This is a genomic window from Billgrantia desiderata (genome assembly GCF_900108215.1).
In the GTDB taxonomy this organism is placed as follows: domain Bacteria; phylum Pseudomonadota; class Gammaproteobacteria; order Pseudomonadales; family Halomonadaceae; genus Halomonas; species Halomonas desiderata.
In genome coordinates this window covers 111797-169467 of sequence record NZ_FNVC01000001.1, presented here as the reverse complement: position 1 = coordinate 169467, position 57671 = coordinate 111797, and the positions used below count along the sequence as shown (strand labels likewise).

The 57671-nt window shown below is 65.1% G+C and carries 49 protein-coding genes (2 of these 49 running past the window's edge); 30 read left to right on the top strand and 19 right to left on the bottom strand.

Features of this window, described 5'->3' with window-relative positions; translation table 11 throughout:
• The 7 genes in view from C4S71_RS00780 to C4S71_RS00750 are tightly spaced (each overlapping or abutting the next) and all read left to right on the top strand, a layout consistent with a single transcriptional unit that may run on beyond the window.
• Positions 1 to 2066: the 3' portion of a cation-translocating P-type ATPase gene (locus C4S71_RS00780; protein WP_103967882.1), read on the top strand. 706 nt of this gene lie to the left of the window's left edge; only the last 2066 of its 2772 coding nucleotides appear in the window; the start codon falls outside the window, past its left edge; its stop codon occupies positions 2064 to 2066.
• Positions 2038 to 2556, top strand: coding sequence for a Na+/H+ antiporter subunit E (locus C4S71_RS00775; RefSeq protein ID WP_160113339.1), 519 nt, complete (start codon positions 2038 to 2040; stop codon positions 2554 to 2556). Before C4S71_RS00780 ends, C4S71_RS00775 begins: the two co-directional genes overlap by 29 nt.
• On the top strand, positions 2553 to 2849 hold the full coding sequence (locus C4S71_RS00770; RefSeq protein ID WP_086509672.1) for an MrpF/PhaF family protein: 297 nt from the start codon (positions 2553 to 2555) through the stop codon (positions 2847 to 2849). The genes C4S71_RS00775 and C4S71_RS00770 overlap by 4 nt, the downstream gene beginning before the upstream one ends.
• Positions 2842 to 3186 carry a monovalent cation/H(+) antiporter subunit G gene (gene mnhG / locus C4S71_RS00765; protein ID WP_086509671.1) on the top strand — a complete coding sequence of 115 codons (345 nt, stop codon included), beginning with the start codon at positions 2842 to 2844 and terminating at the stop codon, positions 3184 to 3186. The genes C4S71_RS00770 and mnhG overlap by 8 nt, the downstream gene beginning before the upstream one ends.
• Positions 3183 to 4109, top strand: a complete 927-nt coding sequence (locus C4S71_RS00760) for a hydrogenase subunit MbhD domain-containing protein (RefSeq protein ID WP_103967880.1) — start codon at positions 3183 to 3185, stop codon at positions 4107 to 4109. The genes mnhG and C4S71_RS00760 overlap by 4 nt, the downstream gene beginning before the upstream one ends.
• Positions 4106 to 4384 carry an NADH-quinone oxidoreductase subunit K gene (locus tag C4S71_RS00755; RefSeq protein ID WP_103967879.1) on the top strand — a complete coding sequence of 93 codons (279 nt, stop codon included), beginning with the start codon at positions 4106 to 4108 and terminating at the stop codon, positions 4382 to 4384. The genes C4S71_RS00760 and C4S71_RS00755 overlap by 4 nt, the downstream gene beginning before the upstream one ends.
• The gene (locus tag C4S71_RS00750; protein WP_103967878.1) at positions 4381 to 7269 is read left to right on the top strand and encodes a proton-conducting transporter transmembrane domain-containing protein; all 2889 of its coding nucleotides are present in this window, start codon (positions 4381 to 4383) and stop codon (positions 7267 to 7269) included. Before C4S71_RS00755 ends, C4S71_RS00750 begins: the two co-directional genes overlap by 4 nt.
• 16 nt (positions 7270 to 7285) lie before the next feature.
• Here the strand turns inward: C4S71_RS00750 and hrpB are convergent, their stop codons facing one another.
• Positions 7286 to 9829: an ATP-dependent helicase HrpB gene (gene hrpB / locus C4S71_RS00745; RefSeq protein WP_235014116.1), complete on the bottom strand. Its 2544-nt coding sequence runs from the start codon at positions 9827 to 9829 to the stop codon at positions 7286 to 7288.
• 70 nt (positions 9830 to 9899) lie between these two features.
• Here hrpB and C4S71_RS00740 point away from each other — a divergent pair, with 70 nt between their 5' ends.
• Together C4S71_RS00740 and arsJ are read left to right on the top strand one after the other, a co-directional pair.
• Entirely contained in the window at positions 9900 to 10916 is a 1017-nt protein-coding gene (locus C4S71_RS00740) for an ArsJ-associated glyceraldehyde-3-phosphate dehydrogenase (RefSeq protein ID WP_103967876.1), read from the top strand.
• Entirely contained in the window at positions 10913 to 12121 is a 1209-nt protein-coding gene (arsJ, locus tag C4S71_RS00735) for an organoarsenical effux MFS transporter ArsJ (RefSeq protein WP_103967875.1), read from the top strand. The genes C4S71_RS00740 and arsJ overlap by 4 nt, the downstream gene beginning before the upstream one ends.
• Here the strand turns inward: arsJ and C4S71_RS00730 are convergent.
• The gene (locus C4S71_RS00730; protein ID WP_103967874.1) at positions 12093 to 12776 is read right to left on the bottom strand and encodes a TetR/AcrR family transcriptional regulator; all 684 of its coding nucleotides are present in this window, start codon (positions 12774 to 12776) and stop codon (positions 12093 to 12095) included. The genes arsJ and C4S71_RS00730 overlap by 29 nt on opposite strands.
• A gap of 263 nt (positions 12777 to 13039) precedes the next feature.
• Here C4S71_RS00730 and xdhA point away from each other — a divergent pair, with 263 nt between their 5' ends.
• From xdhA to guaD, 4 genes are all read left to right on the top strand, one after another.
• Positions 13040 to 14512: a xanthine dehydrogenase small subunit gene (gene xdhA / locus C4S71_RS00725; RefSeq protein ID WP_103967873.1), complete on the top strand. Its 1473-nt coding sequence runs from the start codon at positions 13040 to 13042 to the stop codon at positions 14510 to 14512.
• On the top strand, positions 14496 to 17012 hold the full coding sequence (gene xdhB / locus C4S71_RS00720; RefSeq protein ID WP_235014114.1) for a xanthine dehydrogenase molybdopterin binding subunit: 2517 nt from the start codon (positions 14496 to 14498) through the stop codon (positions 17010 to 17012). The genes xdhA and xdhB overlap by 17 nt, the downstream gene beginning before the upstream one ends.
• Complete coding sequence (xdhC, locus tag C4S71_RS00715) at positions 17012 to 17875, top strand: xanthine dehydrogenase accessory protein XdhC (protein ID WP_103967872.1); 864 nt, start codon at positions 17012 to 17014, stop codon at positions 17873 to 17875. The genes xdhB and xdhC overlap by 1 nt, the downstream gene beginning before the upstream one ends.
• Positions 17876 to 17945: 70 nt before the next feature.
• Complete coding sequence (guaD, locus tag C4S71_RS00710; protein WP_103967871.1) at positions 17946 to 19262, top strand: guanine deaminase; 1317 nt, start codon at positions 17946 to 17948, stop codon at positions 19260 to 19262.
• 100 nt (positions 19263 to 19362) lie between these two features.
• Here guaD and C4S71_RS00705 read toward each other — a convergent pair whose 3' ends face one another.
• The 5 genes from C4S71_RS00705 to C4S71_RS00690 all read right to left on the bottom strand — a co-directional run bounded on the left by C4S71_RS00705 (position 19363) and on the right by C4S71_RS00690 (position 23608).
• Positions 19363 to 20037, bottom strand: coding sequence for a TolB-like translocation protein (locus C4S71_RS00705; RefSeq protein WP_103967870.1), 675 nt, complete (start codon positions 20035 to 20037; stop codon positions 19363 to 19365).
• Positions 20038 to 20132: 95 nt separating this feature from the next.
• Positions 20133 to 20534: a GNAT family N-acetyltransferase gene (locus tag C4S71_RS00700; RefSeq protein ID WP_235014146.1), complete on the bottom strand. Its 402-nt coding sequence runs from the start codon at positions 20532 to 20534 to the stop codon at positions 20133 to 20135.
• A gap of 289 nt (positions 20535 to 20823) precedes the next feature.
• On the bottom strand, positions 20824 to 21825 hold the full coding sequence (locus C4S71_RS22265; protein WP_146064576.1) for a hypothetical protein: 1002 nt from the start codon (positions 21823 to 21825) through the stop codon (positions 20824 to 20826).
• A gap of 90 nt (positions 21826 to 21915) precedes the next feature.
• Entirely contained in the window at positions 21916 to 22845 is a 930-nt protein-coding gene (locus C4S71_RS00695; RefSeq protein WP_103967868.1) for an STM4504/CBY_0614 family protein, read from the bottom strand.
• 91 nt (positions 22846 to 22936) lie between these two features.
• Complete coding sequence (locus C4S71_RS00690) at positions 22937 to 23608, bottom strand: winged helix-turn-helix domain-containing protein (protein ID WP_103967867.1); 672 nt, start codon at positions 23606 to 23608, stop codon at positions 22937 to 22939.
• Positions 23609 to 24337: 729 nt separating this feature from the next.
• Between C4S71_RS00690 and C4S71_RS00685 the strand changes: the two genes are divergently transcribed.
• The gene (locus C4S71_RS00685) at positions 24338 to 24967 is read left to right on the top strand and encodes a histidine phosphatase family protein (RefSeq protein WP_103967866.1); all 630 of its coding nucleotides are present in this window, start codon (positions 24338 to 24340) and stop codon (positions 24965 to 24967) included.
• Positions 24968 to 24975: 8 nt separating this feature from the next.
• Entirely contained in the window at positions 24976 to 27123 is a 2148-nt protein-coding gene (locus tag C4S71_RS00680; protein WP_103967865.1) for a putative bifunctional diguanylate cyclase/phosphodiesterase, read from the top strand.
• A gap of 56 nt (positions 27124 to 27179) precedes the next feature.
• On the opposite strand, the gene C4S71_RS00675 is transcribed toward C4S71_RS00680, so the two are convergent.
• The 3 genes from C4S71_RS00675 to C4S71_RS00660 form a co-directional block, all read right to left on the bottom strand.
• Positions 27180 to 27806, bottom strand: coding sequence for a LysE family translocator (locus tag C4S71_RS00675; protein ID WP_103967864.1), 627 nt, complete (start codon positions 27804 to 27806; stop codon positions 27180 to 27182).
• Between the two features lie 85 nt (positions 27807 to 27891).
• A complete protein-coding gene (locus C4S71_RS00670) occupies positions 27892 to 28245 on the bottom strand; it encodes a nuclear transport factor 2 family protein (protein ID WP_103967863.1) in 354 nt (117 codons plus the stop codon).
• 961 nt (positions 28246 to 29206) lie between these two features.
• Complete coding sequence (locus C4S71_RS00660) at positions 29207 to 29623, bottom strand: Imm50 family immunity protein (RefSeq protein ID WP_160113338.1); 417 nt, start codon at positions 29621 to 29623, stop codon at positions 29207 to 29209.
• A 505-nt stretch (positions 29624 to 30128) separates the two neighbouring features.
• Between C4S71_RS00660 and C4S71_RS00655 the strand changes: the two genes are divergently transcribed.
• Positions 30129 to 31508, top strand: a complete 1380-nt coding sequence (locus tag C4S71_RS00655; protein WP_086511698.1) for an NCS2 family permease — start codon at positions 30129 to 30131, stop codon at positions 31506 to 31508.
• 31 nt (positions 31509 to 31539) lie between these two features.
• Here C4S71_RS00655 and C4S71_RS00650 read toward each other — a convergent pair whose 3' ends face one another.
• Positions 31540 to 32136 (bottom strand): protein-methionine-sulfoxide reductase heme-binding subunit MsrQ, encoded by a 597-nt coding sequence (locus tag C4S71_RS00650; RefSeq protein WP_103967860.1) that lies wholly within the window; start codon positions 32134 to 32136, stop codon positions 31540 to 31542.
• Between the two features lie 34 nt (positions 32137 to 32170).
• Positions 32171 to 33136 carry a protein-methionine-sulfoxide reductase catalytic subunit MsrP gene (gene msrP / locus C4S71_RS00645; RefSeq protein WP_103967859.1) on the bottom strand — a complete coding sequence of 322 codons (966 nt, stop codon included), beginning with the start codon at positions 33134 to 33136 and terminating at the stop codon, positions 32171 to 32173.
• A 219-nt stretch (positions 33137 to 33355) separates the two neighbouring features.
• Between msrP and C4S71_RS00640 the strand changes: the two genes are divergently transcribed.
• Positions 33356 to 34357, top strand: coding sequence for a cytochrome-c peroxidase (locus C4S71_RS00640; RefSeq protein ID WP_103967858.1), 1002 nt, complete (start codon positions 33356 to 33358; stop codon positions 34355 to 34357).
• A 154-nt stretch (positions 34358 to 34511) separates the two neighbouring features.
• Here the strand turns inward: C4S71_RS00640 and C4S71_RS00635 are convergent, their stop codons facing one another.
• The 6 genes from C4S71_RS00635 to C4S71_RS00610 form a co-directional block, all read right to left on the bottom strand.
• Positions 34512 to 35507 (bottom strand): adenosine deaminase, encoded by a 996-nt coding sequence (locus tag C4S71_RS00635; RefSeq protein WP_103967857.1) that lies wholly within the window; start codon positions 35505 to 35507, stop codon positions 34512 to 34514.
• 196 nt (positions 35508 to 35703) lie between these two features.
• The gene (gene cydC, locus C4S71_RS00630; protein ID WP_103967856.1) at positions 35704 to 37404 is read right to left on the bottom strand and encodes a thiol reductant ABC exporter subunit CydC; all 1701 of its coding nucleotides are present in this window, start codon (positions 37402 to 37404) and stop codon (positions 35704 to 35706) included.
• Positions 37405 to 37406: 2 nt separating this feature from the next.
• Positions 37407 to 39080, bottom strand: a complete 1674-nt coding sequence (cydD, locus tag C4S71_RS00625) for a thiol reductant ABC exporter subunit CydD (protein WP_103967855.1) — start codon at positions 39078 to 39080, stop codon at positions 37407 to 37409.
• Between the two features lie 4 nt (positions 39081 to 39084).
• Positions 39085 to 40095, bottom strand: a complete 1011-nt coding sequence (gene cydB, locus C4S71_RS00620) for a cytochrome d ubiquinol oxidase subunit II (RefSeq protein ID WP_086511705.1) — start codon at positions 40093 to 40095, stop codon at positions 39085 to 39087.
• Positions 40096 to 40098: 3 nt separating this feature from the next.
• Complete coding sequence (locus tag C4S71_RS00615; RefSeq protein WP_103967854.1) at positions 40099 to 41511, bottom strand: cytochrome ubiquinol oxidase subunit I; 1413 nt, start codon at positions 41509 to 41511, stop codon at positions 40099 to 40101.
• Positions 41512 to 41803: 292 nt separating this feature from the next.
• Positions 41804 to 42784, bottom strand: coding sequence for a calcium/sodium antiporter (locus C4S71_RS00610; RefSeq protein WP_103967853.1), 981 nt, complete (start codon positions 42782 to 42784; stop codon positions 41804 to 41806).
• 141 nt (positions 42785 to 42925) lie between these two features.
• Between C4S71_RS00610 and C4S71_RS00605 the strand changes: the two genes are divergently transcribed.
• From C4S71_RS00605 to C4S71_RS00575, 7 genes are all read left to right on the top strand, one after another.
• Positions 42926 to 44272: a paraquat-inducible protein A gene (locus C4S71_RS00605; protein WP_103967852.1), complete on the top strand. Its 1347-nt coding sequence runs from the start codon at positions 42926 to 42928 to the stop codon at positions 44270 to 44272.
• Positions 44269 to 45945 carry an intermembrane transport protein PqiB gene (pqiB, locus tag C4S71_RS00600; RefSeq protein ID WP_103967851.1) on the top strand — a complete coding sequence of 559 codons (1677 nt, stop codon included), beginning with the start codon at positions 44269 to 44271 and terminating at the stop codon, positions 45943 to 45945. The genes C4S71_RS00605 and pqiB overlap by 4 nt, the downstream gene beginning before the upstream one ends.
• A 57-nt stretch (positions 45946 to 46002) precedes the next feature.
• Positions 46003 to 46590: a PqiC family protein gene (locus C4S71_RS00595; RefSeq protein WP_103967850.1), complete on the top strand. Its 588-nt coding sequence runs from the start codon at positions 46003 to 46005 to the stop codon at positions 46588 to 46590.
• Positions 46591 to 46673: 83 nt separating this feature from the next.
• Complete coding sequence (locus C4S71_RS00590; protein ID WP_103967849.1) at positions 46674 to 47201, top strand: helix-hairpin-helix domain-containing protein; 528 nt, start codon at positions 46674 to 46676, stop codon at positions 47199 to 47201.
• A 153-nt stretch (positions 47202 to 47354) separates the two neighbouring features.
• Positions 47355 to 48674, top strand: coding sequence for a DEAD/DEAH box helicase (locus tag C4S71_RS00585; protein WP_103967848.1), 1320 nt, complete (start codon positions 47355 to 47357; stop codon positions 48672 to 48674).
• 89 nt (positions 48675 to 48763) lie between these two features.
• Complete coding sequence (locus C4S71_RS00580; RefSeq protein ID WP_103967847.1) at positions 48764 to 49315, top strand: hypothetical protein; 552 nt, start codon at positions 48764 to 48766, stop codon at positions 49313 to 49315.
• Positions 49305 to 50519, top strand: coding sequence for an MFS transporter (locus C4S71_RS00575; RefSeq protein ID WP_086509662.1), 1215 nt, complete (start codon positions 49305 to 49307; stop codon positions 50517 to 50519). The genes C4S71_RS00580 and C4S71_RS00575 overlap by 11 nt, the downstream gene beginning before the upstream one ends.
• Positions 50520 to 50531: 12 nt before the next feature.
• Here C4S71_RS00575 and C4S71_RS00570 read toward each other — a convergent pair whose 3' ends face one another.
• Entirely contained in the window at positions 50532 to 51422 is an 891-nt protein-coding gene (locus C4S71_RS00570) for a DMT family transporter (protein ID WP_103967846.1), read from the bottom strand.
• A gap of 135 nt (positions 51423 to 51557) precedes the next feature.
• On the opposite strand from C4S71_RS00570, the gene C4S71_RS00565 reads away from it, so the two are divergent.
• The 6 genes from C4S71_RS00565 to C4S71_RS00540 form a co-directional block, all read left to right on the top strand.
• The gene (locus C4S71_RS00565; protein WP_103967845.1) at positions 51558 to 52307 is read left to right on the top strand and encodes an ABC transporter ATP-binding protein; all 750 of its coding nucleotides are present in this window, start codon (positions 51558 to 51560) and stop codon (positions 52305 to 52307) included.
• A gap of 14 nt (positions 52308 to 52321) precedes the next feature.
• Complete coding sequence (locus C4S71_RS00560; RefSeq protein WP_103967844.1) at positions 52322 to 54685, top strand: ABC transporter permease; 2364 nt, start codon at positions 52322 to 52324, stop codon at positions 54683 to 54685.
• 34 nt (positions 54686 to 54719) lie between these two features.
• The gene (locus C4S71_RS00555; RefSeq protein ID WP_103967843.1) at positions 54720 to 55928 is read left to right on the top strand and encodes an efflux RND transporter periplasmic adaptor subunit; all 1209 of its coding nucleotides are present in this window, start codon (positions 54720 to 54722) and stop codon (positions 55926 to 55928) included.
• Positions 55929 to 56008: 80 nt separating this feature from the next.
• Positions 56009 to 57061 carry an asparaginase gene (locus C4S71_RS00550; protein WP_103967842.1) on the top strand — a complete coding sequence of 351 codons (1053 nt, stop codon included), beginning with the start codon at positions 56009 to 56011 and terminating at the stop codon, positions 57059 to 57061.
• Positions 57062 to 57162: 101 nt separating this feature from the next.
• A complete protein-coding gene (locus C4S71_RS00545) occupies positions 57163 to 57399 on the top strand; it encodes a DUF2789 domain-containing protein (protein WP_103967841.1) in 237 nt (78 codons plus the stop codon).
• 151 nt (positions 57400 to 57550) lie between these two features.
• Positions 57551 to 57671: the beginning of a sensor domain-containing diguanylate cyclase gene (locus tag C4S71_RS00540; protein WP_160113337.1), read on the top strand. The gene runs 1370 nt beyond the window's last position; only the first 121 of its 1491 coding nucleotides appear in the window; its start codon is at positions 57551 to 57553; its stop codon lies beyond the right edge, outside the window.

The window sequence follows — 57671 nt, the reverse complement described above, 5'->3', positions numbered from 1 at the left end:
AGCTCAAGACGCCGCTGCTGCAACAGCTCGACCGTGCCGGCCGCGTGCTGGCGATCTTCATTCTCGCTGCCGCCGCCCTGACTGCCGCCATCGGCGTGGTCCTGCACGGCGAGCCCATCAGCGCCATGTTCATGGCCGCGGTGGGCCTCGCGGTCGCCGCCATTCCGGAGGGCCTGCCGGCCATCGTCACCATCACCCTGGCGCTGGGCGTGCAGGTGATGGCCAAGCGCAACGCCATCATCCGCCGGCTGCCGGCGGTCGAGACCCTGGGCTCCATCTCCACCATCTTCTCCGACAAGACCGGCACCCTGACCCGCAACGAGATGACGGCCCAGGCGATCTGGCTCCCCGAGGGCGAGTTCCGCCTCTCAGGCATCGGCTTCGCCCCGGAAGGCAAGCTGCACCTCGCCCCTGAGAATCGCGAGAGCGACGAGCACGGCGAGGAGATCTCGCTGGACGACTATCCCGCGCTGGCCCACTTCCTCAAGGTCGGCGTGCTGTGCAACGACGCCGAGCTGGCCCAGGAGGACGAGCGCTGGACGATCCACGGCGATCCCACCGAAGGCGCCCTGGTGGTGGCCGGCGCCAAGGGCGGCTTCGATACCGGAGAGCTGCGCGACGAGCACCCACGCCAGGATGCCATCCCCTTCGAGTCCGAGCGCAAGTACATGGCCACCCTCAACGAGCTGGAGGGCAAGCGCCTGCTGGTCAAGGGCGCCCCCGACCGGCTGCTGGAGATGTGCCACAAGGTACGCGGCGCCGACGGCGACAGCGAGCTGGATCAGCAGGAGTGGGAAGACCGCATCCACGACCTCTCCTCCCGCGGCCTGCGCGTGCTGGCGCTGGCGGAGAAGGAAGCCGACGACATCTCCGGCGAGCTGAGCGACGAGGACGCCGAGCAGGGCCTGGTGCTGCTGGGTCTGGTCGGGCTGCTCGATCCGCCGCGTGAGGCCGCCATCGAGGCCGTCAAGCAGTGCCTCGAGGCAGGCATCCGCCCGGTGATGGTGACCGGCGACCACGGCGTGACGGCCAAGGCCATTGCCGAGCAGCTCGGCTTCGCCCACACCGACCGCGCCCTGACCGGCCGCGAGGTGGAAGAGATGTCCGACAAGCAGCTCGAGGAGTGCATTCTCGAGATCGACGTCTTCGCCCGCGCGGCCCCGGAGCACAAGCTGCGCCTGGTGAAGGCGATGCAGGCCAAGGGCGGCATCTGCGCCATGACCGGCGACGGGGTCAATGACGGGCCCGCCCTCAAGCGGGCCGACGTCGGGGTCGCCATGGGCATTCAGGGCACCGAGGCAGCCAAGGAGGCCGCCGAGATGGTGCTGGCCGACGACAATTTCGCCACCATCGTCGGTGCCATCGAGGAGGGGCGCAAGGTCTACGACAACATCCGCAAGACCGTGACCTTCATTCTGCCCACCAACGGCGGCCAGGGCCTGGCCATCATGCTCGCCGTGCTGGCCGGCACCCTGCTGCCGGTCACTCCGCTGCAGGCGCTGTGGGTCAACATGGTGGTGGCGGTCACCCTGGGCCTGGCGCTGGCCTTCGAGAAGGCCGAAGACGATATCATGCAGCGCCAGCCACGCGATCCATCCGCCGCCCTGCTCGATCTGTTCCTGCTGTGGCGGGTGGTATTCGTCTCGATCCTGCTGCTGATCGGCGTATTCGGCATGTTCAGCTGGATCCTGCAGGTCCAGGGCGGCAGCGAGGAGCTGGCGCGCTCCGGCGCCGTCAACATGCTGGTCATGGGCAGCGCGGCCTACCTGATCAACAGCCGCTTCCTGGTCAACAGCACCCTCTCGCTGCATGGCATCTTCGGCAGCCGCCCGGTATGGATCGCCATCGGTCTGGTCGTGCTGCAGTTGGGTTGGACCTACATTCCCTTCATGCAGACGGTATTCGGCAGCGCCGCGCTGTCGCCGATCCACTGGATGGTGATCCTGGCCGGCAGCGTGGTGCTGTACCTGGTCGTGGAGCTGGAGAAGTTCATCCTGCGCAAGCGTGAGGGATCGGATGCCACCCACTCGGGCCGACATGACGAGGCGACGACTTCTGCCAACTAGGTTCGGCGACTGGCGCGGCTGGGCCGGTCGTCTGGCTCTGCTCGCCTTGCTGTGGTGGATGCTCGGCGGCGGCGAAGCGGAGAGCTGGCGCTGGGGAATGCCTGCCATCATCGTCGCCGCGCTCGTGATGCCGACTCCCGACCTGCCGCTGCGGCCGCTGGCCTGGCTACGCCTGCTGACGCTGGCCCTGTGGCTCGGCCTGCGCGGCGGTATCGAGGTGGCCTGGCTCGCCTGTCGTCCGCGCATGCAGCTGGACACGCGGGTCATCGAGCATCGCTGGCAGCGGCTGGACGACACCTCCGGCCGGCTGTTCATGGCGACCTTGATCAACCTGCTGCCCGGCACTCTCACCGTACGCATCGACAGCGACCGTCTCCAGGTGCATGTGCTGCACTATCGGCACGGTATCGTCGCCATGCTGCAGCGCCTGGAAAGGCACGTCGAGGCGCTTTTCGGTGGCCGCCATCGCCGTAAGGAGAGCGCCGCATGACGCCGATCTATCTGTTCGCCGCCGTCCTGCTGCTGGCCAATGCCGGTGTCGGCGCCTGGCGTATCTGGCAAGGACCGACCAGCGCCGACCGCATGATCGCCGCGGAGCTGATAACGACGACGACCGTGGCCGTGCTGCTGATATTGAGCGCGCTGGTCGACCAGCCGGTGCTGATCGACGTTGCGCTGCTGTTCGCCCTGCTCGCTGCGGTGGCCATGGCCAACTTCGTCACCCGCACCTGGACGCTGCTGAGAGAAGACGGCGAAGCACGCGAGGAGGCCAGACATGACTGAGTGGCACGAGGCGTTAAGCCATCTTCTGATCGTCGCCGGCGCCCTGTTCTTCCTCACCGGCAGCCTGGGCTTCATCCGCTTTCCCGATGTCTTCACCCGGCTGCACGCCCTGACCAAGGCGGACAACCTGGGGCTCGGGCTGCTCTGTTCCGGCCTGGCGTTGCAGGCCGGGGGCCTGGCCGAGGCGGCCAAGATCATGCTGGTATGGCTGCTGGTGCTACTGGCATCCGGCATCGGCGCCACGCTGGTGGCATCGACGGCCGATGCCTGCGGCATTCGTCCCTGGCAGAACCGCACGGGCGCAAGCCGGGAGGCGCGCCGGGAACCGCACGAATGACGGCACTGACCCTGGGCTTCGACCTGCTGCTCGCCGCCGGCCTGGTCTGGCTCGGCTGGCAGGCGCTGTTTCTACCACGCCGCTTCGCCGCCGTGGTGCACTTCATGGCCTTCAACCTGCTCATGGCGCTGGTCTGGGTACGCCTCGAGGCGCCGGACATCGCCCTGGCGGAGGCCGCCATCGGCGCCGGCGTGACCGGCGCACTGCTGCTCACCGCGCTGGGACGCCTGCCCAGCGCGGCCGCTGTCGGCTCCCACCCGCAGCAGTGGCACCGCTACTGGCGCTACCCGGCCATCTTCGCCGCATGCGTCGGCGCCGGCTGGCTGGCCTGGGGCGTTCAACGCCTGCCACGCCCCGGTCTGGCCGCCGAGGTGACGGCCAAGCTGGACGCCACCGGCGTCAGCCATGCCGTGACTGCCGTACTGCTCAACATCCGCGCGCTGGACACGCTGCTCGAAGTGGCAGTGATGCTGGGCGCCGTGATGCTGGTGTGGTCACTGGGCCCGGCGCTGCGTCCCTTCGCTCCGGCGACCTCTTTACCCGGCCTGCCTGCCCTGTCGCGCCTGCTGCATCCGCTGTTCCTGCTCGTTCCCACCTATCTGCTGTGGCGCGGCGCCCATGCCCCGGGCGGCGCCTTCCCGGCCGGCGCGGTGCTGGGAGCCGGCGGCATTCTGCTGCTGCTGGCCGATCGTGTCGGCTGGATGCAGCAGCCCCGTTTCAAACCCCTGCTGCGCCTGTTGCTGGTTGCGGGGCTGGCACTCTTTCTCGCCGTCGGCCTGGGCGGCCTGCTGTTGACCGGTACCTTCCTGGCGATTCCTCAGGCGCTGGTCAAGTCGGCGATCCTGGCCGTGGAAGTCGCCACGGCACTCTCGATCGCGCTGATGCTGATGGCCCTCTACCTGTACGGGGAGCCCGGTCGATGAGCCTCTATTATGCCGTCGTGGCCGCCCTGCTCTGCGGCATGGCCGTCATCGGTCTGTTCCGCACCGACGATCTGCTGCGCCGCATTCTGGCGCTCAACGTGCTGGCCAGCGCCACCTTTCTGCTGCTGGTCACTCTCGCGCGCACCGACGCCGGCATCGATCCGGTCCCCCACGTGATGGTGCTGACCGGCATCGTGGTGGCCGTGAGCACCACGGCCGCGGCACTGGGGTTGACGATTCGTGCCCACGAACGACGGCGTGAGGAGTCGCAATGACGGCAACGGGGCTGGCCGCCTGGGCACTACCGTCATCGATTCTGCTGCCGCTCGGCCTTTCGCTGGCGGCCTTTCTCGGCGCACTCTCACCCAAGCGCCAGGTGGCCTTGGGGCTGCCTGCCATGCTGATGTGCCTCGTACTCTCCTTGCCGGCGACGCTGGGCGGGGAGGCCCTCGGCATCGCCTTGGGCAACTGGCCGCCGCCGCTGGGCATCGCCTGGCACCTCGATCTGCCCACACTCTCGATGCTGGGCATGACGGCCGTCGTGGCAGGCGCTGCCAGCCTGGCCCTGCTGCTGGACCCGTCGACATCCAGCGACCGGCATCTGTGGCCGCTGTGGTGGATGATGTGGGGTGGGCTCAATGCCCTGCTGCTCTCGCAGGATCTGTTCAATCTCTACGTGACGCTGGAGCTGGTCACTCTGGCCGGCGTCGGCCTGGTGGCCCGCTCTCCCCATGACCGCTTCGGCGAGGCCGCCCTGCGCTATCTGATGGCCTCGCTGCTGGCTTCGCTGCTTTACCTGCTGGGAACGGCACTGATCTACGGCCAGACCGGCCGGCTCGACCTCGGCCTGCTGGTCGACGCGCTCGAGGATGACGCCACCATGCGCCTGGCGGCCACCCTGCTTACCCTGGGGCTGCTGATCAAGGCCGCCGTGGTGCCGCTGCACACCTGGCTGCCGGCCGCCCACTCCAAGGCACAGGCGCCGGTCAGTGCCATGCTCTCGGCGGTGGTCGTGGCGGCGACCCTGTTCGTGCTGTGGCGTCTGTGGCTGGCCCCGCTGGCCCAGCTCCACAGCGCTCAGCTCGATTGGCTGGTGCTGATCGGGATAGCGGCACTGGGCTGGGGCGGCGTTCAGGCCGCGCTGCAGACCCGGCTCAAGCTCCTGATTGCCTGGTCCACGCTCTGCCACAGCGGCTACGCCCTGCTGCTGCTCGGGCTCGATGCCGACATGAACTGGCCCACGCCGAACGCTGCGCACGACCCTGCCTTTCCGGGCGGCCTGCTGCTGTTGCTTGCCCACGGGCTGGCCAAGGGCGCCCTGTTCCTTGCCGCCGGCGCCATCGTCGTCGCCCACGGCCACGATCGCCTCAGCCGGCTGGCCGGCGATGCCGGTCGCCTGCCGCTGGCCTGGCTGGCCATGGCGCTGGCCGGTCTCAGCCTGCTGGGCATCCCCCCGACCGGCGGGTTCGTCGGCAAGTGGTGGCTGCTGCAAGGGGCGCTGGCGCAGGGCCATTACCTCATTGCCGCGGTCGTGCTGCTCGGCACCTTCTTCACCGCTGCCTGCCTGTGGCGCCTGTTCGACCTGGGGCTGCGCCCCCAGCCGCGCCGGGCCGCCGTTATCGCCTCTCGCCCCACCCACAGCGACACCACCCGACGCCTCGCCTGGCTGGCACTGGGGCTTGCCGCACTGGCCTGGGGCCTGGGTCCCGTCATGACACTGACGGCATGGCACGGCTTGATGCTGGATGCCACCGGCCTGGCCTTCCTGCTGCCGGCGCTGTGCATCTGGCCGCTGGTGCTGTGGGCCACCTATACCTGGCGCGCCACCTTCCCTGCCGCCCACCGCTTACTGGCCATCCTGGCGGCGGCGGCGGTGATCCACCTGTGCACCCTGCTCGCCGCGGACCTGCTCACCTTCTACACCGGCGCCGCGCTGCTCAGCCTGCTGGGATGGGCCATGGTGCAGCACGACGGGCATCGGGCCTCGCGTCTGGCCGGCCTGGGCTACCTGGCCATGCTGCTGCTGGCCGAAGTGGCGATGCTGGCGGGCCTCGCCCTCATTGCCAACGCCACCGGCGACCTGAGCTTCGCCGGGCTGACCCGCCACGAACTGCCTCCTCTGGCCCTGGGCTGCCTGGCATTCGGCCTGGCCATCAAGGCCGGTGTCATCGGCGTGCATGCCTGGCTGCCGCTGGCACATCCGGTCGCACCGCCCATGGCCAGCGCCATTCTCTCGGGGCTGATGATCAAGCTCGGCCTGCTGGGCGCCCTGCGCCTGCTCCCGCTCAGCGATGCCACCGTGGCCTGGGGCCCCGGCATGGTGATGGTGGGGCTGGTCGCCGCCCTCTATGCGGCACTGCGCGGCATCATTCACGATCACGCCAAGGTCGTGCTGGCCTGGTCGAGCGTGAGTCAGATGGGGCTGCTCACCGCTCTGCTGGGTCTGGTGCTCTACAGCGGCTCACCGGCCACCGCCATGACGGCCCTGCTGCTGCTGGCGGCAACGCACTCCCTGGCCAAGGCCAGCCTGTTTCTGGGGGCGGGCATGGCCAACCGGGTGCACGGCAGGGAGCATCGCCGGGTACTGCTCGGCATGCTGCTGCCGGCCCTGGCGCTGGCGGGCGTGCCGCCAACGGGCGGCATGCTGGTCAAGACCACCATGGAGAATGCGCTGGCGGAAGCCGAGGGGGCCGGCTGGCTGCTCTCCCTCTCGAGCATCGCCACCGGCCTGTTGATGCTGCGCCTGCTGTGGCTGCTATGGCGCTCGCCCCCCAGCCGGCAGACGCTGCACCTACCCGGCAGCCTGTTGCTGGGCTGGGCCACGCTGGCAGCCCTGCCGGTACTGGTGGCCTGGGGCTGGCAGTGGTACGCCCCGCTTGTCGCAGCCCCGCTCGCCATCCTGCGCTCAGGCTTGCTGGAGCCATCCCTCGCTCTTGGGCTGGCGGTCGTGGCGGTTCTCCTCAAACCTCGGCTGCCGCAGCCAGGGCGGGCACGCCTCGCATGGCGCCAGGCGCTGGAACGGCGAGGAGAGCGTGGCTTTCGACGGCTGGCCTGGATGCTCAAGCGGAGCGAAAGCAGGCTTCAACCCTGGCCCGCCTTCGGCATCGCGCTGGGGTTCGTGTCGCTGGGCATGGGCGTGGCAGCGCTGCTACCCGGTTGAAGGCCTCAGCACCGGCTCATGAGCGCCGCTTGGTGCGGGCGGTGGCCTCGGCGGTGGTGGGGTCCTCGGGCCAGGGGTGCTTGGGGTAGCGGCCGCGCATCTCCTTGCGCACCTCGGGGTAGCCGTTGGCCCAGAAGCTGGCGAGATCCGCGGTGACCTGCAGCGGGCGCCGGGCCGGCGAGAGCAGGTGCAGCAACACGGCGACACGCCCCTCGGCGACACGCGGCGACTCCCGCCAGCCGAAGGTCTCCTGCAGCTTCACCGCCAGCACCGGTGGCCGCCCCTCCAGGCACGGTGTGTAGTCGAGGCGTATCTGCGAGCCGCTGGGCACTTCGAGACGCTCCGGCGCCAGCGCATCGAGCCGGCTACGCAGCGACCAGTCGAGGCTGTCGAGTAGAAAGCGGCCCAGCGGCAGCCGCGCCACCGCGTCGAGGCTTCTGACGCCGTCGAGGTGCGGCCCCAGCCAGGCTTCGAGATCATCGAGCAGCGCCGGCAACGACCAGTCGGGCCAATCCTGCTCATCATCACAGTCTTGATCCCCCCGAGAGCCCAACGCCTGGCGCAGCAGCGCGACCCTGCCGCGCAGCTGCTCGGCGCTGTCGTCGAAGGGCAGCTCGCCGCGCCGGCGCAGGGCGTCGAGCAGCGCCTGGCGCACCGCCTCCGGCGGCAGCGACGAAAGCGCCTTGCGCTCGAGCACCACCGCCCCCAGGCCGCGTACCTGCTCGCCGATCAGGCGCCCCTGCTCCTCCGACCACTCCAGGCTCGCCCGCCACTCTTGCGTTTCGGGAAACAGCGCCTCGAGCCGCGCTCGCTCGATGGCCACGCCGCGGAAGATTCGCGCGCCGCTGGCCTGGCCGTCCAGCTCGGCGGCCACCAGCAGCTCGGCATGGGCCAGCGCATGCCGCTCGGGCAAGGTCGCCAGGCCCCCGGATGCCAGGCGGAAGCGACCCGGCCCGGCGTCGTGCTGGATACGCTGCGCCACCCGGTCCGGATAGGCCAGCGCCAGCAGCTCCCCCAGCGGCGCCAGGCTCGTGACCTCCAGGCCCACACCGCCAATCCGCGCCAGGCGCTGAGCCTCGCGCTGCCATTGACGGTGAGCGGTGGGCTGCGCCAGGCGGGCCTGAAGCGTGCGCTCCAGGTCCTGTTCGCCGTCGAGATCGCGTCCCTCCAGCGTCGCCACCAGGGCACAGGCCAGCGGCACGGCGTCGAGCTCGCCGGCACGCGCCAGCATCGCCGCCAGGCGCGGATGGGTGGGCCAGCGTACGCAGGCACGGCCCAGCTCGGTGAGCAGGAAGCCCTCGTCCATCAGACCGAGCCGCTGCAGCAGGCGGCGCCCCGCCGCCAGCGCCCCGGCGGGCGGCGGCGTGATCCAGGCCAGCGCGCTCGGGTCGACGATTCCCCAGCGGGCCAGCTCGAAGGCCAGCGGAGCGAGATCGGCCTGCAGCATCTCGGGCTCGCCGTGGGCCGGCAGAGGCTGCTCCTCGGCCCACAGCCGCAAGCAAAGCCCCGGCCCCTGACGCCCTGCACGACCGCGACGCTGGTCGGCGCTGGCACGGTTGACGCGACGGGTCTCCAGCCGGCTGAGCCCGCTGCGCGGCTGGAACACCGGCACCCGCTCCTGACCGGCATCGATGACGATGCGTACGCCATCCACGGTGACGCTGGATTCGGCGATGGCGGTGGAGAGCACCACGCGCCGCCGACCGTCGGCCTCAGGCTTCAAGGCGCGGCGCTGCTCCTCCAGCGGCAGCCGCCCGTGCAGCTCGCGCACCGCCAGTTCGGGCCTACGGCTGGCCAGCTCCCGCGCCAGGCGGCGGATCTCGGCCACCCCGGGCAGGAACACCAGAGCATCGCCTTCGCTCAGGGCAAGGGCTTCCCCTACCGCTATAGCCTGCTGGCTTGCGGCGTCGTCGCGAGAGCTGGAGTTGGAGTTGGAGCGAAAGCTGAGCGGACGATAACGGGTCTCCACCGGGAAGCTGCGCCCCTGGCTTTCGAGCAGCGGCGTGGCTTCGCCGAGCACGCCGAGCAGGGCCTCGATGTCGAGGGTGGCCGACATCACCAACAGACGCAGGTCGTCACGCACCGACTGGGCATCCAGCGCCAGGGCCAGTCCCAGGTCGGCCTCCAGGCTGCGCTCGTGAAACTCGTCGAAGACGATGCCGCTCACCCCTTCAAGCAGCGGGTCGTCCTGCAGCATTCGCGTCAGCACCCCTTGGGTGACCACCTCGAGCCGCGTGTTGGGCCCCACCCGGCTCTCGCCGCGCATGCGGTAGCCCACGCTCTCGCCTACTCTTTCGCCCAGGCTTTCCGCCATGAAGCCGGCGGCCAGGCGGGCGGCGACCCGCCGCGGCTCCAGCAGCAGCAGGCGGCCTGCGCCGCGTTCTCCCAGGCACCAGGCCTCGTTCAGCAGCGCCAGCGGCACTCGGGTTGTCTTGCCCGCCCCGGGCTCGGCGACCAGCAGCACGCGGGAATGCGCGGCCAGCGCCTGGCGGATCGCCGGCAGTTGGGCATCGATGGGCAGTTCGCCGCCGGGCGTCATCGAATTGTCATCTCGCTTCATATACGATTTGCCATATGTTTCGCCACCGACGTTCACTCACGACTTTCTCTACAGACACGAGAGCCCCGACATGACCCTACGCATCGGCATCAACGGTTTCGGTCGCATCGGTCGCCTGGCGCTGCGCGCCGGCTGGACCAACCCGGACCTCGAGTTCGTGCGCATCAACGACCCGGGCGGCGACGCCGCCACCTTCGCTCACCTGCTGCAGTTCGACTCGGTACACGGCCAGTGGAGCGGCGGCGGCGATGATATCACGTCGACCGAGGACGCCATCGAGGTGGCCGGCAAGCGCATCGCCTTCAGCACCAATCGCGAGATCGCCGATACCGACTGGTCCGACTGCGACGTGGTGATCGAGTGCTCAGGCAAGATGAAGAGCAGCGCCAAGCTCCAGGGCTACCTGGACCAGGGCGTGAAGCGCGTGGTGGTCAGCGCGCCGGTGAAGGAAGAAGGCGTACTCAACGTGGTGATGGGGGTCAACGACCACCTCTTCGATCCCGCCAGCCACCGCATCGTCACCGCGGCGAGCTGCACCACCAACTGCCTGGCGCCGGTGGTCAAGGTGATCCACGAACGGCTCGGCATCCGCCACGGCTCGATGACCACCATTCACGACATCACCAACACCCAGGTGATCCTCGACGCCCCTCACAAGGACCTGCGCCGGGCCCGGGCCTGCGGCATGAGCCTGATCCCCACCACCACCGGCTCGGCCAAGGCGATCACCGCGATCTTCCCGGAGCTCACCGGCAAGCTCAACGGCCACGCCGTGCGCGTGCCGCTGGCCAACGCCTCGCTCACCGATGTGGTCTTCGAGGTCGAACGCGAGACCACCGTGGAAGAAGTGAATGCCCTGCTCAAGGAGGCCGCCGAGGGCGAGCTTGCCGGTATCCTGGGCTATGAGGAGCGTCCGCTGGTCTCCATCGACTACCGTAGCGACCCGCGCAGCTCCATCGTCGACGCGCTCTCAACCATGGTGGTGGCCGGCACCCAGGTGAAAATCTACGCCTGGTACGACAACGAGTACGGCTACGCCTGTCGCACCGCGGAGCTGGCCGCCAAGGTGGGGAACGCCGACGTATGATCGCGCGCGTCGCCGCCCTGCCCCGCGAGGTTCGCCAGTACCTGCTGGTGACCGGCAACTACTGGGGCTTCACGCTCACCGATGGCGCCCTGCGCATGCTGGTGGTGCTCTACTTCCACCAGCTCGGCTATTCGGCGTTGGAAGTCGCGCTGCTGTTTCTGTTCTACGAGTTCTTCGGTGTGGTCACCAACCTGGTGGGCGGCTGGCTGGGCGCGCGGCTGGGGCTCAACCGCACCATGAACCTGGGGCTGGGCTTGCAGATCGTCGCCCTGGCCATGCTGCTGGTGCCCACGGCCTGGCTCGCGGTGCCCTGGGTGATGGCGGCCCAGGCGCTCTCCGGCATCGCCAAGGACCTCAACAAGATGAGCGCCAAGAGCGCGATCAAGGGCCTGGTGCCGGCGGGAGATGAGGGGCACACCTCGCTCTACCGCTGGGTGGCGCTGCTCACCGGCTCGAAGAATGCGCTCAAGGGGGTGGGCTTCTTTCTCGGCGGGCTGCTGCTCACGCTGATCGGCTTCCAGGGGGCGATACTGGCCATGGCGCTGATGCTCGTCGGCGTGCTCGGCCTCTCGCTTGCCCGCCTAGACGCCGACCTGGGCCGCGCCAAGGCCAAGCCGAAGTTCCGCGAGATTCTCTCCAAGAGCCGGGCGATCAACATTCTCTCGGCGGCACGCATGTTCCTGTTCGGCGCCCGCGACGTGTGGTTCGTGGTGGCGCTGCCGGTGTTCCTCGCCACTCAGTTCGGCTGGGACCATTGGCGAGTCGGCGGCTTTCTGGCGCTGTGGGTGATCGGCTACGGGGCGGTGCAGGCGGTTGCGCCTCGCATCACCGGGCGCACGGCGGGACGCGGCGCCGCCATCGCCTGGGCCGCGGCGCTGGCGGCCCTGCCGGCATTGATCGCGCTCGGCCTTCAGTGGGAGTGGCAGCCGCACGTGGTACTGCTGGGCGGGCTGTTGCTGTTCGGCGCGGTGTTCGCGGTGAACTCCAGCCTGCACAGCTTCCTGATCGTGCGCATGGCGCGCTCGGACGGGGTCTCGCTGGACGTGGGCTTCTACTACATGGCCAACGCCATGGGCCGGCTGATCGGCACCCTGCTCTCCGGCTGGCTCTACATGACCGGCGGCCTCAGCGCCACGCTGTGGGTGTCGAGCGCCATGCTCATGGCGACGGTGGCGATCAGCCTGGCGTTGCCGAAGGAGGCTTGACCCCACACCCCTTGAGGATCACCTGGGTCAGGAACCGGGTGATCCGCTCCACGTCGGCATCCGAGATCTCGTCCTGGCCCATGATGCCCAGCACCTGGGCCTCGAAGTCGGCGTAGTGCTGGGTGGCCGACCAGATCAGGAAGATCAACCACACCGGGTCGACCGGATCCATCAGGCCGCGCTCGGCCCACTGTTCGAAGATTCTCGCCCGGGTACGCACCCACTCGCGCAGCTCGCCGCGCAGATAGCCCTGCAGGAAAGGCGCACCGCCGAGTATCTCCGCGGCGAACAGACGCGACCCTTCCGGGTGCTGGCGAGAGAGCTGCATCTTGCTACGGATGAAGGCCTCCAGCACTTCGGCCGGGTCGTCCTCCACGCTGATGTCATCGAGCAAGGCGTTCCAGCGCGCCATCATGCGCTCGAGCAGACGTACATACAGCCCACGCTTGTTGCCCATGTAATAGAGCACGTTGGACTTGGGCAGCCCCGCCTCTTCGGCGATGGCCTGAACGCTGGCGCCGCGATAGCCGAAGCGGGCGAACACCCGCTCGGCGGCTTCGAGTATCTCGCGCTCGTTGCGCTCGCGTGTGGCGCCATTGCTTTCGCCACCCGGCCGTACAGGCTGCAAGGTCTCGGTTTCGGTCACGTCGGTCATCGACAGGCCCTGCCCTGTGAATGATGGTGGGATGCCAAGAGAGTGCCCCACCGCGGCGGTTCCTGCAAATGAGACCATGGGCGTCTTTGCGCTTGCAAAGTGCGACATTCTGGCCCATGCTGGATACATCCTGACCATTTGGTCAACAATCGTCGAAACAGACGAACCAATACTGGCACCGTGCGTCACGCCACAACGACCGTGTCACAGCTTTTACCAACAACCACAATGTCAAAGAGACATAGCCAACAAGAGACAAGGCGATGATCGACTTCATGCTCAACGGGAGGCCGTGCAGAAGCGAAGCCACCCCGGAAACCAGCGTACTGGAGCTGCTGCGCGATACGCTCGGCGCTACCGGCACCAAGGAGGGCTGCGCCTCGGGCGACTGCGGCGCCTGCACGGTGGCCATCGGCGAACCCGGCCCCAATGGCGAGCTGCGCTATCACAGTGCCAACGCCTGCATCACGCCCGCGCATCAGCTCAACGGCCGTTACCTGGTCACCGTCGAGGGTCTTGCCCAGGGCGAAAAGCTGCATCCCGCCCAGGCCGCCATGGTCGCGTGTCATGGCAGCCAGTGCGGCTTCTGCACGCCGGGCATCGTGATGTCGCTGTTCACCCTGCACGAACAGCAGCGCCATACTCCGGCACCCCTCACGCCGCAGCGCCTGGAAGCCGCGCTGGGCGGCAACCTGTGCCGCTGCACCGGTTATCGCCCGATCCGCGATGCCGCCCTGAGCATGAACCAGCATCCCGAGAATCGCCCGCTGTGGCTCGATGCCGCCGCAGAGACCCAGCCAGCAGAGCCCAAGAATGAGGCGAAGGCGGCCGATAACGACGCCGCCTTCCTGCAGCCCACTACGCTTGCAGCACTCACCGATTGCCTGAAACGGCACCCCAAGGCACGGCTCGTCGCTGGCGCCACCGACCTGTGGCTCGAATCTACCCAGCGCCTGGCGCGCTTCGAGCACGTCATCGACGTGACCCGGGTCACCGAGCTCAACGACATCGACGATGCCACGCTGGAAGACGGCCGCAGCGGCTGGTGGATCGGCGCCGCCGTCACCTACTCGCGTCTCGAACCGCTGCTGGAAGCGCACTACGACGCCTTCGCCCACCTGCTGCACCGCCTCGGCTCCCAGCAGGTGCGCAACCGCGGCACCCTGGGCGGCAACGTCGCCAATGCCTCGCCCATCGGCGACACCCCGCCGGTGCTGCTGGCGCTGGGCTCGCGTCTGCGCCTGGTCGGCCCCGAGGGGGAACGCGAACTGCCGCTGGACGACTTCTTCCTCGACTACAAGCGCACCGCGCTGCGTGAGGGCGAAGCCATTCGCGCGATCTTCCTGCCGCGCCCCGAGGCGGGCCAAACTCTCAAGGTGTGGAAGCTGTCCAAACGTCGTGAGGACGACATCTCGGCGGTGCTGGGCGCCTTCGCCTACCGCCTGGAGAACGGCGTGATGCGCGACGTGCGACTCGCTTTCGGCGGCATGGCGGCCATCCCCAAGCGGGCCGCCAATGCGGAAGCGGCCCTGGAAGGCAAGGCGCCGGACCTGGCGGCCTTCCAGGCGGCTCGCGAGGCCCTGTCGAACGATTTCCAGCCCATGAGCGACGTACGTGGCAGCGCTCACTACCGCCGGCTCTCCGCCGCCAACCTGCTCGAGCGCCTGCGCCTTTCGATCGCCCAGGCCGACACCGACAGCCCCCGGGAGGTGATGCTCCATGCGTACGCTCACTAAGCTTTCTCTTTCCAAGGCGCCCGAAGCCGCGCCAAAGGACATAGACGCTGTCGACGACGTGAGCGCGGACTCCGCCGCTGCCCGCGAGGAACTCAGGGGCGAGATCAAGGGCTCCAGCCCGCTGGCCCGTGACACCGTTACGCCAGGCACGCATCCCAACTCGCGCTTCCACGAGAGCGCCATCAAGCACGTTACCGGCCGCGCCTCCTACATCGACGACCTCAAGGCCCCGGCCGATGCGCTGCACGTGGCGCTGGCTCTCTCGCCCGTGGCCCATGGCCGGCTGACTCGGCTCGATCTGGACAAGGTGCGCGCAATGCCCGGCGTGGTCGATGTGGTCGGCTTCCACGACGTGCCGGGACACACCGATATCGGCCCCGTGTTCCCGGGCGACCCGATCTTCGTCGAGGATGAGATCAGCTACGTCGGTCAGGTGCTGTTCGCCGTGGCCGCCGAGAGCCATCGCGCCGCCCGCGAGGCGGTGAACGCGGCGCTGGCCCAGGGCATCGCCGAGATCGACGAGCAGCCGGCCTGCCTCGACCCGGTGGCCGCCGCCGAGCGCGGCGAGTTCGTGCGCCCCACCCACGTGCAGCAGAGCGGCGATTGGGAACAGGCCCTGGCCAGCGCCGCCCACGTGGTCGAGGCGGAGCAGTTCGTCGGCGGTCAGGAGCACTTCTATCTGGAAGGTCAGGCCTGCCTGGTGCAGCCCACCGAAGACGAAGGCGTGATCGTCCACACCTCCAACCAGCACCCCAGCGAGACCCAGAAGCTGGTGGCCGAGGTGCTCGGCATTCCGTTCCACGCCGTGACCGTGGAAGTACGCCGCATGGGCGGCGGCTTCGGCGGCAAGGAGACCCAGGCCTCGCCCTGGGCCTGCATCGCCGCGCTGATCGCCCGGCGCACCGGCCGTACCACCCGCGTGCGCCTGCCCCGCGCCGACGACATGCGCGCTACCGGCAAGCGCCACCCGTTCCACAACCGCTACCGCCTCGGCGTGGATGAGCAGGGCGTGATCCAGGGCGGCGAGATCACCGTGATCGGCGACTGCGGCTACTCCCCCGATCTCTCGGACGCCATCGTCGACCGCGCCATGTTCCACAGCGACAACGCCTACTCCCTGGGCGAAGCTCGGGTGACCGGCCACCGCGCCCGCACCCACACCGCCTCCAACACCGCCTTCCGCGGCTTCGGCGGCCCCCAGGGCATGATGGTGATCGAAGCGGCGATGGACGACATCGCCCGGCGCATCGGCGAAGACCCGCTGACGGTGCGCAAGCGCAACTTCTACCGCCCCGGCCGGCAGACCACCCACTACGGCCAGCAGGTGGATCAGATCAAGCTGCTGCGCGAGCTGGTCGAGCAGTTGGAAACCAGCAGCGAGTACTGGGCACGGCGGCGTGCCATCACCGAGTTCAACGCCGAGAGTCCGATCATCAAGCGCGGCCTGGCGCTCACCCCGGTGAAGTTCGGCATCTCCTTCACCGCCAAGCACCTCAACCAGGCCGGTGCCCTGCTGCACGTCTATACCGACGGCAGCGTGATGATCAATCACGGCGGCACCGAGATGGGCCAGGGCCTGCACACCAAGATCTGCCAGGTTGTGGCCCGCGAGTTGGGGCTCGACGTCGACGAGGTGCGCATCACCGCCACCCGTACCGACAAGGTGCCCAACACCTCGCCCACCGCGGCCTCCAGCGGCGCGGACTTGAACGGCCAGGCCGCCCGCGACGCCTGCGTGAAGCTCAAGCAGCGCCTGTTCGACTTCGCCCATGAGCACCTCTACAAGGATCAGGGCCTCGACCGCGAGGAAATGCGTCTGGAAGCCGGCCATCTCATCGCCGGCCACGGCGAGAGCGAGCAGCGCATTCCCTGGGGCGAGCTGGTCCAGTCCGCTTACCTCAACCGCATCTCGCTCTCCGAGAAGGGCTTCTACGCCACCCCGCTGATCCACTACGACCGCAACGTCGGCCAGGGCCGCCCCTTCTACTACTACGCCTTCGGCGCTGCCGTGGCAGAAGTGAGCGTCGACACCCTGAGCGGCGAGTACCAGGTCGAGCGGGTCGACATCCTGCACGACGTGGGCGACTCGCTGAACCCGGCCATCGACATCGGCCAGGTGGAGGGCGGCTTCATTCAGGGCATGGGCTGGCTGACCAGCGAGGAGCTGAAGTGGAACGAGGCCGGCCGGCTGATCTCCGACGGCCCCGCCACCTACAAGATCCCGACCTACGGCGATCTGCCGCCGGTGTTCAACGTCAAGCTGATGGAGGGCCACCCCAACTCCATGGCCAGCATCTACCGCTCCAAGGCGGTGGGCGAACCGCCCTTCATGCTCGGCATGGCGGTGTGGTCGGCGCTGCGCGACGCCCTGGCCAGCTTGGCCGACTACGCCGAAGCGCCGCGTCTCGACACCCCGGCCACGCCGGAGCGGGTGCTGCTGGCCGCCGAGGAGCTGCGTAGCCGCTACGACAGCGCACGGCTGGAACGAGGCGCGCCGTAATGAACGCGCCACGGCCCACTCCCTGGCACGAAGCGTTGCACCGGCTGCAGCGCGAGGGGCTGCCCCACGCGCTGGCCACCGTGGTGACCAGCGCCGGCTCCACGCCCCGCGAGCCCGGCGCGCGCATGGTGATCAGCGAGAGCGACGTGTTCGACACCCTGGGTGGCGGCACCTTCGAGTTCCAGGTGATCGACGCCGCCCGCGAGAAGCTGGCGCAGGGCGACGCCGGCATGAGCCTCGAAGCCTTCGCCCTGGGCGGGCGCAGCGGCCAGTGCTGCGGCGGCTTCGTCAACGTGCTGCTGGAGGTGTTCCCCGGCAGCGCGGCGACGCTTGCCATCTTCGGTGCCGGCCACGTCGGCACCGAGCTGGTACGCCTGGCCGCCCCGCTGCCCTGGCGTGTGCTGTGGCACGACAGCCGTGAGGGCGTATTCCCGGCCTGGACCACGGAACAACCGCGCCTGGCCTGTCGCCACGCGCCGGACCCGCAGGCCGCCGTGGCGGCGCTGCCGACGGGCAGCCACGCGCTGGTGCTGACCCACGACCACGCCGAGGATCGCGCCCTGGTCGGCGCCCTGCTCCAGCGTAACGACATCGCCTCCATCGGCTTGATCGGCTCCAAGAGCAAGTGGGCCAGCTTCCGTTCGCGGCTCACCGATGCCGGCCACGACGACGCGGCCCTGGCTCGGGTGCGCTGCCCCATCGGCCTGGCCAGAAGCCCGGATGGCGAACCGATCAGAGGCGGCGACAAGACGCCCTACGCCATCGCCATCGCCGCCCTGGCCGAACTGCTGCCTATGGTGGGCAATGCCGAACGCGCCGATCAGCGCGGCCTGGCGCCGGCAGAGCTGCGTGCTCTGTTCTAACCCTAAGAACCGGACGAATCACTGACCCTCGGCAGCGGACGCCGGGGGCAGCAACCAACGAGCCCCAAACATGACGAGCAACGAATCCCGCGTAATACGCGCCGAACTGCTGAGCTTCGATGCCGATCCCGGCGAAGGCGACAGCCCCGCCGAAGGCAGCGTGCGTCACTACGCCGACGGCGCGCTGTGGCTGGAGAACGGCCGCATCAAGACCATCGACGACTACGCAGCGCTGGCGCCACGCCTGCCCGAAGGCATCGAGACGGTGGATCATCGCGGCAAGCTGGTGATGCCCGGCTTCATCGACAGCCACGTGCACTACGTGCAGTTGGAGATCATGGCCTCCTACGGGCGTCAGCTGCTGGACTGGCTGAACGAGTACACCTTCCCAGAAGAGTGCGGCTTCGCCCAGCGCGAGCGGGCCGAGGTGATCTCCAACGCCTTCCTCGACGAGATGCTGCGGGTCGGCACCACCACCGCCCAGGTGTTCTGCTCCAGCCACCCCACCTCGGTGGAAGCCTTCTTCTCGGCCTGCCGCGAGCGCGACCTGCGCATGCTGGCCGGCAAGGTGCTGATGGATCGCAACGCCCCCGAGGCGCTGTGCGACGACACCTACGGCGGCATTCGCGACACCGAACGGCTCATCGGCGAGTGGCACGGCAGAGGGCGCCTGGGCTACAGCCTGACCCCGCGCTTCGCGCCCACCTCCACCCGCCAGCAGCTCGACGCCACCGGCGGCCTGCTGCGCAACGACCCGAGCCTGTGGCTGCAGACCCACCTCTCCGAGAACCCCGGCGAACTCGACTGGGTGGCCGAACTGTTCCCCGAGAGCCGCGACTATCTCGAAGTCTACGAGCAGTCCGGTCTGGTCGGCCCACGCAGCACCTTCGCCCACGGCATCCACCTCGACCAGGAAATGCGTTGCAGGCTGGCCGAGCGCGGCGCCAACATCGCCTTCTGCCCCAGCTCCAACATGTTCCTCGGCAGCGGCCTTTTCGACCGCCTGGCGGCACGCGAAGTCGGCCTCAACATCACCTACGCCAGCGACATCGGCGGCGGCACCGATCTCTCCGGCCTCGCCACGCTCAAGGCCGGCTACCAGGTAGGCCAGCTGCGCGGCCAGCCGCTCACCGCCTGGCAAGGCCTCTACGGCCTCACGCTGGGCAACGCCAAAGCGCTCTCGCTGGACGACAAGATCGGCCGCCTCGCCCCCGGCCTGGAGGCCGACTTCGTGGTGATTGACCCCGACGGCTCACCGCTGCTGGGGCGTCGTCACGCACGTTGCAAAACCCTCGGCGAGCGGCTGTTCGCACTGATGATGCTGGGCGACGACCGCAGCATTCTGGAAACCTGGGCAAGCGGACGCTGCCAGCATCGGCGCGGCTAAGCCTAGGCCAAGCCTGAAACGAAAATGGCGAGTGGTTCTCAGAATTCATGAGGACCACTCGCCACGATTTGAAATTCAGTGTGAAACCCGGTTTTGATACCTACTGCGAGGCCCGTACCTCCCCGCTATCCGCATCGAAAATCCAGCGCTCGTCACCCACCCGGAAGAGCAGCTCTCCATTCCTCCACGCCAGCGCCTCGTAGATGCGCACCTCGGGTGCCAGCTCGTCATGCTCAGGGCTACGCACCGGCATGGCACTCTCCTCCACCGTTTCTCCCAGCCGCTCTGCATCGACCACCGTCAGCGTGCGACCGCCCGCAGGGCCTTCCTGCACGAAGACCAGCCGTTGCGAATCATCACTCCACGGCCCGATGGTGATATTGCCGCCGTACTGGAATGCAGCCGGCCTTAGCTGCCGCGCTTCCATTCGGATAAGCCATCCAGCGCTATGTGCCGCTCCCGAAGTGACCACGGCTAGCCAGGCACCGTCCGGCGAAATCGAGGCTTCCTGGAAGCGCTCCGCAGCACCAAACTCAGCCTGTTGATCCGCGCGAATGGTGCCCGGCACATCTTCCATACTGAGCAGCACGGACCCATCCGCCGCACGGATCTCCTCGTCGCCTACCTCAAGCGGAGCAAGCGCCGCTTCGGATTCAGAGGTATCGGCTGTTTCGGTCGTCGGCGGCGGCTCGCCATTCCCCGGCGACGGACAGCCGCTGAGCACGAGCGCAGCGGTTGCGATTGAGAGAACGAACGATAGCCTGCGTGGTGCCATGAAGCCTCCTGATGCTGAATTGAATGCTTCATCTGCACGGCAGTGTAGGTGCCAGGGAACACCTGTAAACCTTTGCGGCGGTTTTCAGCCGCTTGCTAAGCGCTGGCCTCATCTATGGTCAGGGTCATGAACACACTGTTTGGATCTTCCAGGTAATCGCCGAATGGCGCACATGGGGTAAAGCCAAATGAAGCGTATAGCGCCCTTGCAGGCTGGAAGTACTCCATCGACCCGGTCTCCAGACTCAGTCGACTATAACCGCTTGATTTTGCCTCACGCATCATGTGCGAAAGAAGGCGTGACGCAACACCCCGACGCAAGTAGGGCTTTGCGGTCCTCATGGACTTTATCTCGGCGTGAGTCTGTGAAAGACGCTTGAGTGCTCCAATACCGGCGAGCTCCGCCCCGTCCCACATCGCCCAAAGGGTAACGTCGGGGCCACGTAGCCCATCGAGATCGAGTGCGTGACGGCTCTCAGGAGGAGCCGTCGGCGCCATCGACTCAAGGTGCTCTCGTATTAGCCCGATAACTTCTTGACTTCGCACGTCATCAACACGGATGTCCAAAGTTGCTTCCTCGTAGGATTGCGGCTTAACGCTGTCTAAGATAGTTCTGTACTGATATTTGATGCCTAAGTTCTAGATTTTTTTAATGAGCTTTCTAGTAAACGATCCTTAAGGCCGAGCACCATAACGCCTAGCATCAGCCGACCATTGTAGTGGTTTGAGGCTTGTGGCATCCGCCACAAACAAAACGCCGCGGAAATGGGTCGGCTGAATGCAATTGTTATAAGTCATATATCTCACTTCCCTTACAAAATACTTTGGCGTGAGATTGATAAACCACATTCTTATTATACCTGTCCAGAATTTTCAAATTATTCGTTATAAAATGGACTCGAACATTTTTCTCTTGATTTTCATTTCCTGAAATAATTCTTTCTATCAGCTCCTGGTTATCCCACAGATAAGATGGAGCATATTTACGAATATCGGTGAAAACGTAGGTGATAAATGAGTTTGAAGATAAATTGAATTCGTATGTCGTATGCTCATCTGTATCAGTCAAAATAGTAAACCCTCTGTCAGAAAGCGCCACATATTTATCTTCACACTCTCCGCTGTATGTATTTACATATATATTCACCATATTGCTCGAGTCTGCAAAAAACGAAACCAGCATAGACTCAACAATATTTACTCCGTCAGCGTCTTTAACAGCCAATAAGTTAAATAACGATTTCATCCACCCAACATACTCTTCCTCAGAAACACCGAAGGTAGCGGCAATATCCGATCTTGTGGGATCAGCACCACGTTCTATTTTTTCATATATTGATTTATGAGCTTCATCGGTAGGTACAAAAGTTCCCAAGCTACCGAATGTATTTAATGTTTTCTTTATACAGTATGGATTTCTAAAGCTATTTAATACCTTTAGAACAAATACTCTGATTAGCTCATCGCTTATATTTGAGTCATTAGCACTTACCTTTTTTACCAAGGGCTTAGTTAACTGACCGATTTCTCGTTCGTATTCGCCATACAAGCCTTCTAGACTATATTTCCTTTCTGAATCAAATTCATCAAAGCTATACAAGTCATCGTGACTTAAATTATTTTCGATCTTAACTCCCGCAGGAGAATCCAGCTCTACCTCATATTCCTCACGATTGGTAATTGAAAATGCATAAATCCTTTGTCTTTTCTTGTGTCGTGATGGATCAATAGAATTTAGCCTTTGCTCGGCCTGAGACACATAATGATGATTTGTGGATGAGCTTTTCATGCCACACCAAAACTAAAAAATGACTTATAAAGCCGTGCTCTGCGGCAAATTTTGAGTGCAGTGGAAAATTTGGCCGGCAGCAGCGCATTGTTAGCTGTACTTTTCTTCACACTGTGCCAAGAATAATAGATTAGTAGCTGTGAGGTGTAGGGTATAACTAGCTAAATGCTCTGGAACCGATGTAACTTCAGCTCCCTGCCCGTGACCACCCTCTTTATTTCGCACCGTTGGAATGCCGCTTTCAAGCAGAGTTCGAACAGAGGAAAACTGGTTTTGTAAATACTCGGGCACCAACCCATTAGCAAGACAACTATTAATTAATTTCTTCGCAGTATCGTCTTTATTAAAAGACCACGAATGCTTTTCGTGGATAGCCTTCATCAAGCTTTCAAATGATTTCAGGCAGTCATTTAGACACTCTTTATATCGTTTATGGCGATAGTGTTCATGCGCAGATAAGAACTCATCATTTGCGCCCGCATACTTTATATTTTTACCTAGCAAGCGCAGCACCGGCTTAACAACCTCAGAATGTATAAATTGCGAATCAACTCTGATTAGCTCTCCAGACTCGAACTGGTAACCGATCCCTGACTCTTTAAACCTCGAATTCAACTCGGAAATTGCATCATCCGGCTTTTGGGATGCACCTGCTGCATTGCGAAAGTCCCACTCTCGCTCACGCACATGTGTATCAATAATACGAAACGCAAGCTCAATGATGTCGAGACATTTTTCATAGTTTTTTTCATTTAGAAAGTATTCAAACACTGCTTCAAAATTTGAGTTTGTGTATTCCTTCAAAGAGAACACGCCATACTCTTTACAAAGCACCCTATGAATTTCTCTGTAAACCCCATTCGTAGCATTATTATAGCTCTGCTCAACACCAATAGTGTCACGAATTATATGGACAACCTGAACTCGAAAACTCTGTTCAAGGCTTTCATATTGATATACATCCGGGACTTCTCCCCTCAACTTTTTTTGTCGCTTTGAGAACAGTTCAAAAATTGGCATGCAATGTGTAACTCCTTTCAGCCAACGCCCGGCTCACGCGCCGGTTTGGAGCCGCGAAACGGCGGAAAATCGGTCGCTGTGCAGCCGACTGTTAGATTTTCGTTCTAAGCTGCTTCAGCTCTTCAATTGAGCACGGAGGATCAGTGCGGTGAATCATTGCATGGCAATTTGGACAGATAGGCCTCAGATCCTTAATTGGATCGATAACATAAGATTCACCGATAGACGCAATAGGCACAATGTGATGGACATGAATAAAATGACGCCCCCTATCCCCATACTCCGCAAAGAATTCGAATCTGCAAACTGCGCATTTATATCCGTGGTGATCTATACACTTTTGGCGCGCTTCAGGGCTCCGCTCATAGGTGTTTACAGTCACCCTCTTCTTTGCTCCTTCCTGAAGCTCATCAGACACCTCATCTGGGTATACGATGTGAGCCAGTTTTCCCGTAACCAAGCCCTTGGCTTTTTCCGCTCCCTTTTCAGAAAGCTTCCAGTACCCACGTTGCGAGTCTGCTAGGTAGCCATACTCATTCAATTTACGGCGAGCCCACTGGACTCGGTTATTCCAGACGGGCTCATCCCTTCCATCACCAAACAACTCATCTCTTGTTTGCACACGCTCATTAGTGCTCAGCTCAAAGTGGTCAGCCAGCGGCTCGTAGGTATCTTTTGCTCGCATTTGGCGCGAGTCGCCTCCGCGCTCGAAAAGGAGCTTTAATAGGGGAAGCTCGACTTCTTCATATGCAGGGTATGTCATTGTTTCCTCAATCTAACAGTGATTGGACTGCGCATCCTAATATCGGATGAATACCCTGCGCGTTCAACAATGTTATCTGTCGCGCGCCTATTCTTCCAAATCGTTGATTTTTTTCTAGCACCTAACTATAGCTCGGCCACCTATGTAGAATTCGCGCGCATGCTCAATTTGTCAGAACCAGCATATTATATGCGCAGTTTCTTATTTAAATAAAAGAAATATAATAAATGCACACACCTGATCCCAAGCTCAGCAGGCGAAGCACTTCGTTTGAAGTGCGACAGCGACCGGACCGAGAAGAGCCGCTACGTAACGCAGGTGCTGACCAAGGGCTTTGCCTAGGCGCGGAACACGTAGCCCGCTGGGTTGAGCCGAGAATTCCAGGGACGCTACCGCCCTGCTGGCAGAATGGATGACGGTCCCATCATCCCTAATGCGGCATCCCTGAGTACGTCTTGGTTACGTAAGCCATCTTCTGCGGCTTTTTTCTCAACGTAACCGAGAGAAACGTTGAGGGCAACGCCAACCAAGGCACGACACCAAGGCACGACACCAAGGCAGCACAATTGGCGCGAGCGCACCCTCTCGCCACCTTGACCTAGATCAAAAGTTTCGTTGCCTATACCTAAGGTGGCTAGTGAGTACTAGATTTCTCATGGCATATTGCATCATTACAAACGATAACCAGGGTCGTCCGTGCTCCCTCTGCCCACTTTGCTTCGACAGCCGTTGCCCTATTCCCGCCTGCCGTTGGCGTGCCTGCTGTGTCTCGCCAGCCTGCTGGCGTGGGCGGATGAGCACGTAGCGGTCGAGCCCAGCGCCGAGCTGTTGGCTTCCCTCCACCAGGGCGGCTATGTGTTCTACATGCGCCATGGTCCGACGGACACGAGCCTTCCTGACCGGGTACCGGTCGACTTCGACGACTGTGCTACCCAGCGCCCCCTGAGCGACGCGGGGCGTGAACTCATGGCCACTGTCGCCGAGCACATGGCGCGGCACGCCTGGCCCATCGAGGATCCCGTTCTCGTCTCGCCCTTCTGCCGAACGCAGGAAACCGCTCGGATCCTGTTCCCGAACAAGCCCCAGCAGATCGATGAGCTGCTGCGCTATACCGCCGCGATGACGGACGACGAGAAGCGGCCGGTCATCGAGCATACCGGCAAGGCTCTCTCACTGCCGGTCGAAGGCAGCGTCAACCGCATGATCGTAGCCCATGGCCCCAACCTGGCCGACTTGATGGATTACTTCCCAGCCGAAGGCACCCTGGTGATCTTCTCGCCGCTCGGTGAGGCGGGTTATCTCTACCGTGCCAGCATTCCACCGGAGCTGTGGCCAACGCTGGCCTCCCAAGCACCGTAAGGTTGCCCATGAAGTCGAACCGACCGCTCATCTGGATCTTTCTTCTGCCCACTCTGGTGGTGCTGATCCCTGCCCTGCTGTTCGGTCTTGCCGCGGTGCAGGTGCTCAAGGAAAGGATGACTCAGGACCAAGCCATTCAGTCGGCGGACATGGCCGCTCTGCTGCAGGCCGCCAACTACACCCAGAGCCTGGGCGAGCTACATCAGGGCGTAGTGGACATGCTGCAGCAGGCCGACCGGGGCGAGCTGTCGGCGCTTGCCAGCTATCGGCTGCATTCGAGCTTCGTCAACGAGCTTGCCATCTTGGCTGGCCAGATACAGACGTTGACCGAAACGCCGCTGATGATCGATTTGAACCACGGCAGTGCCCAACATTTGCGCGAGGCCTTCGAGGGCTATCGGCGCTTCATCATCATGGCCGGCGACATCGCCACCGTGGATGCCACCCGGGCCCGACATTACCTGGACGAGGCACAGCATGAATTCCTGCGCTTCTCCATGCTCACGGGGCACCTTTCGTCCAAGCTGGCGCAGCGCAGCGGCGAGCGCACCAGCGATGCCTATCAGGACACTCTTGGGCACTTCAACACACTGCTACTGTTTGGCGGGGCGATCCTGGCACTGATGCTGGTCGCCGCCTTTTACTCCGCCCGGATCCTGAATCGTCACCTGCTGATCATCGCCGAAGGGTTGCTCGCGCTTTCCCATCCCCACCGGGAGGTTCCCGAGCTGCCGCGAGTTCAGCGCCTTGCCGAACTGGGGCGGGGCCAGTTGCAGCAGCTTGCCCTGGCGGTGCTGCGGCTGCGTGAAAGCGAGGCACGTCGACTGGTGGCCGAACGCAAGGCCCACCAGTTGGCCCACTTCGATGGCCTGACGGAACTGCCCAACTGGCGCATGATGAGCGAGCACCTGGCGCATTCATTGATGTTGTGTCAGCGCAACGGCCAGCATGGGGCGCTGATCTACCTGGATCTCGATCTCTTCCAGCAGATCAACGACAGCTACGGGCATCGTACCGGCGACCGCTTGCTGCGCGAGGTTGCCCAGCGACTGCGCACCTTCCAGCAGGAGGGGTGTATGGTAGGGCGGCTGGGCGGCGATGAGTTTCTCCTCATCATCGACTCCCTGCCCAAGCAGCCGGACAAGGCGGCCAATCTGGCGGAAGAGCTGGCCGACCGAATCCGGATCGTCGTGGCCGAGCCCTACTCCATCGACGGGATTCAGCACTTCCTCTCGGCAAGCCAGGGCGTGGCGATGTTCGACGGCTCGAGCGATGTCGAGACCCTGTTCAAACTGGCAGATGCCGCCTGTCACCATGCCAAGGTTGCCGGTCGTAACACCATTTGCTTCCATGACGATGCCACCCAGGCCCTCATGGAAGCGCGTAACGAAACCAGGCGCGATCTGCGCTTGGCCCTGCAGCGTGGCGAGTTCCGCCTCGTCTATCAGCTTCAGTACGACGCCGCCCATCGGCCGCTGGGGGCCGAGGCGCTGATCCGCTGGCAGCACCCATCTCGCGGCATGGTGTCGCCGGCGGAGTTCATCCCGCTGGCCGAAGAGAGTGGCCTGATCGTACCCCTCGGCGATTGGGTTCTCGAACAGGCCTGTCGGCAACTTGTGGCCTGGCAGCAGCAAGCGGTTACGGCACATCTGACCCTGGCCGTGAACGTCAGCGCCCGACAGTTCAAGGAACCGGATTTCGTCGAGCGTATCCAGCGGGTACTCACCGCCACTGGCGCCGATCCCCACCGCTTGAAACTGGAGCTGACGGAGAGCAGCCTGCTAGACGACGTCGAGGCCGGAATCGACAAGATGCGGCGCTTGAAGCGTCTCGGCATCCGGTTCGCCCTGGACGACTTCGGCACCGGCTACTCTTCGCTGCAGTACCTCAAACAGCTACCGCTGGATCAAATCAAGATCGACCAGAGCTTCGTCAACGATCTGCTGCTGAGCGGTGATGACATGGCCATCGTGCGAACCATCATCGCCATGGGAGTATCCCTGCAGCTCGAGGTGGTGGCCGAAGGGGTGGAAAGCGCCCACCAGCTCGGCTGGCTCGTCGAGGCGGGCTGTCACGTGTTCCAGGGCTATTACTTCTGCAAACCGCTTCCTATCGACCAAATCGAGCTGCCATTCACCTCAATCTCGGTGAGCTGAACCGGAAATTCCGCCTCGTTCCACAGGCGTCCACTCGATGGGTGGGTGAGCCGCCTTCAAGCAGGACGCTTTGCGAGGAGAGCCCACACACCCGCTGCTGACAGCAGCGAACCACCTGCCAGGTTGAAGCGCCGTTGCGCCCGTGGCGAGGACAGCAACTTTCGCGCCGAGCCAGCAAATACCGCATACAGCGTTGCGTTGAGCGCAGCCATGCCGACGAACGTGACTGCAAGAATCCAAAGCTGTTGCGTGACAGCCGAGCTTGGATTGATGAACTGCGGCAGAAAGGCAACGAAGAAGACAATGCCCTTCGGATTGAGCGCGGTGACCAGGTAGGTGTTCGCGAACAGCTTCCAACGAGATCCTGGCGCGGCTGGTGCAGACAGCTCGGCGGTAGAAATGCCAGCGCGAAGGAGTTTGATACCGAGGTAAAGCAAGTACAGCCCGCCGGCCCATTTGACGACCGTAAACCAGAAAGCCGAGGTTGCCAGGAGTGCACCTAATCCTAGAAGAGACACCACCAAGGCCGTTGAGTCGCCGAGTGCAACGGCAGTGACGAGCGGCACGTTCGCACGCCGGCCATGCGTCATGGAGTAGCTTATGACCGTAAGGATGGTCGGGCCAGGGATGATGAGAAGCACCGCAGACGCGGCAACGAAGGCAAGCCATAGCTCGATGGACATGTAGCCCTCCTCTTTTAACGGCTAACGTTGAAGCTGAGCCGTGCCAGCTTGATGCCGCGGCTCGAGCACCCTGTTGGGCTCCCGGTTATAGAGGTGTGTGCTGATGAACCGCCAGCTTCCATCCTGCTTCGCGCACATATGTGCTGCTGATCAGCGCCACATACGGCTCGCTGCCCTTCCGCTGAGCGCTCACCCTATAGACTAGGGTTGCCGCATCGGCAGCCAGCGTGACGACCCCCACCTCTTCAATCTGGAATGTCTGCCAAGGCTGCGGACCAATCGACTGGAGGATGCGCTCCTTTCCTTCCAGCAGAAGGCCGCCAGGAAAGAGCATCACTGCATCCTCGCGAAGAACAGAAGCGTAGAAGTTCCTCGCAGCATCACCTTCGGTGGAAAGTGCAGCCCAACCCTGCCGCTCCAACTCAATGAGTTCCTTCACTTAAAGTCCCTCCAGGCCCAATCCCGCCCAACGCCTGAATTAAGCCGCGCAGCAAAGCGGCGTCGGCTTGAATGAATTGTTAGGCGGTGACGACATGTTGAAGGATGTCTTGACCGCTTTTGACCAACAGCGGCTGTCCCAGAGTATCCAGCATATCCCGTGGTATATGTGCGACCACTGCAATATCAGCCACCAATGGACCAGAACACCCAGGGAAGTAGATCACAGATGACCCCTTGCCTAGAAGGTGAGCGAGTCCATCCCATAGGCGATGATCGTGGCAGGGCCGCTCGACTATGATGCTGTGAATGCTTTGAGGATCATCGTCGAGTGCGGAGAGCGATAGGTCACAGGAGACATCCGGGCTGAAAGAAAGCCGCCACCAATCGGCTTCGGTCTCAGACAACGCGTCGCCGAAGGTCTCTCGGATTGCGTCACATGGAATCCCAACCGGATCGCCGTGGGAGAAGCTCTGTAAATACACGTCGAAACTCATTAACTGCCTAACGCCGGAGCTAAACCGCGCCGCGAAGCGGGTTCGGCATGAGTGAATCGTTAGGTTGCGCCCGACGAGACGTAACCAGGAATGTGTACGCGAAGGTAGCGCAGGATATCGCCCGCTGCATCCTCTGCGTGTCCGCGTACATATTCATGCTCATCATGAAGCGCTGCTGCAACGACTGGCGCAACTGCTGCCAGGTCAAGGCGTCGGCAGGTACGCGCAAGGTGACCGAAGCCAAGAATTGCGTTGCCGCGAACGTTGAAATGCGGGTGCTCAGCCAATGTAAGACAAATGCTTTCGGCCCACGCACAATCGGGCGGGTCCATAGTTATGACGATTGGCACATATAGCAGCTCTTCCGGGATGCCTCTAGCGACTACAGCATCAACATCTTGCTCTGTCCATCCGTCTCGGAATGGTCCCATTTCGCAACCTAAAGTCAAAGCTGAGGGGCGCGCATCAGCGTGTCCGCTCCATGCCGTTGTTAACTGTTTCCTCGTCGATATACGCACTTACGCCAGCAATGCGTATGCATTCGCACTGTCCGCTGAGGACTATAGCGGGACCACGCAACATGAAGGAATAGCCAGCCTGCATAGGCGCAACCTCCAAATTACCCGAATTATCCTTGTCGAAACCAGTCAGCGAAAGTGCCTCGACTCCAATGAACTCGATCCACACCTGAACCCGGTTCGCCTCGGGCGGCCAGCGCCTCGAAGGATGTTCAGGGAAGCGAGGAAGGTCTGCTCGAAGTGCAACAACCGGCCCATCTCTCTTGAGACTGACCTCGAAAACATTGAGCGAACCCAACCCTTCGATGGAATTGAACAGCCTAGATAATGCTTCTGGATTTATCAGGCAATGAGGCCAATCCACGCTGTACTTTCTCCTCAACAGCTAGCGCCGCCAACACGCGTGACTTTGTAATGGAGGCGAAACCACAATGAAAAAGCAACATAGCCCAAGACTGCGTCCAGCCAGAGGCCGTCGAGGGGATATAGCGTACAGCAGAGCCGCAAACTCCAGGGACGCTACCGCCCTGCTGGCAGAATGGATGACGATTCCCATCATCCTTAGTGCGGCATCCCTGTGTACTTCTTGATCATGTAAGCCATCTTCTGCGGCTTTTTTCCTTACCGTAACCAAGCGAAACGTTGAGGGCAACGCCTAGGCGAGCCTTGGCCCTCTCCTCTCTCGTCTCATCCCCTATCCCGACCTCCTTGCGCACGCCTCTACGACGTTAGTCGCAAGCCACCTGTCCAATCGGTCAAATATCTTCTAGGCTGTAGCCGAACAAGCCTGACCAAACGGTCAAGCCTGTCGCTGCGGCACCCAACAACGCTGATTCGACAACGCCAATCCAACAACAACGGACACAGATATGGAACCGACCTCCTCCCTAGCCGACAAGGCAGATGGACGCCCCTCCGCGCGAGCCACGGGGCAAGGAAGCAGCTGGCTGGACAGCTATTTCGGCGCAAGCCGTCGTGGCTCCAGCGTACGTACCGAGATTCTGGCGGGCATCGCCACCTTCCTGGCTTCGATGTACATCATCGTGGTCAACCCGGCGATCCTCTCCCATGCCGGCATTCCCTTCTCCGCCGCGCTCTCCGCCACCGTGCTGATCAGTTTCATGAGCAGCCTGGCCATGGGCCTGTATGCCCGCAACCCGATTCTGGTGGCGCCGGGCATGGGCATGAACGCGCTGTTCACCTACACCCTGGTGCAGGGCGCCGGGCTTTCCTGGGAGGTGGCACTGGGCTGTGTGTTCTGGTCCGGCGTGCTGTTCGCCACCCTGGCAATGTTCAACGTGCGCGAGGCGATCATCAATGCGATTCCGCCTTCGCTGCGCTATGCCATCACCTGCGGCATCGGCTTGTTCATCACCTTCATCGGTTTCAAGAACGCCGGTTTCATCGTCGGCAGCGATGCGACCCTGGTCACCCTGGGCAGCATGGACGCCTCGCTGATCACCTTCTTCATCGGCATGATGGCCACCGCCATTCTGGTGATCATGCGCTTCAACGGCGCGCTGATCCTGGGCATTGCGCTGACCACCCTGCTGGCCACGCCGATGGGGCGCCTGTGGGGCGGCGACGTGGTGGTGGAGTGGAGCGGTATCGCCGCCTGGCCCGACTTCAGCGCGGTGATGCAGGTGGATATCTGGGGTGCGCTCAAGGTCGCCTACCTGCCGTTCATCTTCGTCATGCTGTTCACCAATTTCTTCGATGCGCTGTCGTGCTTCATGGCGCTTTCGGAATCCGCCGATCTCAAGGACAAGGACGGCAATCCGCGTAACCTCAAGCGCTCCATGACCGTGGACGCCTTCGCCTCGATGATCGCCGCACCGCTGGGCACCAGCGCGGCGCAGACCTTCATCGAGTCCGGTGCCGGCGTGGCTCAGGGCGGTCGTACCGGCTTGGTGGCGGTCACCATCGCCTTCCTGTTCCTGCCCTTCCTGTTCCTCTCGCCGCTGCTGTCGCTGGTGCCCGGTATCGCCACGGCGCCGGCCTTGGTGCTGGTCGGGCTGTTCATGCTGGCACCGGTGAGCAAGATCGACTGGTCGCAGTTCGAGCAGGCGTTCCCGGCCTTCCTGGCGATCATCCTGATGCCGCTGACCTACTCGATCACCCTGGGCATCGCTTTCGGTTTCCTGAGCTTCGTGTTGATCAAGCTGGCCACCGGCAAGCTTTACGACATCAAGCCGGCGATGTGGGTATCGGCAGCACTTAGCGTGGTGATGTTAGTGACAACCCATTGAGAGGAAGTGGGCCGGCGAAAGCCGGCCCGCTTCATTGACGACGGATGGCGGCGTCGATGAGCCGGAAGAGCACCAGTGCCGCCAGAGTGGCGGCAAATAGCATCGGTAGCAGGTAGTCGGCGCGGGTCAGGATCCACAGATGCGTCACCCCCAGCGCCGCGGCCACGTAGATCAGGCGGTGCAGCCAGTGCCAGGCCGTCCAGCCCATGGCCTTTCGCACACGTGCGAAGGAAGTTACAGCCAGCGGTACCAGCAGCAGCAGCGCGGCCACGCCGTAACGAATGTAGGGCAGCTCGACCATTTCGCGGCGAATCCACGGCCAGTCCCAGTATTGATCCAGCCCCATCCAGGCCAGCATGTGGGCTACCAGCCAGAAGAACGCCCACAGACCGATCTGACGCCGGGCGGCCATGAAACCGACCCAGCCGGTGAAGCGAAACGCCGGGCTGAAGGCGATGGTCAGCAGCAGCAGGATCAGCCCCGTCTTGCCAGTGAAGTGCACCACTGCCTCGCCGGGCACGGCGCCCAGATCGCCGAAGAACCACTGCCAGCCAAGCCAGGCGGCCGGCGCACTGCAGCCCACCAGCACCAGCAGGCGAAACAGGTTGATAGCGGTGCGTCGATCCACGCTGACATGACTCCCTGAGTGGCTGGCGCTTTACTCAATAGTGTCGCTGCAGGTCCATGCCGGCGTAGAGGTGCGCCACCTCATCGGCGTAGCCGTTGAACATCAGCGTTTCGCGCCTACCGCTCTCGCCGATCCTGCGCTCCCGCGCCTGGGACCAGCGCGGATGATCCACCTGAGGATTGACGTTGGCATAGAAGCCGTACTCCTCGGGGTTGCGCTCCTCCCAGGAGCTCGGCGGGCGCTCCTCCACCAATGAAATGCGCACGATCGACTTGATGCTCTTGAAGCCGTACTTCCACGGCACCACCAGGCGAATGGGCGCGCCGCTCTGGTTGGGCAGGATCTCGCCGTACAGGCCCACTGCCAGCAGGGTCAGCGGATGCATGGCCTCGTCGATGCGCAGCACTTCGCGGTAGGGCCAGTCGAGCACGCTGCGGCGCTGGCCGCGCAGGTTGTCGGGGTCGTGAATCGATTCGAACACCACGTAGCGGGCGCGCGAGGTCGGCTCATGGCGTTTGAGCAGGTTTGACAGCGGAAAGCCGATCCAGGGCACCACCTTCGACCACGCCTCGACGCAGCGCAGGCGGTAGATGCGTTCCTCCAGCTCCTGATGCTTGAGTACGTCCTCGAGGGCGAAGGTGCCCGCCTTGTCCACCGCCCCTTCGATGGTCAGCGACCAGGGGTCGGTGACGAGCCGGTGTGCGAAGGTCTCGGGGTCGCGCTTGCCGGTGCCGAACTCGTAGAAGTTGTTGTAGGTGGTGATGTCGCGCAGCGAGGTCGGCGCTTCGCCGCCGGCCAGGTCATGGCTGGGCAGCTGTGTATCGAGGCGTGCTTCGAGAACGCCCTGCCATGCGTGGGACGAGCGCGGCCAGAGCAGGCCGGGGGCAACGGCAGCGGCGCCCAGGGCGAGGCCCGTGTTGAGAAAGCGACGCCGCGACTCGAACAGTTCGCGGGGCGTCACTTGCGATTCCGGTATCGATGGGTAGCGGTAACGGCTCATCTCGGATCCTCCCGAAGGCGACCGAAGAGACCACAGCTTCGCCTGTGAAACAAGCGTTTGTCACTGGACGCATCACGGGAGTGAAGAAAACTTGACCCACCTCAATGAGGCGTCCATTCCGACCTTTTCACTTGGTTGATACCGCTCAAGAGCCAACCGTAACCTGATGTTGCATTTCAGGCTACAACCGTCTCTAGCTTGCAACCAAGGGGATTCGCCATGATTCATACTGCTCTCGCCAGGCCGGCACTCATCGCCGCCGCAGTGTCGCTGAGCGCCGCGTTGGCGGCAACCGGCGTGGCCGCCGACGACGGCCTCGGCGACTACCGTGACCGCTTCGAACCGCTGCCCCACCTGCCGCCGATTCCGGCTCACAACTCGCTGACCGAGGAGAAGGTGGAACTGGGCAACATGCTGTTCTTCGAGCCGCGCATCTCGTCCAGCGGCGTGATCAGCTGTGCTACCTGTCACAACCCGGCGCTGGGCTGGAGCGATCGCATTCCGCGCGCCACCGGCCACGACGGCCAGATCGGCGAACGCAACACACCCACGGTGCTCAACTCCGGCTTCCTCGGCGCCCAGTTCTGGGATGGTCGCGAGCCCGACCTGGAAGGCCAGGCGCTGGGTCCGATCCAGGCCGATATCGAAATGGCCATGGATCTCGACGCTGCCCTGGAGCGTCTGGAAGAGTTCGAACTCTATCAGGAGAAGTTCGCCGAGGCCTTCCCCGGTGACGACAACCCGATCAACAAGGACAACCTGGCCCAGGCACTGGCCAGCTTCCAGCGCACCCTGAACACGCCGAACTCGCCCTTCGACCGTTACCTGCGCGGCGACATGAACGCGATCAACGATCAGGAGAAGCGCGGCATGCAGGCCTTCGTCGATACCGGCTGTATCGCCTGCCACAGCGGCCCGGCGCTGACCGACAGCAACTTCTGGGCGATTCAGGTGCCCGGCTCCACCGACGTGGGTCGCTTCGACGTGACCGGCGACGAGGCCGACATGTACAAGTTCCGCACCCCGACCCTGCGCAACGTCGGCGTGACCTACCCGTACATGAACAACGGCGCCACCGAAACCCTCGAGGAAGCCGTGGCCATCATGGGTCGCGAGATGCTGAACCGCGAGTTCGAGGACGAGATGATTGCCGACATCACCGCCTTCCTGCACACCCTGACCGGCAAGATGCCTGAGTTCGAAGTACCGGCTCTGCCGTAAAACGGAACCGGCTCTGCCGTAAGACGGAACCGGCGCTGCCGTAAGGCACGGCCCAGTCGCAGGGATTGAAGCAAGGGAACTATAAAAAAGAGTACAAGAGCTCCCCCGGCCCAGGCCGGGGGAGCTCTTTTATGTTCAGCTCTTCATGTAACGTTCAGACGCTCTCGGCCAGATGCCGGTGCAGTTCCAGGCGACGCTTGTCGCTCATGAAGGCGGATTCGATGGCGGTGCCGGCCAGCTGCACGAAGGTCTCCTTCGACCAGCCGAAGGCATCGTGACAGGCCATGAAGTTGTCCAGCATGCCGCCGCCGAAGTAGGCCGGGTCGTCCGAGTTCAGGGTGATGCGCAGGCCGGCTTCGAGCAACTGGGGCAAGGGATGGTCCTCGATGCGCTCCACCACCTTGAGTCGCACGTTGGAGAGCGGGCACACCGTCAGCACCACCCCCTCGTCGCGCAGCCGAGTCACCAGCGCCGGATCCTCCAGGCAGCGCACCCCGTGATCGATGCGACACACGTCGAGCAGGTCGAGGGCCTCGCGAATGTATTCCGGCGGCCCCTCCTCACCGGCATGGGCGACCCGCGGGATGCCGAGCATCTTGGCACGCTGGAACACCTCGACGAACTTGGAGGGCGGGTGGCCCCGCTCGGCGCTGTCGAGGCCCACCGCATCGAGCATTTCCCAGTAAGGGGCGGCGCTCTCCAGCACCCGCATCGCCTCGTCGGCTGGCCGGTCACGCAGAAACGCCATGATCAGTGCGGTGGACATGCCCAGCTCGCGTTCGGCTTCGCGCTGGGCGAGGCTCAAGCCCTCCATCACCACCTCGAGCTCGATACCCCGGGCCAGGTGGGCCTGAGGATCGAAGTGCATCTCCACGTGGATCACCCCTTCGGCATGGGCACGGCGGAAATAGTCCATGGCCAGGTCGTGGAAGTCCTCGCTGCGCTTGAGCACGCTCATGCCCTGGTAGTAGAGCTCGAGAAACGAGGAGAGGTCCTGGAAGTCGTAGGCCGCGCGTACCGCTTCCACCGAGTCGTAGGGCAGTTCGACCCCGTTGCGCCGGGCCAGGGCGAACATCAGTTCGGGCTCCAGCGAGCCTTCGATATGCAGATGGAGCTCGGCCTTGGGCAGCCGCTTGAGGAAGTCTCGCATGATGCACCTCGTCGCCTTTATTTCATCATCCTGATGGATATACCTGATTTGCGCAAACGGTCAATCAGGCTTTGTCCGAAAACTGGTTGCGCTCGACCATACAGCGTTAAAAATCGGCTCAAAGTACTCATTTACACCCCGTAAACTCCGTCTTTTTGCCGATTTTTGCCTTGTCTGGTCTTCGCTCACCGACTTTTCAGACAAGCCTTGCCGGAAGCCGCTGTACAAAATTGATACCCGGGGGATCGAAGGCGCCACCATCCAGTTGGTGCACCAGGTAGAGCACACTGCGCCCGGTGAGCCACGCATCGAGTCGCGGCGAGAGTCGCGCGACGGTGCCGGCGTCCAGGCCGGCGAAGGGTTCGTCGAGAATCACCAGGCCGGGGTCGCGCAGCCACAGCCGCGCCAAGGCCAGCCGCCGCGCCTGACCACCGGAGAGCGCTCGCCCACCCTCGCCCACCGGGGTGGCCAGGCCATGCGGCAGGGCCTCGGCCCAGTCGGCAAGCTCGACCCACGCCAGCGCCTGCCACAGCTGCGCGTCGGCGGCCTCCGGCGCCGCTAGCCGCAGGTTGCTCGCCAGGCTGTCCTGGAACAGGTCGATACGCTGGCCGAGAATGGCCACCCGCTCGCGCAGCGATGCCTCGTCGACCTCGCCCAGGGGAATGTCGCCCAGCAGGATTTCCCCCTGGCTAGGCGGCATCCTCCGGGTCAGCAGCGCCGCCACGCTGCTCTTGCCCGCTCCCGAGGCACCGGTAAGGGCCAGGCGCTGGCCGGGCGCTACGACAAGATCGAGATCCTGCAGGGCCGGCGCCAGGGCGCCTGGATAGTGCAGGACTATTTCGCGCAGCCGCACGCTCAAGGCCCCTGTGGGAAGCTGCGCATGGCCAGCGCTGAGCGTAGCCTGCCCCGCCTCTTCCACCTCGTTGAGGCGCTCGGCCGCGCCACGACTCGCCCCCAGTTGGGTGAAGGCGGCGGGCAGCAGCGCCAGCACCTCGCCGAGGGCCAACACTGCAATCGGCATCATCACCATCACGGCGCCTGAAATGGCGCCCTGCTGCCAGGCCGCCGCCGCCAGCCACAGCGCCGCCACCATACCCAGCCCGACCATCAGGTTGACCAGGGCGACACCCAGGCCCGCCACGCCGGCCAGATGCCGCTGATCCTGGGACAGCCTCGCCTCGCGCTGGAAGAAGTTCTGCCGGTGCCACTCCCGGCTGCGGTAGGCCTCGAGCTCCGCCAGGCCGGTGAGATGCTCGATGGCCTGGCTGCGCAGGCGCTGAAGATGCGCCACCTGTCGCTTGCTCGACGCCATGCCCAGCCACGCCTGCCCGGCCGTCAGCCACGCCCAGGTGGGCACCAGCAGCGCCGCCACGGTCAGCCCAACCATGGGTACCCAAAGGGCAAGAAAACCAGACAGCAGCGTGATGGCGGCCAGTGCCACCGCCGGTGGCGCCAGCAGGCGCAGATAGAGACCGTCCAGGGTGTCGATGTCGGCGGTCAGGCGGTTGAGCCAGTCGCTGGCGCGCTGGCGCGCCAGGCTGCGGTCGTCGAGCCGAGCCATGGCCGTGAACAGACGATGGCGCAGGTCGGCGAGCAGCCGCAGCACGGTGTCGTGGTTGTAGAGCCGCTCGCCGTAGCGGGCCACGGTGCGGCTGACGGCGAAGAAGCGTATCCCTGCGCCCGGCACGTAGACGTCGAACGCCACGGCCATGCCCAGGGCCAGCGCCATGCCGGCCAGCGCGCTGGCGGCGATGAACCAGCCCGACAGGGTCAGCAGCCCCACCGCCGAGAATACCGTGACGATCAACAGCAGCACGCCGATGGCGAGCCGTGTGCGGCGCTGGGCCAGCAGGCGCAGCCAGGGGGCGAAGGTAGCGCGCAACGAGCGATCCGACATGCTCAACCTCCCGCCTCCAGCACCTGTTCCCGCCCTTCGTGCAAGGCCAGGCGACGGCTCGCCATGGCCATCAGTGCGGGATGGTGGGTGGCGATGACCAGCGTTCTGCCTTCCTCCCCCAGCCGGCGCAGCGATTCGATGACGCGCGCTTCGGTCGCTTCGTCGAGGCTGGCGGTGGGCTCGTCGAGCAGCACCAGCTCGGCATCGGAGAGAAACACCCGCGCCAGCGCCAGGCGCTGCGCCTGGCCCCCGGAAAGCCCCGAGCCCCGCTCGCCCAGCGGCGTATGGATGCCCTGCGGCAGCGCCGCCACCAGCTCGGCCAGCTCGGCGTGCGCCAGGGCGCGCTCGAGCTCGGCGTCGCTGGCTTGCGGGGCCGCCAGACGCAGGTTTTCGGCCAGGCTGCCATGAATCAACAGCGGCCGCTGATCCATCCAGGCGATCTTGAGGTCGGGCGCTGCAAGGCGCTGTCCCGAGGCCGGTGCCACGAAGCCCGCCAGCAGCTGCAGCAGCGCCGACTTGCCGGCCCCCGACGGTCCGCTGACCACCAGGGTGTCGCCTCTTTCGACGACCACATCCAGCGGTCCCAGTACCTGCCCCCGCCCCGGGTGGGTGAGTGTCACCGCCGCCAGCGCCACGCAGCGCTCCGGCGCTGGCGGCGGTGAAGTCGTTGCATGCGTGGGCCGCACCGGCTCACCCAGCAGGGCCAGCATGCCGTCGGCGGCGCCCAGGGCTGCGGCCCGGTCGTGATAGTGCTGGGCCAGGGTGCGCAGCGGCTGGAAGAATTCCGGCGCCAGCAGCAGCACGAGCAGACCGCTGAACAGGGTGAGCTCCTCGGCCGGGCCGAACTCGATGTAGCCCAGCAGGCCGAAGCCGACGTAGATGGCCACCACGGCGATGGCCACCGAAGCGAAGAATTCGAGCACCGCCGAGGAGAGAAAGGCCACCCGCAGGGTACGCATGCTGAGTCGGCGATACTCATCCGCCGCCGCGTGCACCTCGGTAGCGGCCTCGCGCGTACGGCCGAAGAGCTGCAGCGTGGCGATGCCGCGCACGCGGTCGAGAAAGTGCCCCGAGAGCCGGCTCACGGCAACGAACTGGTCGCGATTGAGGCGCTCCGCCCCCATGCCCACCAGGGCCATGAACAGCGGAATCAGCGGTGCAGCGAGCAGCAGGAACAGCGCCGCCAGCCAGTCGAGCGACACCACCACCACCAGGATCAGCAGCGGAATGGCCACGCACAGCCTCAGCTGGGGCAGAAAGCGGGCGAAGTAGCCGTCCAGCGCCTCGACCTGCTCGACCAGTTGGTTGGCCAGCCCCGCGGAATGGCGGGCACCGGCGCGAACCGGCCCCATCGCGGCGAGGTGGTCGAGCAGCTCGGCGCGCACCGCGTGGCGAATGCGCAGGCTGGCCAGCTGACCGCTCAGCTCCTGCCCCCACTGGCACAGGGCGCGGGCCACCAGCACCGCCACCAGCAGCAGGAAGGCCGGGGTGAGCGAGGCCAACGGCGCGCCATCCACCAGCAGGCGGCTGACGATCCACGCCAGCAATGCCATCTGGGCGACGGTCAGCGCACCGGCGGCGATACCCGCCAGCGCAGCCAGCATCAGCCACCCGCGCTGGCCGGCCGCATGAGCGGCCAGCCAGCGTCGCGGCGAAGGTTGAGTGTCGCGCTTCATCAACTCAGTGATAGCCCTCGCCGGCCCGCACCTTGCCGCGGAATACCCAGTAGGACCAGAAGGTGTAGCCCAGCACGAAGGGCAGCACGAACAGCACGCCGAGCAGCAGGAACAGCTGCGACTCGGGCGCCGAGGCGGCGTCCCAGATGGTGTAGTTGGGCGGCACCAGCCAGGGCCACTTGCTGACGATCAGCCCCAGGTAGGTGAAGAAGAACATGCCCAGGGTGGCCATGAACGGCAGCAGCTCGCGCTGGCGCTGTACCGCCCAATACACGCCGTACATGCACAGCAGCGTCAGCGCCGGCAGGATCCAGATCACCTGGATGTGGCCGAACCAGCGTTCCCACACCACCTCGTTGACCAGCGGCGTCCAGATACTGATGATGCCGAAGATCACCAGCACCGCCAGCAGCAGCGGCGGCGTGAGCTTGTAGGCCCACGCCTGGATGTAGCCCTCCGACTTGAGGATCAGCCAGGTGGTGCCCAGCAGCGCGTAGCCGATCATGATGCCGATGCCGGTGAGTACCGTGAACGGCGTCAGCCAGTCGAAGGCGCCGCCGACGAAGACCCCATTCTGGGTCTCGAAGCCCTGAATGTAGGTGCCCACCACGGCGCCCTGAGCAAAGGCCGCCACCGCCGAGCCGCCGCTGAAGGCCAGGTTCCACAGCCGCCGCCCGCGCCGCTCGCGGCGCGACTTGAAGCGCAGCTCGAAGGCCACCCCGCGGAACACCAGGCCGGCCACCATCAGGAACACGCCGATGTAGAGCGCCGGCAGGAATACCGTGTAAACCAGCGGGAAGGCGGCCAGGAAACCGGCCCCACCCAGCACCAGCCAGGTCTCGTTGCCGTCCCACACCGGTGCCACCGTGTTCATCATCACGTCGCGGGCATCTTCGTCCGGGGCGAACGGAAACAGGATACCGAGCCCCAGGTCGAAGCCATCCATCAGCACGTACATCATGATGCCGAAACCGATGATGAGCGCCCAGATCAAGGACAGATCGAACATTTCCATGGTTCAGCTCTCCCCCTTGGCGGGATTGTCGTCGAAGGGCGTGTGGGTGGCCGACCAGGGCCGCTTGGGCGTCTCGAAGTCGTCGACCATCTTCTCCTCTTCCTTCGGCTCCATGCCGTAGCGAATCACTCGCGTCAGGTAGTAAGTGCCGGCGTAGAAGATGATGCCGTAGACGGTGATGTAGCCGATCAGCGTGAACAGCGCCATGCCACCGGTGAGCGAAGGCGTTACCCCTTCAGCATGGGTCATGAACTCGTAGACCAGCCACGGCGCACGGCCCGACTCGGTGGTGATCCAGCCGGCCAGAACGGCAATGAAGGGCGTGACGGACATCAACCGCAGGGTCTGCAGGTAGCGCCGCGAATGGTAGAGCCTGCCGCCGCGGCGCAAATAGAGCCCCACCAACGACACGGCGATCATCAGGAAACCGATGCCGATCATCACCCGGAAGGACCAGAACACCAAGGCGACAGGCGGCTGCTCCTCGGGCGGCGCCTCGAGTATCCCGGGCACCTCGCCATACAGCTCATGGGTCAGGATCAGGCTGGCCGCATAGGGGATACCGATCTCGAAGCGGTTCTGCTGGGCCGCCTGGTCGGGCCAGGCGAACACCAGGAAGGGAGCGCCCTCCTTGGTTTCCCAGTTGCCCTCCATGGCCGCCAGCTTGGTCGGCTGGTACTCCAGGGTGTTGAGACCGTGCAGGTCGCCGACGAAGGCCTGGGTCGGCGTCAGCACCAGCAGCAGCCACATGCACATCGACAGCGCCTTGCGGTTGGCCTCCACGTCGCGCCCGATCAGCAGGTACCAGGCGCTGACCCCGGCCACGACGAAGCCGCCGGTGATGAACGAGGCCATGGCCATGTGGGCGAAGCGATACGGGAACGAGGGGTTGAAGATCGCCTCGAACCACGAGGTGACACGGAACACACCGTCGGTGAACTCGACCCCCGCCGGCGTGTGCATCCAGCTGTTGGCCGCCAGGATCCAGAAGGTCGAGATGAAGGTGCCCAGCGCCACCATGGCAGCAGCGAACAGGTGCACCCCCGGCGGCACCCGTCCCCGGCCGAACAGCAGCACGCCGAGGAAGGCGGCTTCGAGGAAGAAGGCGGTGACCACCTCGTAGCTGAGCAGCGGCCCGATGAAGTTGGCACTGGCCTGGGAGAAGTTGCTCCAGTTGGTGCCGAACTGGAAGGACATCACGATGCCCGACACCACCCCCATGCCGAAGGCGACGGCGAACACCTTGGTCCACAGATAGGCCAGCCGGTCCCATGCCGGATTGCGCGTCTTGTAGAACAGCGCATGCAGCAAGGTGATGTAGGACGCCAGACCGATGGTGAAGACCGGAAAGATGGCGTGAAACGAGACGACGAAGGCGAACTGAATACGCGACAGCAGTACGGGATCAAGCTCCATGACGTACCTCTTGGCTGCAGAAGAGTCAACGTCTCGAGGCATGCGAAGGCACGGGGAGTGCGTTGTTGGACTTCGGCCATGTCCCTCCTGGACAAGGCGTGACGCATTCCACCTCGACACACAGCTAGCCTAGAACAGGGAGTGCGATGGGGCTCTCTTGCTTACAAAAGCCTACACGTCGCAATACTGTTCCAGGTCAATGCATTCCGCTACGTCTTGTGCTTGTGTCGCAAAGATTACTAGATGCAGATGCACCTTCATCTGTGTCGGGTTGTCGCATCCCGCCGTGGGGCTAGCCGCCGCCCTGCACGACCAGCCGTACCATGAACGCGGTATAGCCGACGAACATCGCCAGCAGCATGGCGCCCTCGAGCCGGTTGATGCGCCCGGGACGGCCCTTCCAGCCGATGGCGAACACCGTCATCAGCACCGTCATCACCGTCATCAGGCTCCAGTCGCGCAGCAGCACTTCCCCGCCCACCTCGATGGGCCGTATCACCGCGGCAAGGCCCACCACGCCCAGGGTGTTGAACAGGTTGGAGCCCACCACGTTGCCCACCACCAGATCGTGCTCGCCGCGGCGCAGCGCACTGATGGAGGAAGCCAGCTCCGGCAGCGAGGTACCCACCGCCACGATGGTCAAGCCGATGATCAGGTCGCTGACGCCGAAGCCCAGGGCGATCTCCACCGCCCCCCACACCAGCACACGCGAGCTCAGCACCAGCAGCGCCAGGCCGACGAAGGTCCAGATCAGTCCGGCACGCAACGACATGGGATGCGCCGCCAGGCTCTCCTCGGTTTCGGTTGCCAGGGGATCGCTGCCGTCACGCCGGGCCTGCCAGATGCTGAAGCCGATCATGCCAGCCAGCAGCGCCAGCAGCAGGCTGCCTTCGAACCGCCCGATCATGCCGCCCCACATCAGCAGCGCCGAGAGCAGCGTGACGCCGACCAGCAGCGGCAGCTCGCGGCGAATCACGCTGGAGTGCACCGCCAGCGGCGTGATGACTGCCATGAGCCCCAGAATCATACCGATATTGGCAATGTTGGAGCCGTAGCCGTTACCCAGCGCCAGCCCAGGGTTGCCCTGCCCCGCGGCCAGCGCCGACACCATCAGCTCCGGCGCCGAGGTGCCGAAACCGATCACCAGCATACCCACCAGCAGCGGCGACACCCCCAACCGTCGCGATGTCGCCGCCGCCCCATCCACGAAGCGCTCCGCGCTCCACACCAACAGCACCAAGCCTGCCGCCACGGCAACCAGGGGAAGCAACAATTTCGTCTCCTCGGGGAACATTCAGGGTCGAATGTTTGTATATGGTAGGCACGACGTCAACGTGTCACACTTCCGTATGACCTGCATCATTTGAATGACAGCGTGCCCCTCGCTTCTCTCAGTCATCGAGTCGTCGCTCAAGTGCTCAATCAGCCCCTCCGCTTTCTGCCCGTTCCCGGTGAGCCTCAGGTCGACCAGGCACCGCCCGAGGTGCGTACCTCGCGCCGGCGTCTGCGCGCCTGTCACGAGTGCGACTGGCTGGTGGCCCTGCCGCCATTGCGGCCGGGGCAGCGGGCGGACTGTCCACGCTGTGGTCACACGCTGGTCACCCGTCACCATCGTCCAGCTCAACGCAGCATGGCGCTGGCCCTGGCGGCCATGGTCGCCCTGCTGCTGGCGATCTCCTTCCCCTTCGTCAGCTTCAGCGTGGGCGGCATCGGCAACCGCATCGAACTGACGCAGACGGCCACCACCCTGATCGGCTTTCATCAGCCGCTGGTCGCCATTGCGGTGATCCTCACCATCGCCGTGCTGCCGGGGCTCTATCTGCTCGGCGTGATCTGGCTGCAGCTGGGCTTGCTGCAGGGCCAGCCGCTGCCGGCCAGCCGTGCCATTGCCCGCTCTCTGGCCCACCTCAACCCCTGGATGATGGCCGACGTCTTCATCATCGGGGCGCTGGTCAGCCTGATCAAGGTGGCAGGCCTGGCCCAGATCGAACTCGGCCTCTCGTTCTGGGCCTTCTGCGTGTTTGCCCTGCTGCTGCTGTTCACCATGCAGTCCATCGACTCGGACTGGATGTGGTTCTCGCTGGCCGGCGAGCCCCAGGCGCCGGAGGGCGCCCGCACGGGAACCACCGCCGCGGTGCAGGGTCTGACTGGCTGCCCCACCTGCGGCCTGGTCAATCGGCTGGATGCCAACGGGCGCGGCCACTGCCGTCGCTGCGGCGAAGGCTTGCGCGCCCGCCTGCCGCACAGCCTGCAGCGTACCTGGGCCCTGCTGGCCACCGCCGCTCTGATGTACATACCGGCCAACGTCTATCCCATCATGACCACCACCAGCCTGGGCCACAGCAGCCCTTCGACCATCATCGGCGGCGTGGTGGAGCTGATCCAGATGGGCTCCTGGCCGGTCGCCGCGGTGATCTTCGTGGCCAGTGTGATCGTCCCCGTGGGCAAGCTGGTAGCACTCTCCTGGCTGTGTCTGGTGGTCAAGCGCAGCGGCGAGCTCAATGCCGCAAGCCGCACCTGGCTCTATCGCATTACCGAGTTCATCGGCCGCTGGTCGATGATCGACGTCTTCGTGGTCGCCATCCTGGTGGCCCTGATTCGTGCCGGTTCGCTGATGTCGGTCACCCCCGGCCCTGCGGCGCTGGCCTTCGGTGCAGTGGTGGTGCTGACCATGCTGGCCGCCATGACCTTCGACCCAAGACTGATCTGGGACACGCCCCCGGCGCATGACCCGGACACTACGCAAGGAACCTCTGGATGAGCGATACCCCTCGTGACGACGGGGCCACCCGCGACATGCACCGGGCCAGAGCCACCCCGCAGCGACGCCTGTCGCCGATCTGGATCGTGCCCATCGTGGCGATTCTGATCGGGCTGTGGCTGGTGTACGACAACTACCGCAGCCGCGGCCCCCTGATCACCCTCACCATGAGCAATGCCGAGGGCATCGAGGCCGGCAGCACGCTGATCAAGACCCGCAACGTCGAGGTGGGCCGGGTCGAGCGCGTGCAGCTCTCCGAGGACCTCTCGCATACCGTGATCACGGCACGCATGGCGCCCAACAGCGACGCCATGCTCACCGAAGGCAGTCGCTTCTGGGTGGTCAAGCCGCGCATCGGCCGCGAGGGCATCAGCGGCTTGGGTACGGTACTCTCCGGCGCCTTCATTCAGCTCCAGCCCGGCAGCGGCGAGCCCGGCCAGCGCGAGTTCCAGGTCAGCGACCAGCCGCCCGTGGCCTCGGCCGATGCGCCGGGACTGCGCATCAATCTGGTCAGCCAGCTCGGCAACTCGCTGCGCCCGGGGGATCCGGTGACCTACCAGGGTTACACCGTGGGCCGCGTTGAAGAGGTCGATTTCGATGCCGATATGCGGCGCATGCATCAGCGCATCTTCATCGAGAGCCCCTACGACCGTCTGGTGACCGACAGCACCCGCTTCTGGTCGGCCAGCGGCATCGACCTGCGCCTCGATGCCGACGGCATCCGCATCAACGTGGAGTCCCTCGAGGCCCTGCTGGGCGGCGGCGTCACCTTCGGCGTGCCCGAAGACCTGCCGCGCGGCAGGCCGGTGGAGAACGATGCCACCTTCAACCTCTACGCCGACGAGGAGAGCGCCCGCCAAGGCACCTTCAACCGCTACCTGGAGTACGTGCTGCTGGTGGAAGACAGCGTGCGCGGGCTCTCCCGGGGCGCGCCGGTGGAGTTCCGCGGCGTGCGCATCGGCACCGTGGCCGCCGTGCCCTGGCAGTTCACCGCCGAGCAGCCGGGCACGCGCAACGGCTTCGCCATTCCGGTGCTGATTCGCATCGAGCCGCAGCGGCTCGGCATCGAGAATCAGCAGCTCGATCTTGAGGAGTGGGACGAACGCTTCAAGCGCCTGTTCGGTACTGGCCTGCGCGCCTCGCTCAAGTCGGGCAACCTGCTCACCGGCGCCATGTTCGTCGACATCAACTTCTACCGCGACGAGGCGGAGCAGTACGTGGCGGAAACCTTCAGCGAGCGTACCGTCTTCCCCACTACCTCGGCCGGCTTCGCCCAGATCGAGGCGCAGGTCACCGCGCTGCTGGACAAGCTCAACACCCTGGAGGTCGAGCCGCTGCTGGCGGGTCTCGAGCGCAACCTGAACGCCTCCGAGGCCATGCTGGATGAGATACGCGGCCTGACGAGCTCGCTGCAGGGCATGCTCGACGACCCGGGCACGCGCAGCCTGCCGGGCAACCTCAATGCCTCGCTGGAAGCTTTGCGTGAAACCCTCGAAGGACTGTCGCCCGACTCCAGCGCCTATCGCGAGCTGACCGCCACCGCCGAGCGGCTGGAGCGCCTGATGCGCGACCTGCAGCCGGTGACACGTACGCTCAACGAGAACCCCCGGGCGCTGCTGTTCGACAGCCTCGACGCCGTGGACCCGGTACCGAGAGCGCCAAGGGGCAACTGAGGTGAGGCAGACGCCAGTGAACGATGCTGATCGCAACCTATGGAAACGGAGAGCTGCATGAAGTGGATGTCCCGGTTCGCCCTGCTGACGAGCCTGCTCGTGCTCGTCGGCTGCGCCACCCCCACCACCCCGGCCAACCGCTACATGCTGCCCGACAGCGCCACGGCGCCCTCGGGGGGCAGCCCCGCGGCGGGCCATCTGCTGATCGTGCAGCCGCCGCGCCTGGCCCACTACCTGGACGTCGACGGCATCGTGCTGCAGCTCGACGACATCACGCTCAACGCCGCCCGCCAGCACCTGTGGGCCGAACCGCTGGGGCGGCAGCTGGAGCGCGGGCTGCGCGCGCGCCTGGCGGAGCATCTGCCCGACACCCGCATCATGCGCGACGAGGCCAGCCTCGGGCGCAGCGAGGCGCTGCGCCTGCGCCTCGAGGTGGACCGCTTCCAGGGGCGGCATGACGGTCTGGCCATCGCCAGCGGACAGTGGCAATTGCAGGCAGCGGACGGCCGCCTGCTGGCCATGGAGCGCTTTCATGTCGAGACGCAGCTAGAAGACGACGGCTACCCAGCCCTGGTGCGCGCTCTTGGCGCGAGCTGGGACCGGGTGGCCAGCGAGATCGCAACAGGGATCAGGCAACATCGCTGAGGCATGCCTGTCACGCCGACATGAACTAGTCTCATAAAGCCGTTGACCGGTACTGGAACCGAAACGCTTGTTAAGGACGAACCATGTCGGCCAAGACAGATACCTCGACACCCAAGGACGCCCCCATCGAGCACGAAACTGCCGAGACGCTGCTAAGCCTCGTCAGGCGGCTGGAGCATGAGCTGCTGACCACCCTCGACGCGGACTCGCCGCAGCAAGCCGTCGACAGCTTGCTGACGAGCGTCGAATGTCTCGATGAGCTCGATACGGCCCTGGCAGAGCTGGATCCCCAGGTGACCGGCCCGCTAGTGCAGCGCCTCCGCCTGGGGCTGGACCGGCTGGCCTGCGACCTGTACCGGCGCGGCGGCTGGCAGCATCTGGACGAATCGCAGCGACAGGCGCTGCTCGCTCGTCATGCCGCGGGGCTCACTCAGGTCGACGGCATCGGCCCGGCAAGTGCACAGGTCCTTTTCCTGCATGGTATCAGCGACCCCGAGCGGCTCTGCCAATGGGAACCCGATGCCCTGGATGATATCGAAGGGCTGAACGCTGCCGTGCTCGCCCGCCTCAAGCGCGAACTCGAGGCCTCGCGGAAATCCGGGGCGGAATAAGCTGCAGCGCAAATCATAAGCTGGCATAATGCCGGCACGCGGCGACTCGTGGTCCCTCCTGCCGCGCCCCTGAACCGAATTCTCACGTCTTGGCCCGGGACTGGTCATGTGCCGCTGCACATGGCGTGGCACAGGCGTATCTGCGGAGACCGCATGACCCTTTTTTCCGAACTCGGCCTGCGTGCCGAACTGCTGCGTGCCGTCGAGGCCCAGGGCTATACCACCCCGACCCCGATTCAGCTCCAGGCCATTCCCGCCGTGCTCAAGGGCGGCGACCTGCTCGCCAGCGCCCAGACCGGCACCGGCAAGACCGCCGGCTTCACCCTGCCGATGCTGCAGCGCCTGGCCGACGGCCCGCGCCCCGGCAAGCGCCAGATACGCGCGCTGGTACTGACGCCGACCCGCGAGCTGGCCGCTCAGGTGGGCGAAAGCGTGGCCGACTACGGCCGCCACCTGACCCTGACCAGCCACGTGATCTTCGGCGGTGTCGGCCAGCAGCCCCAGGTGGATGCCATCCGCCCCGGCCTCGACGTGCTGGTGGCCACCCCCGGCCGCCTGCTCGACCTGCAGCAGCAGAAGCACGTGGATCTCTCCCGTGTCGAGATCCTGGTGCTGGACGAAGCCGACCGCATGCTCGACATGGGCTTCATCCATGACATCAAGAAAGTGCTGCGCATGCTGCCCGCGAAGCGCCAGAACCTGCTGTTCTCGGCGACCTTCTCCGATGAGATCCAGGCTCTTGCCGACAAGCTGCTGGACAATCCCGCGCGTATCGAAGTGGCACGCCGCAACACCACCGCGGAGACCGTCGATCAGGCGATCTATCGCGTCGATCGCGAGAAGAAGCGCGAGCTGCTGGCTCATCTGATCGGCCAGCACGGCTGGCATCAGGTACTGGTCTTCACCCGCACCAAGCACGGCGCCAACCGCCTGGCCGAGCAGCTCTCCAAGCAGGACATCCCGGCCATGGCCATCCATGGCAACAAGAGCCAGTCGGCACGCACGCGGGCGCTCTCCTCGTTCAAGAGCGGCGATCTGCAGGTGCTGGTGGCCACCGACATCGCCGCCCGCGGCCTGGACATCAGCGAACTGCCCCACGTGGTCAACTTCGAGCTGCCCAACGTGGCCGAAGATTACGTTCACCGCATCGGCCGTACCGGCCGTGCCGGTAGCGAAGGCCAGGCCATCTCGCTGGTCTGCGTCGACGAGCACGGTCTGCTCAAGGGCATCGAGCGTCTGATCAAGCGCGATCTGGAGAAGCGCATCGAGCCCGGCTTCGAGCCCGACCCCAATGCCAAGCCGGAGCCGATCGAGAACGGCCGCGGCAAGCGCAACGGCCGCTCGGGCCAGGCACGCCAGGGCGGCGACCGTGGCCAGGCGAGCCAGCGCAGCAGCGGCGGTAACGCCGCCAACGGTGACGCACAGGCACCGCGCCGTCGGCGCAGCCGCGGCCAGCGCACGCGGCGCGCCTGACGGCCAGGCTTGGTCGAAAGCGGCAATTGTGGGATCGTATACGCCCCAACTGAATAGTCGACGGTCCGGCGTTACAAGGAGACGCGCACATGCTCAAATGGCTGACCGGAAAGCAACCCATTCCGGTCTGGGTCATCAAGCAGATCGATGACAACCTGCTGCATTTGTGCGGCCAGGGCAGCATCGAGCCCCAAGCCAAGCGCAGCAGTGTCATCGAGGATCTCCATGCCGGCCGTTACCAGGGCGCAGTGAACATGGCGGGCAGCGGCCTGGTACTCAATGCCCGGCTGTTTGCCGCCCTGGTTCCGCTGGAAGCCCTGCAGCTCGACGAGCAGGGTCACGCGCATTGGCATGGGCGCTGCTGGTACGTGGCTCAGGTACCGCAGCGCTGTTGGACGTTCGAAGGCCGGCTCATTCCCCAACGGCAGCTACTGAACGAACAGGAGCAGTTGGTCAGCATGGAAGACGTCTCCGACATCCGCCGCCAGGTACAAGGCGCTACCGACCCCGGCCAGGTCAAGTTCGACCCCACCGGGATCAACGAGCACCCTCTGATCGCCCGCCGCGACAAAGACGAGCCGTCGTCTGCCCCATACCGTTCCAGCCCCCGCTCCGACAAGTGGCGAGGTCATGACGACTGAGGCCAGACTCGACTCGCGACGCATCGCCCTGTTTCTGTTTCTCATGGTACTGGTCGGTCTCAATCTGAGGCCGGCCCTGTCGTCGCTCGCCCCGCTGCTGGTGCGTGTCCAGGCCGATACCGGCCTGACGCCGCTGGCCATTGGTGCACTGACCACGCTGCCGGTGCTGTGCCTGGGTATCTTCGCGCCCCTGGCGCCCTGGCTGGCCAAGCGGGCAGGCCCCGAGAACACCCTGGCCCTGGCGCTCGGCGTATTGATCGCCGGCCTGCTGTTGCGCGGCCTGCCGGCCCTGCCGCTGCTGTTTCTCGGCACCCTGCTGGCCGGAGCTGCCATCGGCATCGCCGGCACCCTGCTGCCGGCTCTGGTCAAGCGCGAACTTCCCGGCGGCGCGGACCTGATGACCGGTGTCTATACCATGGCGCTGTGCCTGGGCGGCGCCCTCGGCGCCGGCCTGAGCATTCCGCTCGCCGACATGCTGGGCGGCTGGCGGTTCAGCCTGATGAGCTGGGGTCTGCTGGCGCTGCTGGCGCTGGTCGCCTGGCAGACGCTGATGCCACGCGCTCCTCACTCCCAGGTTGCCACCGCTACCGGCGGCAGCATGCGCGAGCTGCTCGGCCAGCCGTTGGCGTGGCAGGTGATGATCCTGATGGGAACCCAGTCCTCGTTGGCCTACATCGTTTTCGGCTGGCTGCCCACGTTGCTCCAGGCGCGTGGCTACAGCGAGGCCGAAGCCGGCTGGATGATGGGCGCCTCGGTGATGGTGCAGCTGATTTCGGCCTTGGGTGCGCCCTGGCTGGCGCGTCTGAGCCGCGACCAGCGCCCGGCGCTGATGCTGGTACTGGGCTGTATCGCGGCGGGACTGTGGCTGCTGCTCCAGGCCGGCGAGAGCTGGCGCTGGCCCGGCGTGGTGCTGCTGGGGCTGGGTCAGGGCGGCAGCTTCAGCCTGGCTCTCAGCCTGATCGTGCTGCGTACGGCCAACTCCCGCCTGGCCGGCAAGCTCTCCGGCCTGGCGCAGGGCGGCGGCTACACCCTGGCCGCCCTGGGGCCGCTGGCGGTGGGGGTGCTGCTGCAACTCCAGGTCGGCATGGCGACCATGACCGGCGTCTTGCTGTCGATCGTCGCCGTGGCCGCCGGCTTCGCCCTGCTGGCCGGACGCAACCGGCGCCTCGACGTCGATGCCGAGGGGCGCCTCATCACCCGCTGACTTTCTTGGTCTCTAGGCCCTTCTTTGGGACCAGGCCACACCCCCCAGAATCAACCCCATCGCCACCAGGTGATTCCATTCAGGACGCTCGCCCAGGAACAGCGCGCCGATCAACACCGCCCACAGCGGGATCAGGTAGTTGATCAACGACAGGAAGGTGGGTCCGGCGGCAGCCACCAGGGTGAAATAGATGACGCTGCCCAGCGCGGTGCAGATCAACCCCAGTACGGCGACGGCCCACAGCGCCGCGGGAGACAGCACGGGCACGGCGGGGGTATCGATGGGCCAGGTGGCAACGGCCAGCGGCAGCGTCAGCAGCCAGGCCATGGCCAGCACCAGCGCCGAGGTCGCCCAGGGGTCGCTGGCCGGCTTGTGGCGGGAAACGATCGCATTCACCGCATAGCACACCGCCCCGCCCAGCACGGCCAACTGGGCCAGCAGCGTCTCGCCGCGACCGCCCAGCTCCCTCAGCGCGGTGGGCCCGATCAGCACCAGCACCCCTGCAAAACCGATCAAAAAGCCCGCCAGACGGCGCGGCGCCATGCGCTCGCCGCTGACCAGGAAATGCGCCAGCACCAGGGTCAGCAAGGGCATCACGGCCATGAGAATGCCCGCCAGCCCGCTATCGATTCGCTGCTGCCCCCAGCTGATGAGCAGGAACGGCATCATGTTGCCGACCACGGCAATGGCCAGCATGAAGCGCCATACCCGCGGTCCGCGCGGCCAGGCGCGACGCAGCCACACCACCAACAGCAGCAGGCCGGCGGCGGCGATGGCGTTACGCCCGGCTACCAGCATTGCCGGCGTCATCTCTGCCACGGCGATCCGGGTCAGGGCGAACGAGCTGCCCCACACGATCGCCAGCGCCACCAGCAACAGCCAGTGCGATGCAGGCCGTGTCATGCCCCCTCCCCCTTGTTTCGTTGATCCCGGTCAAGCACGACCTCCCGCCCCGCCGTGCTAGGCTATGCCTGAAAACCGTCTGCGCTTGGCCAAACGGCATTGAAAATCAGCGACATTCTCTCACGCAGGGTAACGATGGACGATACGGCCGAGGTAGTGTTTCACGCTCGGGGCTTGAAGCGCTTCTACCAGATGGGCGAAGTGACCATCCAGGCGCTGCGCGGCATCGACCTCGAACTTCGTGCCGGCGAGCTGGTGGTCATGCTGGGGGCCTCGGGCTCGGGCAAGTCGACGCTGCTCAACATCCTCGGCGGCCTCGACAGCCCCAGCGAGGGCACCCTCACCTATTTCCCCCGTCGCAGCGATGGCGCACACGAGCGCTCGGGCCTGGACCTGGCCACGGCCTCCCAGCGCGAGCTGACCAACTTCCGCCGCCACCACGTGGGCTTCGTGTTTCAGTTCTACAATCTGATTTCGAGTCTTACGGCACGCGAGAACGTCGCCGTCGTCACCGACATCAGCCGCCACCCCCTCCCTCCTGAAGAGGCGCTGGCGCTGGTGGGCCTGGAGCACCGGCTGGATCACTTCCCTTCCCAGCTCTCGGGCGGCGAGCAGCAGCGTGTGGCCATCGCCCGTGCCGTGGCCAAGCAGCCCGAGGTGCTGCTGTGCGACGAGCCCACCGGGGCTCTCGATTTCCAGACCGGCATCCGCGTGCTCGAGGTGCTCGAGCGCATCAACCGGGAAACCGGCACCACGGTGGCAATCATCACCCACAACGAGGTCATCGGAGACATGGCCGATCGCATCATTCGCCTGCGCGACGGCAGGGTCGAGCACTGGCAGGCCAATGCGCAGCGGCGCCTGCCGCAAGAGCTGCGCTGGTAGCCGCGGCCTGCGCCATGAAGACGCTCGACCGCAAGCTCTATCGCGACCTGTGGCGCCTCAAGGGCCAGGCGCTGGCCATCGCGCTGGTCATCGCCAGCGGGGTCATGACCCTCATCCTGGCCGTGACCACCCTGGAGTCGCTTACCGGCGCCCGCGACCGTTTCTACACCAGCCACCACTATGCCGAGCTCTTCGTCGACCTCAAGCGCGCCCCGCTGGGTCTGCTGGCCCAGCTACAGCAGCTCGACGGAGTCAATCTGATCGAACCCCGGGTACGCGCCGCGGTGCGCCTGGCGGTGCCCGGCTACGGCGATCCCGTACGCGGCCAGCTGCTGTCGCTGCCCGACGGACGCCAGCCACTGCTCAACCATCTGCATCTCAAGGCCGGCAGCCTGCCGGAACCCGGTCGCGACGACCAGGCGGTGGTCTCCGATGCCTTCGCCGAGGCCCACGGCCTGGCCCCGGGCGACCGTCTTGAAGCGATCGTCAATGGCCGCCATACCCAGCTGACGATATCCGGCATCGGCCTGAGCCCCGAGTATCTCTATCAGGTGGCCCCCACCGACATGATGCCGGACTACCGCCGCTATGCCGTGCTGTGGATGAACCAGCGCGCCCTGGCCCAGGCCTACGGCATGGAGGGCGCCTTCAACAGCCTGACCCTCACGCTGCAGGCCGGCGCCAGCGAGGCCGACGTGATCGATGCCCTGGATCTTGCCCTGGCCCGTTATGGCGCCATCGGCGCCCAGACCCGCCATGACCAGCAGTCCCACCGCTTCATCGAGGAGGAGCTCAACCAGCAGCGCATCACCGCCACCGTGCTGCCGGCGATCTTTCTGACGGTGTCGGCCTTTCTGCTCAACGTGGTGATGGGGCGCATCATCCAGACCCAGCGCGAGCAGCTTGCCGTGCTCAAGGCCTTCGGCTATCGCGACACCGAGCTGGCCCGCCACTACGGCCTGCTGGCCGGGGCCATCGTGCTGCTCGGCTGGGCCGTCGGGGTAGTGCTGGGGGGCTGGGCGGCCAGTGGCCTGGCGGGGGTCTATCGCGAGTACTTCCGCTTTCCCGAAATGCAGTTCGGCGTGCCGCTTTGGGCGCTGGCGCTGTCGCTGCTGGTGACCCTGCTCGCCGCCCTGGCCGGCACCTGGCACGCGGTATGGCGCGCCGTCGGCCGCCCCCCGGCCGAGGCGATGCGTCCACCGGCGCCACACCGCTTTCGCCGCAGCTGGCTCGAAAGCCTGGTGCCCGCGGCACTGCTGGGCAACGAGGGGCGCATCGTGCTGCGCAATCTCGCGCGCCATCCGCTCAAGGCCGCCTTCTCGGTGGTAGGGATCGCTCTCTCGGCGGGACTGCTGGTGATCGGCGCCTACCAGCTGGCGGCGGTCGACAAGATGATCGATCAGCAGTATCGCCAGGTGCTGCAGATGGACATGGAGCTGACCTTCAACGAGCCGACACCGGCCCGCGCCGCCGGCGAGCTGCGCCACCTGCCCGGCGTGCTGGCAGTGGAGAGCTGGCGGCGGGTGCCGGTGACCCTGATCCATGGCCATCGTCACTATCGCACCAGCCTGCTGGGCATGGCGCAGGAACCCGGGATGCGTCAGGTACTCGATGGGCAGGGCCGCCCGCAGCGCTTGCCGGAAGCGGGGGTCATGCTGACGCGCCACCTGGCGGAACAGCTCGACGTGCAGGTGGGCGACACCCTGGAGGTGGCGGTGATGGAAGGCCGTCGGCAGCGTTTGTCACTGCCCCTGACGGCGCTGGTGGACGAGCCGCTGGGTGTCGGCGCCTACTTGCAGCTGGGCGCGCTCAACGCGCTGATGCACGAGGGTCCCGCCATCAGCGGCGTGTGGCTGCTGGTGGATCGCGAGCGCACGGCCGAGCTGCATGCCGCGCTATGGGAGCTGCCGGGCGTGGCCTCCATCGGTCTGCTGACCGAGGCCGAGCAAGGCATTCGCGACTACATGGACGAGACGCTGCTGATGGTGGCGGTGATCTTCGTCGGCATCGCCTCCTCCATCGCCTTCGGCGTGATCTACAACAATGCCCGCATCGCCTTCGCCGAGCGCGCGAGGGAGCTCGCCACGCTGCAGGTACTCGGCTACACGCGCGCGGAGGTCGCCAGGATCCTGCTCGGCGAGATCGCCCTGCTCACCCTGGCGGCGATTCCTCTGGGCTGGGCCATCGGCGTCTTTTTCAGCCACCTGCTGAACCGGGCCTTTACGCACGATCTGTTCCGCATACCGCTGGTTTTCACGCCGCACACCTTCGGCTTCGCCGCGGCCGGCGTCCTGGTCGCGTCGCTGCTGGTCGCCGCGCTCGTCTTTCGTCGCCTGGGCCGCCTGGACAAGATTCGCGTGCTCAAGGCCGTCGAGTAGCGGTCGCAGGACATCTTCATAGAGGGGGAACAGAATGACTCAACGCCGCACCTGGATCCGCTATCTGCTGTGGATCCTGCTGGCTGCCGGTTTGCTCGGCATGCTGGCCTGGACACTGCGCCCCACCCCCGTGCCGGTCAACACGGCTCACGTCAGAGTGGGCCCCTTCGTCGACTCGGTGGTCGAGGAGGGACGAACCCAGCTGCGTGAAACCTGGAACGTTTCGGCTCCCATCGCCGGTTTCCTGCAGCGCGTCGACCTGGAGGTGGGCGACCGTGTCGAAGAAGGTGACACGCTGTTCCGGCTCGAGCCGAGCCCAGCACCGGCACTGGACGTACGCACGCGGCAGCAGGCCGAGGACAATCTGCAAGCCGCTCAGGCCCGTCTCCAGGCCGCTCAGGCCAACCTGGAAACGGCTCGCGCCGACCGCCGTTTCGCCGAGGCCGAGTATCAGCGCTACCGTCAGCTGCACCAGCGCAACCTGATTTCCACTGCCGAATTGGAGCTGCGCCAGAATCAGCGCGACCGGCTTCGCGCGCTGGAAAACTCCGCGGCCTCCGGCGTCGAGGTAGCACGTTTCGAGGTGGAGAGTGCCCGGGCGCTGCTGGCCGTGGCCATCGGCCAGCGCAGCGAGGCGGACCAGCCGGTGCTGCAAGTGCGCGCGCCGGTTTCCGGGCTGGTACTGACCCGCTACCGCTGCTGCGAGGGTAGCGTGAGCGCCGGCGAACCGATCCTCGAGCTCGGCCGCCTCGCCGACCTGGAGATTCAGGTCGACCTGCTCTCGATGGATGCCGTGAGGCTACGCCCGGGGCTCGACGCCGTGATCACCGGCTGGGGCGGCGAGTCGCTCGCCGGCAGTGTCAGACGTATCGCGCCCGCCGGGTTCACGCGCACCTCGGCGCTGGGGGTGGACGAACAGCGCGTGCCGGTGATCGTCGACTTCGCCGACGAACTCGACCGCAGCGAACTGGGCATCGGCAGCGGCTACCGGGTCGACGTCGAATTCGTGATCTGGCAGGCCGACGACGTCATGCAGGTGCCCACCAGCGCTCTGTTTCGCCACCGGGGCGAGTGGGCGGTGTTCGTCATCGAAGAGGGGCGCGCCACGCTGCGCAGCGTGGAAACGGGTCGCCGTCAGGGCCTGGTCTCCCAGGTCGTTGCCGGGCTCGAGGAGGGCGAGATCGTGATCACGCATCCGGGCGATCGGGTGAGCGAAGGCATCCGCGTCGCACCGGATGAGTGAGATCGAACGCAACACTGGGGTATCATCGTCGTCAGGGCGCCTTGCCATGCCCGTGACGAACGCCATCTCCAGGAGCTGCCATGATCGCCCCCCCTTTTGCCGACCGCCCCGTACTGGTGCTCTACACCGGTGGTACGTTGGGCATGATGCCCAGTGCCGAGGGTCTGGTACCGGCCGGCGACATCGAAACCCGCCTGCGACATGCCCTCGGCGGCCTGCCACCCAGCCGCCAGAGCCAATTGCCCGAATTCGTGGTGCATACGGTTGCCAGCCCCATCGACTCCAGCGCCGCCACGCCCCACGACTGGCAGCGGCTGGCAGCGACCATCGCCGACCGGATAGGCCAGCATGCCGGCATCGTCGTACTGCATGGCACCGACACCCTCGCCTGGAGCGCTTCGAGCCTTGCCTTTCAACTGCAGGGCCTGGACCGGCCGGTGGTCGTCACCGGCGCCATGCATCCTCTCGAAGCCGAAGGCAGCGATGCCCTGGCCAACATCGAACTGGCGCTGCGCTTCGCCGCCCGACCGGAACTGCAGGAGGTCGCCGTGGCCTTCGCCGGACGCCTGCTGCGCGGCGCCCGTTCGAGCAAGACCCACAGCGAGAACGACGACGCCTTTGCCAGCCCCAACTATCCGCTGCTGGGTGAGCAGGTCGGCGATGACGTGGTGCTTTACCCAGCGCGCTGCCTCGAAACCCAGCAGCGCGGTGCGCCGCGCTTCGAATTGCCGGACTATTCGCCGCTGGCCAAGGGGGGAGTCGTCCGTCTCGCGCTGTGGCCTGGCATCCAGGCATGGCAACTCGAAGCCTGGCTGAGCGACGACAGGGTCCAGGGCGCCCTGCTCGAAGTGTGGGGCGGCGGCAACATCCCACCGGACCCGGAGGTGATCGGCGTGCTGGCCAAGGCCAGCGGCGAAGGCAAGCTGATCGCCGCGATCAGCCAGTGTCGCTGGGGCGGTATCGCGCCAGGTCGTTACGCTGCCGGCCAGGGGCTGATCGAGGCCGGCGTGCTCTCGGGCGACGACATGACCCCCGAGGCCGCCATCACCAAGCTGGTGCACCTGCTGGCCCTGCCGCTGGACGCCGCCGAACGACGCCGGCTGTTTCTCACTCCCCTCGTGGGAGAGCGCTGAGCGTCGCGCAGGACTTCGGCCACGCCCGGCCCCGGGCTGGGCTTTCCGCCGCCACCGGGCTACGTTGAGTGTAACCAAGCGAAAGCGTCCGAGGAGACATCATGGAGCATCCCGTACACCCCTTCACCGAGCTCTTCGAGCAGCTCGGCCTGCCCGCCGACGAGGCCTCGATCCGCGCCTTCATCGAGCGACATTCACCGCTGCCGCCAACGCTGGCCTTGCATGAGGCACCCTTCTGGAATCAGGCCCAGGCCGCCTTCCTGCATGCCGCCCTGGAAGAGGATGCCGACTGGGCCGAAGTGGTCGATCACCTCGACGCATCGTTGAGGAAAACTTAGCGACTCAAACGCTCGTCTCAAGAGCATTCTGCTAGGCTTGGCGCGATAACAATCAGACATGATTCAGGCGGGGACCAGTATGCCGATCGATAGGATATCGACTGCGGAACTCTCTGGTATTACAGAGCCCGCCAATCTTGACATCCCCCCGTTGCCGGAAGCGCTGCGCTCGCGCCTGGCCGACTGCCGCTCTCTGCCCAGCCTGCCGGCTGCGGCGGCCCGGGTCATCGCCATCGCGCGCTCCACGGAGCCTCGGCTCGCCGACTACGCCC

Excerpts from the sequence above, each read along its gene's own strand:
- C4S71_RS00575 (WP_086509662.1), top strand. The coding sequence starts at position 49,305 with ATGACGACTGAGGCCAGACTCGACTCGCGACGCATCGCCCTGTTTCTG.
- C4S71_RS00755 (WP_103967879.1), top strand. The coding sequence starts at position 4,106 with ATGAGCCTCTATTATGCCGTCGTGGCCGCCCTGCTCTGCGGCATGGCC.
- C4S71_RS00655 (WP_086511698.1), top strand. The coding sequence starts at position 30,129 with ATGGAACCGACCTCCTCCCTAGCCGACAAGGCAGATGGACGCCCCTCC.
- arsJ (WP_103967875.1), top strand. The coding sequence starts at position 10,913 with ATGATCGCGCGCGTCGCCGCCCTGCCCCGCGAGGTTCGCCAGTACCTG.
- C4S71_RS00565 (WP_103967845.1), top strand. The coding sequence starts at position 51,558 with ATGGACGATACGGCCGAGGTAGTGTTTCACGCTCGGGGCTTGAAGCGC.
- C4S71_RS00695 (WP_103967868.1), bottom strand. The coding sequence starts at position 22,845 with ATGCCAATTTTTGAACTGTTCTCAAAGCGACAAAAAAAGTTGAGGGGA.
- C4S71_RS00730 (WP_103967874.1), bottom strand. The coding sequence starts at position 12,776 with ATGACCGACGTGACCGAAACCGAGACCTTGCAGCCTGTACGGCCGGGT.
- cydC (WP_103967856.1), bottom strand. The coding sequence starts at position 37,404 with ATGTCGGATCGCTCGTTGCGCGCTACCTTCGCCCCCTGGCTGCGCCTG.
- mnhG (WP_086509671.1), top strand. The coding sequence starts at position 2,842 with ATGACTGAGTGGCACGAGGCGTTAAGCCATCTTCTGATCGTCGCCGGC.
- C4S71_RS00750 (WP_103967878.1), top strand. The coding sequence starts at position 4,381 with ATGACGGCAACGGGGCTGGCCGCCTGGGCACTACCGTCATCGATTCTG.
- C4S71_RS00680 (WP_103967865.1), top strand. The coding sequence starts at position 24,976 with ATGAAGTCGAACCGACCGCTCATCTGGATCTTTCTTCTGCCCACTCTG.
- xdhA (WP_103967873.1), top strand. The coding sequence starts at position 13,040 with ATGATCGACTTCATGCTCAACGGGAGGCCGTGCAGAAGCGAAGCCACC.
- C4S71_RS00570 (WP_103967846.1), bottom strand. The coding sequence starts at position 51,422 with ATGACACGGCCTGCATCGCACTGGCTGTTGCTGGTGGCGCTGGCGATC.
- C4S71_RS22265 (WP_146064576.1), bottom strand. The coding sequence starts at position 21,825 with ATGAAAAGCTCATCCACAAATCATCATTATGTGTCTCAGGCCGAGCAA.
- C4S71_RS00675 (WP_103967864.1), bottom strand. The coding sequence starts at position 27,806 with ATGTCCATCGAGCTATGGCTTGCCTTCGTTGCCGCGTCTGCGGTGCTT.
- C4S71_RS00615 (WP_103967854.1), bottom strand. The coding sequence starts at position 41,511 with ATGGAGCTTGATCCCGTACTGCTGTCGCGTATTCAGTTCGCCTTCGTC.
- C4S71_RS00770 (WP_086509672.1), top strand. The coding sequence starts at position 2,553 with ATGACGCCGATCTATCTGTTCGCCGCCGTCCTGCTGCTGGCCAATGCC.
- C4S71_RS00775 (WP_160113339.1), top strand. The coding sequence starts at position 2,038 with ATGACGAGGCGACGACTTCTGCCAACTAGGTTCGGCGACTGGCGCGGC.
- pqiB (WP_103967851.1), top strand. The coding sequence starts at position 44,269 with ATGAGCGATACCCCTCGTGACGACGGGGCCACCCGCGACATGCACCGG.
- C4S71_RS00550 (WP_103967842.1), top strand. The coding sequence starts at position 56,009 with ATGATCGCCCCCCCTTTTGCCGACCGCCCCGTACTGGTGCTCTACACC.
- C4S71_RS00590 (WP_103967849.1), top strand. The coding sequence starts at position 46,674 with ATGTCGGCCAAGACAGATACCTCGACACCCAAGGACGCCCCCATCGAG.
- C4S71_RS00690 (WP_103967867.1), bottom strand. The coding sequence starts at position 23,608 with ATGACATACCCTGCATATGAAGAAGTCGAGCTTCCCCTATTAAAGCTC.
- C4S71_RS00705 (WP_103967870.1), bottom strand. The coding sequence starts at position 20,037 with ATGGCACCACGCAGGCTATCGTTCGTTCTCTCAATCGCAACCGCTGCG.
- xdhC (WP_103967872.1), top strand. The coding sequence starts at position 17,012 with ATGAACGCGCCACGGCCCACTCCCTGGCACGAAGCGTTGCACCGGCTG.
- C4S71_RS00595 (WP_103967850.1), top strand. The coding sequence starts at position 46,003 with ATGAAGTGGATGTCCCGGTTCGCCCTGCTGACGAGCCTGCTCGTGCTC.
- cydD (WP_103967855.1), bottom strand. The coding sequence starts at position 39,080 with ATGAAGCGCGACACTCAACCTTCGCCGCGACGCTGGCTGGCCGCTCAT.
- C4S71_RS00580 (WP_103967847.1), top strand. The coding sequence starts at position 48,764 with ATGCTCAAATGGCTGACCGGAAAGCAACCCATTCCGGTCTGGGTCATC.
- C4S71_RS00545 (WP_103967841.1), top strand. The coding sequence starts at position 57,163 with ATGGAGCATCCCGTACACCCCTTCACCGAGCTCTTCGAGCAGCTCGGC.
- C4S71_RS00640 (WP_103967858.1), top strand. The coding sequence starts at position 33,356 with ATGATTCATACTGCTCTCGCCAGGCCGGCACTCATCGCCGCCGCAGTG.
- C4S71_RS00635 (WP_103967857.1), bottom strand. The coding sequence starts at position 35,507 with ATGCGAGACTTCCTCAAGCGGCTGCCCAAGGCCGAGCTCCATCTGCAT.
- cydB (WP_086511705.1), bottom strand. The coding sequence starts at position 40,095 with ATGGAAATGTTCGATCTGTCCTTGATCTGGGCGCTCATCATCGGTTTC.
- C4S71_RS00585 (WP_103967848.1), top strand. The coding sequence starts at position 47,355 with ATGACCCTTTTTTCCGAACTCGGCCTGCGTGCCGAACTGCTGCGTGCC.
- msrP (WP_103967859.1), bottom strand. The coding sequence starts at position 33,136 with ATGAGCCGTTACCGCTACCCATCGATACCGGAATCGCAAGTGACGCCC.
- xdhB (WP_235014114.1), top strand. The coding sequence starts at position 14,496 with ATGCGTACGCTCACTAAGCTTTCTCTTTCCAAGGCGCCCGAAGCCGCG.
- hrpB (WP_235014116.1), bottom strand. The coding sequence starts at position 9,829 with ATGAAGCGAGATGACAATTCGATGACGCCCGGCGGCGAACTGCCCATC.
- C4S71_RS00555 (WP_103967843.1), top strand. The coding sequence starts at position 54,720 with ATGACTCAACGCCGCACCTGGATCCGCTATCTGCTGTGGATCCTGCTG.
- C4S71_RS00700 (WP_235014146.1), bottom strand. The coding sequence starts at position 20,534 with ATGGCGCCGACGGCTCCTCCTGAGAGCCGTCACGCACTCGATCTCGAT.
- C4S71_RS00760 (WP_103967880.1), top strand. The coding sequence starts at position 3,183 with ATGACGGCACTGACCCTGGGCTTCGACCTGCTGCTCGCCGCCGGCCTG.
- guaD (WP_103967871.1), top strand. The coding sequence starts at position 17,946 with ATGACGAGCAACGAATCCCGCGTAATACGCGCCGAACTGCTGAGCTTC.
- C4S71_RS00740 (WP_103967876.1), top strand. The coding sequence starts at position 9,900 with ATGACCCTACGCATCGGCATCAACGGTTTCGGTCGCATCGGTCGCCTG.
- C4S71_RS00560 (WP_103967844.1), top strand. The coding sequence starts at position 52,322 with ATGAAGACGCTCGACCGCAAGCTCTATCGCGACCTGTGGCGCCTCAAG.